This is a genomic window from Streptomyces sp. WAC07094 (assembly GCF_036320405.1).
GTDB classification, from domain to species: Bacteria; Actinomycetota; Actinomycetes; order Streptomycetales; family Streptomycetaceae; genus Streptomyces; species Streptomyces lannensis.
The window spans coordinates 227,360-284,300 of record NZ_JAVMJZ010000003.1; the positions used below are offsets into that span (position 1 = coordinate 227,360).

Annotated in this window: 50 protein-coding genes and 2 pseudogenes (1 of these 52 only partly in view); 37 read left to right on the top strand and 15 right to left on the bottom strand. The window is 69.2% G+C overall.

Annotated features, from left to right (window positions below):
- Together RCR19_RS40455 and RCR19_RS40460 are read left to right on the top strand one after the other, a co-directional pair.
- Positions 1-1,146, top strand: the 3' portion of a protein-coding gene (locus RCR19_RS40455) for an FAD-dependent oxidoreductase (RefSeq protein ID WP_331270085.1). 138 nt of this gene lie to the left of the window's left edge; only the last 1,146 of its 1,284 coding nucleotides appear in the window; its start codon lies beyond the left edge, outside the window; the stop codon is at positions 1,144-1,146.
- A 255-nt stretch (positions 1,147-1,401) separates the two neighbouring features.
- Positions 1,402-2,679, top strand: coding sequence for an APC family permease (locus RCR19_RS40460; protein ID WP_331270086.1), 1,278 nt, complete (start codon positions 1,402-1,404; stop codon positions 2,677-2,679).
- Between the two features lie 107 nt (positions 2,680-2,786).
- On the opposite strand, the gene RCR19_RS40465 is transcribed toward RCR19_RS40460, so the two are convergent.
- Complete coding sequence (locus RCR19_RS40465; protein WP_059132562.1) at positions 2,787-3,104, bottom strand: PadR family transcriptional regulator; 318 nt, start codon at positions 3,102-3,104, stop codon at positions 2,787-2,789.
- A gap of 203 nt (positions 3,105-3,307) precedes the next feature.
- Here RCR19_RS40465 and RCR19_RS40470 point away from each other — a divergent pair, with 203 nt between their 5' ends.
- Complete coding sequence (locus tag RCR19_RS40470; protein WP_331270088.1) at positions 3,308-4,789, top strand: multicopper oxidase domain-containing protein; 1,482 nt, start codon at positions 3,308-3,310, stop codon at positions 4,787-4,789.
- 279 nt (positions 4,790-5,068) lie between these two features.
- Here RCR19_RS40470 and RCR19_RS40475 read toward each other — a convergent pair whose 3' ends face one another.
- Positions 5,069-5,680: a helix-turn-helix domain-containing protein gene (locus RCR19_RS40475; RefSeq protein WP_331270089.1), complete on the bottom strand. Its 612-nt coding sequence runs from the start codon at positions 5,678-5,680 to the stop codon at positions 5,069-5,071.
- Between the two features lie 145 nt (positions 5,681-5,825).
- On the opposite strand from RCR19_RS40475, the gene RCR19_RS40480 reads away from it, so the two are divergent.
- From RCR19_RS40480 to RCR19_RS40490, 3 genes are all read left to right on the top strand, one after another.
- Positions 5,826-6,560 (top strand): SDR family oxidoreductase, encoded by a 735-nt coding sequence (locus RCR19_RS40480; protein WP_129772044.1) that lies wholly within the window; start codon positions 5,826-5,828, stop codon positions 6,558-6,560.
- Between the two features lie 33 nt (positions 6,561-6,593).
- On the top strand, positions 6,594-7,217 hold the full coding sequence (locus RCR19_RS40485; RefSeq protein WP_331270090.1) for an NAD(P)-binding domain-containing protein: 624 nt from the start codon (positions 6,594-6,596) through the stop codon (positions 7,215-7,217).
- Positions 7,218-7,593: 376 nt separating this feature from the next.
- Positions 7,594-8,256 carry a transposase gene (locus RCR19_RS40490; protein ID WP_331270091.1) on the top strand — a complete coding sequence of 221 codons (663 nt, stop codon included), beginning with the start codon at positions 7,594-7,596 and terminating at the stop codon, positions 8,254-8,256.
- Here RCR19_RS40490 and RCR19_RS40495 read toward each other — a convergent pair.
- Positions 8,211-9,827, bottom strand: a complete 1,617-nt coding sequence (locus tag RCR19_RS40495; RefSeq protein WP_331270092.1) for a multicopper oxidase family protein — start codon at positions 9,825-9,827, stop codon at positions 8,211-8,213. The genes RCR19_RS40490 and RCR19_RS40495 overlap by 46 nt on opposite strands.
- Before the next feature lie 93 nt (positions 9,828-9,920).
- The gene (locus RCR19_RS40500) at positions 9,921-10,202 is read right to left on the bottom strand and encodes a hypothetical protein (RefSeq protein WP_331270093.1); all 282 of its coding nucleotides are present in this window, start codon (positions 10,200-10,202) and stop codon (positions 9,921-9,923) included.
- A 566-nt stretch (positions 10,203-10,768) separates the two neighbouring features.
- Between RCR19_RS40500 and RCR19_RS40505 the strand changes: the two genes are divergently transcribed.
- From RCR19_RS40505 to RCR19_RS40515, 3 genes are read left to right on the top strand one after another with little or no spacing between them, the layout of a single operon-like run.
- On the top strand, positions 10,769-12,145 hold the full coding sequence (locus tag RCR19_RS40505; RefSeq protein ID WP_331270094.1) for an MBL fold metallo-hydrolase: 1,377 nt from the start codon (positions 10,769-10,771) through the stop codon (positions 12,143-12,145).
- Between the two features lie 25 nt (positions 12,146-12,170).
- Positions 12,171-12,533, top strand: a complete 363-nt coding sequence (locus RCR19_RS40510) for a rhodanese-like domain-containing protein (protein WP_331270095.1) — start codon at positions 12,171-12,173, stop codon at positions 12,531-12,533.
- A complete protein-coding gene (locus tag RCR19_RS40515) occupies positions 12,530-13,297 on the top strand; it encodes a sulfite exporter TauE/SafE family protein (protein WP_331270096.1) in 768 nt (255 codons plus the stop codon). The genes RCR19_RS40510 and RCR19_RS40515 overlap by 4 nt, the downstream gene beginning before the upstream one ends.
- Positions 13,298-13,307: 10 nt before the next feature.
- Here the strand turns inward: RCR19_RS40515 and RCR19_RS40520 are convergent, their stop codons facing one another.
- Positions 13,308-13,589, bottom strand: coding sequence for a metal-sensitive transcriptional regulator (locus RCR19_RS40520; protein ID WP_331270097.1), 282 nt, complete (start codon positions 13,587-13,589; stop codon positions 13,308-13,310).
- 80 nt (positions 13,590-13,669) lie between these two features.
- On the opposite strand from RCR19_RS40520, the gene RCR19_RS40525 reads away from it, so the two are divergent.
- From RCR19_RS40525 to RCR19_RS40535, 3 genes are all read left to right on the top strand, one after another.
- Positions 13,670-14,236: a rhodanese-like domain-containing protein gene (locus tag RCR19_RS40525; RefSeq protein ID WP_331270098.1), complete on the top strand. Its 567-nt coding sequence runs from the start codon at positions 13,670-13,672 to the stop codon at positions 14,234-14,236.
- A gap of 519 nt (positions 14,237-14,755) precedes the next feature.
- Entirely contained in the window at positions 14,756-15,445 is a 690-nt protein-coding gene (locus RCR19_RS40530; protein WP_331270099.1) for a DUF305 domain-containing protein, read from the top strand.
- A gap of 212 nt (positions 15,446-15,657) precedes the next feature.
- Positions 15,658-16,182 carry a GNAT family N-acetyltransferase gene (locus RCR19_RS40535; protein WP_331270100.1) on the top strand — a complete coding sequence of 175 codons (525 nt, stop codon included), beginning with the start codon at positions 15,658-15,660 and terminating at the stop codon, positions 16,180-16,182.
- Here RCR19_RS40535 and RCR19_RS40540 read toward each other — a convergent pair.
- Positions 16,164-17,327, bottom strand: a complete 1,164-nt coding sequence (locus RCR19_RS40540; RefSeq protein ID WP_331270101.1) for a nuclear transport factor 2 family protein — start codon at positions 17,325-17,327, stop codon at positions 16,164-16,166. The genes RCR19_RS40535 and RCR19_RS40540 overlap by 19 nt on opposite strands.
- A gap of 95 nt (positions 17,328-17,422) precedes the next feature.
- Here RCR19_RS40540 and RCR19_RS40545 point away from each other — a divergent pair, with 95 nt between their 5' ends.
- Positions 17,423-18,382, top strand: coding sequence for a LysR family transcriptional regulator (locus tag RCR19_RS40545; protein WP_331270102.1), 960 nt, complete (start codon positions 17,423-17,425; stop codon positions 18,380-18,382).
- A gap of 207 nt (positions 18,383-18,589) precedes the next feature.
- On the opposite strand, the gene RCR19_RS40550 is transcribed toward RCR19_RS40545, so the two are convergent.
- The 4 genes from RCR19_RS40550 to RCR19_RS40565 are packed head-to-tail and all read right to left on the bottom strand — an operon-like array spanning position 18,590 to position 23,554.
- Positions 18,590-20,056, bottom strand: coding sequence for a dihydroorotase family protein (locus RCR19_RS40550; protein WP_331270103.1), 1,467 nt, complete (start codon positions 20,054-20,056; stop codon positions 18,590-18,592).
- Entirely contained in the window at positions 20,053-21,483 is a 1,431-nt protein-coding gene (locus RCR19_RS40555) for an FAD-binding protein (RefSeq protein ID WP_331270104.1), read from the bottom strand. The genes RCR19_RS40550 and RCR19_RS40555 overlap by 4 nt, the downstream gene beginning before the upstream one ends.
- Positions 21,480-22,115, bottom strand: coding sequence for an aspartate/glutamate racemase family protein (locus tag RCR19_RS40560; RefSeq protein ID WP_331270105.1), 636 nt, complete (start codon positions 22,113-22,115; stop codon positions 21,480-21,482). Before RCR19_RS40560 ends, RCR19_RS40555 begins: the two co-directional genes overlap by 4 nt.
- The gene (locus tag RCR19_RS40565) at positions 22,112-23,554 is read right to left on the bottom strand and encodes an MmgE/PrpD family protein (RefSeq protein WP_331270106.1); all 1,443 of its coding nucleotides are present in this window, start codon (positions 23,552-23,554) and stop codon (positions 22,112-22,114) included. Before RCR19_RS40565 ends, RCR19_RS40560 begins: the two co-directional genes overlap by 4 nt.
- A 245-nt stretch (positions 23,555-23,799) precedes the next feature.
- Between RCR19_RS40565 and RCR19_RS40570 the strand changes: the two genes are divergently transcribed.
- From RCR19_RS40570 to RCR19_RS40595, 6 genes are all read left to right on the top strand, one after another.
- Entirely contained in the window at positions 23,800-24,621 is an 822-nt protein-coding gene (locus tag RCR19_RS40570) for an IclR family transcriptional regulator (RefSeq protein ID WP_331270107.1), read from the top strand.
- Positions 24,618-25,835 carry a CoA transferase gene (locus RCR19_RS40575; protein WP_331270108.1) on the top strand — a complete coding sequence of 406 codons (1,218 nt, stop codon included), beginning with the start codon at positions 24,618-24,620 and terminating at the stop codon, positions 25,833-25,835. The genes RCR19_RS40570 and RCR19_RS40575 overlap by 4 nt, the downstream gene beginning before the upstream one ends.
- Entirely contained in the window at positions 25,832-26,665 is an 834-nt protein-coding gene (locus RCR19_RS40580) for a CoA ester lyase (protein ID WP_331270109.1), read from the top strand. Before RCR19_RS40575 ends, RCR19_RS40580 begins: the two co-directional genes overlap by 4 nt.
- Positions 26,666-26,731: 66 nt before the next feature.
- The gene (locus RCR19_RS40585; protein WP_331270110.1) at positions 26,732-27,559 is read left to right on the top strand and encodes a cyclase family protein; all 828 of its coding nucleotides are present in this window, start codon (positions 26,732-26,734) and stop codon (positions 27,557-27,559) included.
- Positions 27,559-29,019, top strand: coding sequence for an MmgE/PrpD family protein (locus tag RCR19_RS40590; RefSeq protein ID WP_331270111.1), 1,461 nt, complete (start codon positions 27,559-27,561; stop codon positions 29,017-29,019). The genes RCR19_RS40585 and RCR19_RS40590 overlap by 1 nt, the downstream gene beginning before the upstream one ends.
- Positions 29,020-29,058: 39 nt before the next feature.
- Positions 29,059-30,366 (top strand): MFS transporter, encoded by a 1,308-nt coding sequence (locus RCR19_RS40595; protein WP_331270112.1) that lies wholly within the window; start codon positions 29,059-29,061, stop codon positions 30,364-30,366.
- 247 nt (positions 30,367-30,613) lie between these two features.
- Here the strand turns inward: RCR19_RS40595 and RCR19_RS40600 are convergent, their stop codons facing one another.
- Both RCR19_RS40600 and sulP read right to left on the bottom strand, forming a co-directional pair.
- Entirely contained in the window at positions 30,614-31,603 is a 990-nt protein-coding gene (locus RCR19_RS40600; protein ID WP_331270113.1) for a nitroreductase, read from the bottom strand.
- Between the two features lie 263 nt (positions 31,604-31,866).
- Complete coding sequence (gene sulP, locus RCR19_RS40605; protein ID WP_331270114.1) at positions 31,867-33,534, bottom strand: sulfate permease; 1,668 nt, start codon at positions 33,532-33,534, stop codon at positions 31,867-31,869.
- Positions 33,535-33,969: 435 nt separating this feature from the next.
- On the opposite strand from sulP, the gene RCR19_RS40610 reads away from it, so the two are divergent.
- From RCR19_RS40610 to RCR19_RS40670, 13 genes are all read left to right on the top strand, one after another.
- Positions 33,970-34,230 carry an SHOCT domain-containing protein gene (locus RCR19_RS40610; protein ID WP_331270115.1) on the top strand — a complete coding sequence of 87 codons (261 nt, stop codon included), beginning with the start codon at positions 33,970-33,972 and terminating at the stop codon, positions 34,228-34,230.
- A 188-nt stretch (positions 34,231-34,418) separates the two neighbouring features.
- Positions 34,419-35,033 carry a CBS domain-containing protein gene (locus RCR19_RS40615; protein ID WP_331270116.1) on the top strand — a complete coding sequence of 205 codons (615 nt, stop codon included), beginning with the start codon at positions 34,419-34,421 and terminating at the stop codon, positions 35,031-35,033.
- A 267-nt stretch (positions 35,034-35,300) separates the two neighbouring features.
- On the top strand, positions 35,301-37,292 hold the full coding sequence (locus tag RCR19_RS40620) for a multicopper oxidase (RefSeq protein ID WP_331270117.1): 1,992 nt from the start codon (positions 35,301-35,303) through the stop codon (positions 37,290-37,292).
- Positions 37,293-37,574: 282 nt separating this feature from the next.
- Positions 37,575-37,808 (top strand): hypothetical protein, encoded by a 234-nt coding sequence (locus RCR19_RS40625; RefSeq protein WP_331270118.1) that lies wholly within the window; start codon positions 37,575-37,577, stop codon positions 37,806-37,808.
- A complete protein-coding gene (locus RCR19_RS40630) occupies positions 37,805-38,536 on the top strand; it encodes a CBS domain-containing protein (protein ID WP_331270119.1) in 732 nt (243 codons plus the stop codon). Before RCR19_RS40625 ends, RCR19_RS40630 begins: the two co-directional genes overlap by 4 nt.
- A 14-nt stretch (positions 38,537-38,550) precedes the next feature.
- A complete protein-coding gene (locus RCR19_RS40635; protein WP_331270120.1) occupies positions 38,551-39,225 on the top strand; it encodes a pyridoxamine 5'-phosphate oxidase family protein in 675 nt (224 codons plus the stop codon).
- Positions 39,226-39,471: 246 nt separating this feature from the next.
- Entirely contained in the window at positions 39,472-40,095 is a 624-nt protein-coding gene (locus tag RCR19_RS40640) for a hypothetical protein (protein ID WP_331270121.1), read from the top strand.
- 492 nt (positions 40,096-40,587) lie between these two features.
- Positions 40,588-41,493 (top strand): universal stress protein, encoded by a 906-nt coding sequence (locus RCR19_RS40645; protein ID WP_331270122.1) that lies wholly within the window; start codon positions 40,588-40,590, stop codon positions 41,491-41,493.
- 22 nt (positions 41,494-41,515) lie between these two features.
- The gene (locus RCR19_RS40650; RefSeq protein ID WP_331270123.1) at positions 41,516-42,427 is read left to right on the top strand and encodes a universal stress protein; all 912 of its coding nucleotides are present in this window, start codon (positions 41,516-41,518) and stop codon (positions 42,425-42,427) included.
- Positions 42,428-42,691: 264 nt separating this feature from the next.
- Complete coding sequence (locus RCR19_RS40655; protein WP_331270124.1) at positions 42,692-44,653, top strand: SpoIIE family protein phosphatase; 1,962 nt, start codon at positions 42,692-42,694, stop codon at positions 44,651-44,653.
- A 201-nt stretch (positions 44,654-44,854) separates the two neighbouring features.
- Entirely contained in the window at positions 44,855-45,325 is a 471-nt protein-coding gene (locus tag RCR19_RS40660) for a MarR family transcriptional regulator (RefSeq protein ID WP_331270125.1), read from the top strand.
- Positions 45,322-46,737, top strand: coding sequence for an MFS transporter (locus tag RCR19_RS40665; RefSeq protein ID WP_331270126.1), 1,416 nt, complete (start codon positions 45,322-45,324; stop codon positions 46,735-46,737). Before RCR19_RS40660 ends, RCR19_RS40665 begins: the two co-directional genes overlap by 4 nt.
- A gap of 68 nt (positions 46,738-46,805) precedes the next feature.
- Positions 46,806-47,399, top strand: coding sequence for a cysteine hydrolase (locus RCR19_RS40670; protein ID WP_331270127.1), 594 nt, complete (start codon positions 46,806-46,808; stop codon positions 47,397-47,399).
- Between the two features lie 238 nt (positions 47,400-47,637).
- On the opposite strand, the gene RCR19_RS40675 is transcribed toward RCR19_RS40670, so the two are convergent.
- The gene (locus RCR19_RS40675; protein WP_331270128.1) at positions 47,638-48,846 is read right to left on the bottom strand and encodes an acyltransferase; all 1,209 of its coding nucleotides are present in this window, start codon (positions 48,844-48,846) and stop codon (positions 47,638-47,640) included.
- Positions 48,847-49,089: 243 nt separating this feature from the next.
- Between RCR19_RS40675 and RCR19_RS40680 the strand changes: the two are divergent.
- From RCR19_RS40680 to RCR19_RS40690, 3 genes and pseudogenes are all read left to right on the top strand, one after another.
- Positions 49,090-49,745: pseudogene (locus tag RCR19_RS40680) on the top strand (hypothetical protein).
- A 95-nt stretch (positions 49,746-49,840) separates the two neighbouring features.
- Positions 49,841-50,101: pseudogene (locus RCR19_RS40685) on the top strand (IS110 family transposase); the annotation flags it as partial.
- A 191-nt stretch (positions 50,102-50,292) separates the two neighbouring features.
- A complete protein-coding gene (locus RCR19_RS40690; protein ID WP_331270129.1) occupies positions 50,293-51,738 on the top strand; it encodes an aldehyde dehydrogenase family protein in 1,446 nt (481 codons plus the stop codon).
- 634 nt (positions 51,739-52,372) lie between these two features.
- Here RCR19_RS40690 and RCR19_RS40695 read toward each other — a convergent pair.
- Entirely contained in the window at positions 52,373-53,122 is a 750-nt protein-coding gene (locus RCR19_RS40695) for an SDR family oxidoreductase (RefSeq protein ID WP_331270130.1), read from the bottom strand.
- Between the two features lie 378 nt (positions 53,123-53,500).
- Between RCR19_RS40695 and RCR19_RS40700 the strand changes: the two genes are divergently transcribed.
- Both RCR19_RS40700 and RCR19_RS40705 read left to right on the top strand, forming a co-directional pair.
- A complete protein-coding gene (locus RCR19_RS40700) occupies positions 53,501-54,088 on the top strand; it encodes a TetR/AcrR family transcriptional regulator (protein WP_331270131.1) in 588 nt (195 codons plus the stop codon).
- A gap of 587 nt (positions 54,089-54,675) precedes the next feature.
- On the top strand, positions 54,676-55,119 hold the full coding sequence (locus RCR19_RS40705; protein WP_331270132.1) for a VOC family protein: 444 nt from the start codon (positions 54,676-54,678) through the stop codon (positions 55,117-55,119).
- 335 nt (positions 55,120-55,454) lie between these two features.
- Here RCR19_RS40705 and RCR19_RS40710 read toward each other — a convergent pair whose 3' ends face one another.
- Positions 55,455-56,939 carry an FAD-dependent monooxygenase gene (locus tag RCR19_RS40710; protein WP_331270133.1) on the bottom strand — a complete coding sequence of 495 codons (1,485 nt, stop codon included), beginning with the start codon at positions 56,937-56,939 and terminating at the stop codon, positions 55,455-55,457.
- Positions 56,940-56,941: the final 2 nt, after the last annotated feature.

The following is a 56,941-nucleotide window of genomic DNA, read 5'->3' on the forward strand; positions in this document are numbered from 1 at the left end:
GTCCGCATCTTCGGTGAGGTGATGGGCAGTTGGCGGCACGCGATGGCGACTGGGATGTTCCTGAAGTCGACCCCGGCCGCAACCGATCTGTCCGCGCCGAGGCCGGGCGGCCGGCTGGCGGACTTCCGCCGGGTACATGGTGAGGAGGAGTTGACCGAGCTGACGCCGATCCCGTGCGACGTCTTCGTCCGGTACGGAATGTGGTTTCAGGAGCGCTACGTCGGCGAGGTCGACCCGGCCGGGGTCGTGGCCGTAGACCGCGCCCCGCGGCCGAACCCCGGCTTCCGCGTCCGGCTGGACGACGGCCAGGAGCTGCCCGCCGCTGCCGTGGTGGTGGCCACCGGGCTGAACGGCCTCGCATCCATTCCGGAGGAACTGCGGCGAGTTGCTCACGACAGGCCGGGCGTGGACGCCCTGGTGTCGCATACCAGCCACCACACGGATCTGTCGCCGTACAGCGGCCGCAGCGTCGCCGTCGTGGGTGGCGGCCAGTCGGCGCTGGAAAGCGCCGCACTGCTGCACGAGGCCGGCGCCGAGGTGCGGGTTCTGGTCCGGGAACCGCGGGTGCTGTGGGGGATGAAGCCGGAGCCGGCACGGCCCTGGACACAGCGCTTGGCCAAGCCCGCCTCGCCCCTGGGCACGGGCTGGCTGCTGGCCGCGGTCTGCCGGGCCCCCGAAGGGGTGCGGCACCTTCCGGCGGCTGCTCGCATGCTGCTGTTCCGGCGTGCTTTGGGACCGTCCGGAGGCTGGTGGCTGCGCGACCGCGTCGAGGGCGTCGTCGCCGTACGCACTTCGAGCCGCGTCACCCACGCCGAGGCGTACGGGTCCCGGGTGCGCCTGGACATCGACGGACCCGGCGGTTCCGACACGCTCACCGTCGACCATGTACTCGCGGCCACCGGCTACCGGCTCGACCTGGACGCTCTGCCCTTCCTGTCCCCTGCGTTGCGGGGTGCCATGGTCCGTGTGCCGGGCTCGAGGGCACCCCGCCTGTCCGCTTCGTTCGAGTCGTCGGTCCCGGGCCTCTACTTCACCGGTTCACTCGCCGCTCCCATGTTCGGGCCGATGATGCGGTTCGTGGCAGGAACGGAGTTCGCTGCGAAGCGCATTGCCCGACACGGGGCCCAAGCCTCGGCGATCCGCTGAACCGACCCGGACGCTCGCCCTCGCGATATGACCGCAGCCCTACGACGGACCGCCGATGCCGGTCGTGGTTCCGGCGGGTGGAGCCGCGTGCGCACTCGCAGAGAAGCAAGTGGCGACGGACGGTCCCGCCCGCCGCCCCTGAGCAACCGATGCGCCGAGCAGGTCCTGCCAGGGCCCAAAGCCGACCCATATCGCCACCCGATATCGGCCACCGTAGGATGGCACGGAGATCCGATCATCCATGGGGAGCGCTTGATGAGCAGACCATCGGAGGCGGCCTCCGTCCCGGGTGAGCTGGAGCGGCGGTTGGGCGTGCCGGATGCCGTGCTGATCGGGCTGGGGTCGATGATCGGGGCGGGGATCTTCGCAGCGCTTGCTCCCGCCGCGCACGCGGCCGGCTCCGGGCTTCTGCTCGGACTCGCGGTGGCGGCCGTGGTGGCGTACTGCAATGCGACATCGTCGGCACGGCTCGCGGCCCGCTACCCGGCCTCGGGCGGTACCTACGTCTACGGGCGTGAACGACTCGGCGAGTTCTGGGGCTACCTCGCCGGCTGGGGCTTCGTGGTGGGCAAGACCGCGTCCTGTGCGGCCATGGCGCTGACCGTCGGCGCCTATGTCTGGCCCGGGCAGGCACACGCGGTGGCCGTCGCGGCCGTCGTGGCACTGACCGCGGTGAACTATGCCGGAGTGCAGAAGGCCGCGTGGCTGACCCGGGTAATCGTCGCCGTGGTGCTGGCCGTGCTCGCCGCGGTCGCTGTAGCCGCTCTCACCTCTTCCGCCGCGGATGCGACACGGCTGGACGTGGGCACGGACGCGTCCTTCAGCGGGGTATTGCAGGCGGGTGGTCTGCTGTTCTTCGCATTCGCCGGATACGCGCGCATCGCCACCCTCGGCGAGGAAGTACGCGATCCCGCCCGCACCATCCCCCGGGCCGTTCCGCTGGCCCTCGGCATCACTCTGGTCGTCTACGTGGTGGTGGCTGTCTCTGCCTTGTCGGTGCTGGGCCCGCAGCGGTTGGCCGACGCGACAGCGCCGCTGTCCGACGCGGTGCGGGCTGCGGGGGCGGCCCGGCTGGTGCCCGTCGTGCGAGTCGGGGCGGCGGTGGCCGCGCTCGGTTCCCTGCTGGCTTTGATCCTGGGAGTCTCCCGCACGACGCTGGCCATGGCCCGCGACCGGCATCTGCCGTACGCCCTGTCCGCCGTTCACCCCCGCTTCAAGGTGCCCCACCGGGCGGAGCTCCTGGTCGGCGCGGTCGTAGCACTGTTGGCGGCGACGGTGGACGTACGCGGGGCGATCGGCTTCTCGTCCTTCGGGGTGCTGGCCTACTACGCCGTCGCCAATGCCTCGGCCTGGACGCTGACGCCGCAGGAGAACCGGCCGCCGCGCGTCATACCTGCGGTCGGCCTGGCCGGCTGCCTGCTCTTGGCCTTCACTCTGCCCATGAAGTCCGTGGTGTGGGGGGCGGCAGTACTCCTGCTGGGGGCCTGCGCATACGCGGTACGCCGCGCAATGAGCGCACGCCCTACTTCGTAAGGGGGCTCCCGCGAGGAGGAACAGCGCACGCAGGTACCTCCAACCGCATTCCCCTCACCCAAAAAGTCGGTGCCGTGGCCGCCGGCGGACATGGGTCGATGCGGCTGTCAGTCCGTCCTGGGGGAGGTGTCGTTGCCCAGCACCTCGCGTGCCAGTTCGGCCAGTGCTCTGCGGTCCTCGGCCAGTGCCTGGCGGCCAGCTTCGGTGGCGGTGTAGACGCGTCGGGTGCGGCCGTCGACAATGCGCTGTTCGGAGATCAGCAGCCCGTCGGCCTCCAACCGATGCAGCGTCGGATACAGGGTGCCCGGACTGATCTGGTAGCCATGGTGCGCCAGCTCCTCCGTCATCCACGCACCATGGATCTCTCCTTCGGCAGCATGGTGCAGGATGTGCAAACGCACTGCTCCTCGCTGGAATTCGCGCACCGTCCACCTCCACGCCACCGCACCTGCAGTGACGAAACCGATATCGGCCTTCGAGTTTACGCGGCGTCAGCCAGGGCGCGTCCCCACGGCATCCGGACCGTTGCACGGCTACCTTCTTCTGCTGTGCCGAATTGGGATTACATGGCCCGATCTGCACACATACTGCAGACCCGATCCGTAGGAACGGGGAAAGGAGCAGAGCTGTGTCCATCACTCGTCGCGACGCCCTCAAGCTGGGTGGCGCGTCCCTCCTCGCCGGGGCAGGTGCCCCGGCACTTGCCGCTTGCGACTCCTTGGATCCCACCGGCGCGGCCGCTCCCGAAGGGGAAGCTGATTACACGGTGCGCATCGCAAGAAGTCGCATCGAACTCGCGCCGGACACGATCATCTCCACCACGACGTACAACGGGCAGTTCCCCGGCCCGCTTCTGCGGTTCAAAGAAGGCCAGCCGGTCATCGTCGATGTCCACAACGACACCGGCGTCCCCGAGCTGTTGCACTGGCACGGCCAATTCGTTCCCGCGGACGTGGACGGCGCTTCCGAGGAAGGCACCCCCTTCATCCCCGCACACGGGATGCGCCGCCTGTCCTTCACCCCCGCACCGGCCGGCTTCCGCTTCTACCACACCCATGTGGCCGCACACGGTGACCTGACCCGGAGCACGTACACGGGGCAGGTCGGCCCGGTCTATATCGAGCCGAAGGACGAGCCCGGCGCCTACGACCAGGAAGTGTTCCTGACGCTCAAGGAGTTCGAACCCTCTCTCAGCCACGGCGGGGACATGGCCCAGAACTTCCTGGCCGGCTCCCCCGTCGAGGAATTGAAGACCCAGGGCGAGAAAGCGATGACCGACTCGCTGGCGCGTGGGATGCCGCACGGCTACGAAGTCGGCTACCGGGCCTTCAGTGTCAACGGCCGCAAACTGGGCCACGGCGAGCCGATCAAAGTCAAGGCCGGGCAACGCGTGGTGTTTCACGTCCTCAATGCCAGCGCCACAGAAATCCGTAGCCTTGCCCTGCCGGGCCACACCTTCAAAGTGATCGCACTCGACGGCAACCCGGTACCACGCCAGGTCAAGGTACCGGTGCTGTGGATCGGCACCGCCGAACGTGTCTCGGCCGTAGTGGAGATGAACCATCCCGGCGTATGGGTGCTGGGAGACCTGTCCGACGACGACCGCAACGCCGGCATGGGCACCGTGGTGGAGTACGCCGGACGCAGCGGAGTGCCGCAATGGATCGCACCACCGAAATTCACCTGGGACTACCGCACCTTCGCCCACCCCGGCGCTCCCGCACAGCAGCCCGACCACCCGATCGACCTGCTGGTGGAGAAGAAGAACGCAGCCGACAAGGGATTCAACATCTGGTCTCTCAACGGCGCCCCCTTCGACATGAGCGTCAACGAGCCGGTGATGGATCTCGCGCACGGCAAGCGGTACCGGCTGCGATTCCGCAACGCCACCGACGACATCCACCCCCTCCATCTGCACCGCCACACCTTCGAGGTCAGCCACATCGCCGGCACTCCCACGCACGGCCTGCGCAAGGACGTCGTCATGCTCGGCGGATACCAGACCCTCGACTTCGACTTCACCGCCGACCAACCAGGGCTGTCACTGTTCCACTGCCACCAGCAGCTCCACATGGACTACGGGTTCATGATCCTGCTGCGCTGCACCTGACCTTCCCTGCAGCGCCGACCGCTTCACCCGGCAACCGTGGTGGCCCGGCCGGGCGAGGAAACCATGCCTTCCCGTCAGGTGAGCAGCAGCGCCGGGCCGACCACGTCGGCGGGTCCTCGGGGGGCGCCGGTCTGCTGGTTCTGCTGCGGCTTTCAGTGGGCGAGCGGCATTTCCGTAAAAGCCAGCAGGTCCGGGCCCGGCGCCGGGCGGCTGGTGTCGCCTACGAGCGGGTGCAGCCGCGACCGGCAGCGCATCCAGCCCGGCCGAGGGAGTGCCACGTCAACTCGACACTTCCTCCCGTCGCCGGTCATCGCCGGCCGTGGCGGGGATGGCGTTCTCGATGAGGACGGCGGCGATGGCGGCGGCGGCGGGGAAGGCGTCGGCGTTGAGGACCCGAGTGCGGGCCGCTGCGCCGTCGATGAGCAGCGCGAGCTGCTCGCCGAGCTGTTCTGGGTAGGCGGCGCCGGCTTCGCGGGCGGCGTCGGTGAGCCGCGCGGCGACGGCTTTCTTGTAGTCGCGTGCGTACTGGGACGCGGGGTGCTCGGGGTCGTTCAGTTCGACGGCGGCACCGATGTAGGGGCACAAGGGGGTGGTGGGGGGGATGTCGAAGGCGGCGAGGAGTCGCTCACGGGGCGTGAGGTCAGTGCGGTCGAACACGCCGGACAGAACGGAGGGGTCGAACCGGCGCAGGTACTCGGCCACGAGTTCGTCCTTGCCGGTGAAGTGCTGATAGGCCGTGCGCTTGGACACCTCGGCCACCGCACAGAGCTGGTCCATGCCGGTGCGGTTGATGCCCTGCTCGCGGAACAGCTGCTGGGACGCGCTGAGGATGCGCTCGCGGGCGCCCCGGCCGCGGCGGCGGCCCTTGGGGCCCTTTTCCAACTCCGTCATAGGCCCATGGTACCTGAAATGGGTAACGGTCGGTGTACATAGTTTGCGCCCCGGCCGCCTGCCCCGTACGGTAAGCACACAAGGCGGTGTACATAACACTGTCATCCCAGGTGCGCACGGCACCACCGACCCAAAGGGAACGACTATGGGAAAGCTCGACGGCAAGGTCGCGGTCATCACCGGCGGCACCACCGGCATGGCGCTGGCCGGCGCGAAGCTGTTCGTCGATGAGGGGGCGCACGTCTTCATCACCGGCCGCCGCCAGGAGGCCCTGGACGAGGCCGTGAAGCAGATCGGACGCAACGTCACCGGCGTTCAGGGCGACGCCGCCGACCTGGACGACCTGGACCGTCTGTACGACACCGTCAAGCGGGAGAAGGGCAGCCTTGACGTGCTGTGGGCCAGCGCCGGAGGGGGCGAGCCCGCCCCGCTCGGCGAGATCACCGAGGCCCAGTTCGACACCTGGTTCGGGCTCAATGCCCGCGGCACCCTGTTCACCGTCCAGAAGGCCCTTCCGCTCTTCAACGACGGCGGCTCCATCCTCATGACCGGCTCCAACGCCTCCCTAGGCGCCTTCCCCGGCTGGAGCGTCTACGCCGGCAGCAAGGCCGTCCAGCAGGCCTGGGCCCGCATCTGGCTCAACGAGCTCAAGGACCGCCGGATCCGCGTCAATGTCCTGACCCCCGGCCAGGTCGCCACCGCCAAGCAGGAAGAACTCTTCGACGAGGCCACCAAGCGCCAGTTCGAGTCCCTCATCCCCCGCGGCCAGATGGGCCGCCCCGACGAGATCGCCACCGCCGCCCTCTTCCTCGCCTCCGACGACTCCAGCTACGTCAACGGCATGGAACTCGTCGCCGACGGCGGCACCACCGCCATCTGAACCGAACAACACACAATCAGGGCAGGACATCTCATGAGCAGCATCAGCATCATCGGCACCGGGAACATGGCCCGCACCATCGGAGCGAGGGCGATAGCGGGCGGCAACACCGTCGAGGTCATGGGCCGCGATCAGTCCAAGGCCGCTGACCTGGCCAAGGCTCTCGGCGGCGGCACCACGACGGGGGAATGGGGGACAGCCCCGGCCGGGGACATCGTCATCGTGGCCCTGTTGTACGACGGTGTCGTGCCGGCCGTCGCCCAGTACGGAGACGCTCTCGCGGGCAAGGTCATCGTCGACATCTGCAATCCCTTCAATTCCACGTTCGACGGACTGGCCCACCGCGAGGAGACCTCGATCGCGCAGGAAGTCGCCAAGGTGGCCCCGGCCGGCGCCAGTGTGGTGAAGGCGTTCAACACCGTCTTCCGCCATGTCCTGGAGAAGGGGTGGCCCGACGTCTTCATCGCCGGCGATAACGCGCAGGCAAAGGCAAGTGTGGAGGCGTTCATCGAGAGTCTCGGGCTGCGCCCGCTGGACGTCGGCGGCCTGAAAATGGCGCACTGGCTGGAGGGAGCGGGTGTGGTCACGGTGGGCCTCGCCAACCACGGGGTGGGGAACTTGAACTTCGCCCTCAGCATCACCGAACTTCCCGGCTGAGCAAACGATTGACTGAGCCTTTTCGGAGCGGCCGCCGATCGGCGGACGGAGCCGGCGTGAGGGCGGGGTGCACAACGCACAGGGCTCCCGTGCTGTTGAGGGAGGTGTCCATAGCCTCAACTCAGCAGCACAGGAGCCTTGTTGGTTCCCTGCCCGGCCGCACTCGACCTCCCGCACACCCTGGTCGAGCCGGTCACGATGCTCACATCACCCGTGAAGGTGACAGGCGCTGAAAACTCCCGCCGCACCGGCGCGCACTCGTCGTGGTGTGCCAGCAGGGTACGTCACGCCGTAATTGCTCAATTCGCCCACGAAGGCGGAGCGTCAGCCAGTCCTGGCGGGCCATTCGGGGCTCGCGCCCTCAAGAGGTCGTCCGATGCGGCCGGGTGGGCTGTTGGCCGTGGCAGGAATAGTTGAGCAGCTGGGGGCGGACGAGTTGTGGGATCGGTTCCATCACGTGGTGTCGGAGCTGTCCGCACGGTCTCAAGGAGGTGGCATGCCTCGCCACGGTGACCGAGCCGTCCTTGCCGCGATCGTGTTCGCGGCAGCCCCGGGCTGCACATGGCAGCAGCTGCCGGTTGCCTCGTTCGAGTCGTCCGGCGCGGCGGCCCACCGCCGGTTCACCGATGGGACGGCGGGCGGGGTGTGGGCCGATCTCCACCGCCTGGTTCTCGACGAACTCCGCTGTCCGGGGTTTGGCGTCGGCACCGCAATGCGCGATGTCGCTGCGGCTGGTCCGGAGCGCATTGCCAGGCTTCCGGAGCAGGGCGCGCTGATCTCAGCCTGTTCCGGTGCCTCGTGGGCGGCCCGCGCCGGCGGGGTGGCTCGCACACCGGCCGATGCCGGTACCGGGGTGACGCAAACGCTCAACCTGCGAATTCAACGCGCCGCTCAGCGTGGGCTGTACCCGTCGGGATCAGTTGCTGACCACGGCTGGCACAGCCCACGCAGTTGGCGATCGACAGGCAGGGTGGTCTACCTGCCCACTCGATTTCAGGCCTGGTACGCCAACAGCGCCGTCATCCCTGCCTCGCCGTGATACGCGTTGTGGCAGTGCAGCATCCACTGGCCGGGGTTGTCTGCGTCGAAGTAGACGGACACCGTCTTCTTCGGGAGCACGATCGTGGTGTCCTTGCGCGGGCCGTCCGTGCCGAGTTGGTAGGTGTGGCCGTGCAGGTGCATCGGGTGCCACATGGTGGTGTCGTTGACGAAGTCCAGTCGGACACGCCGGCCTTCCTCGACGAGGACCGGGTTCGCTGTCGGGTCGTTCATGTCGAACCGCTCGCCGTTGATTGCCCAGTCGTACGCGGCCATGTCACCTGTGAGCTCGATGCGGTGGACCCGGTCGGCCTTCTTCGCGGGGAGCCGGACATCGTCCGCGGCCTTGAGTTGCGAGGCGGTCATGATGATGCCGTTCAGTTCCGCCGGTCGGACGGTGGACTTCGGTGCGCTGCCGGATCCGGTGCGGACCAGCGCCATGCCGGAGACGTTCTTTCCTTCGGCCAGCGCGACCAAAGGGAAGACACCGTCGGCGAGAGTGACCAGGACGTCGTAGCGTTCCCCCATGCCGACCAGCACGGCATCGACTTGCTGGTGCCGGACCGGGAACCCGTCGGTATGAGTGATGGTCATCTTGTGGCCGCCGAGCGCGACCCGATACGCCGTATCGCCGCCGGCGTTGACGATGCGCAGCCGGACCCGTGTACCGGGCTTCGCTGTGTAGACGTCCGGGTCTGCCGGCACACGGCCGTTGATCAGGTGGTACGGGTACTTGACGTCCCCGGCGTCCCCGCCCAGCAGCGCACTGTCGGAGTGCATGAGCATGAACTTCATCGGCATCCCGCCCCCGGAGGCGGACGGCAGGGCACTCATCCCGTCCATGCTTCCTCCACCCATGTCCATCCCGCCCATGTCGCCCATGTCGCCAGAGGACGAGCGGGGGCTCTGCACGGCCCTCCCGCTCATGCCTTGCTTGAGCTCGGCGAAGACCTCGTCGGGCGTCCCCGTGACGTCGTCGACCCAGTCGTCGAGGACGACGACCCACTCGTCGTCGTAGCTGAGCGGCTCCCTGGGGTCTTCCACGATCAGGGGTGCGTACAGACCGCGGTCGAGCTGAACACCGACGTGGGGGTGGAAGAAGTAGGTCCCGGGGGTGTCGGCTACGAACCGGTAGGTGAAGTTGGTGCCGGCTCGTACCGCGGCCTGGGTGACCGGAGGCACGCCGTCCATGTCGGCGCGCAAGGCGATGCCGTGCCAGTGGATGGACGTGGTGGTCTTGTTCGGCAGCTGGTTGGAGAATTCCGCTACGAGCGTGTCGCCGGCGGACAGCCGCAGCTCCCTGCCCGGGGCTCGACCGCTGAAAGCCCAGCTCTTGGCCATGACGCCGCCGCCGAGGTCGAGCATCGCGAGCGCGGCGGTCAAAGTTGCCTCATGCACCTTGCCGGTGCTCCTGCGCTGCTTGTCCGCGGCGGCGACCTGCGGGCCGCGAGGGTTGATCAGGTCAGGCTCGGCGCTGGAGTTGCCGGAGCCGGTGCTGCACGCGGCGAGCGCGCCCGCGCCTGCGGCGCCGAGTCCGGCCAGCAGGACGGAGCGGCGGTTGATGCTGTTCATGTGGTGGTCCTCTGTTCGATGTGCCGTCGGTCAGGCCGTATGCGGGCACACCTCACTCCCGAATGGGGCGCGAGGGCGCCTCGGGATCGCGGCCTAGATCAGCAGGCGAGAGAGGACGGAGAGATCGGGCGGGGCGCGAAGCGCCGTCCCCGGAGGGACGTGCCCGACGAAGACGCCGTACAGGGCGTCCGTAGGGGCGGTGAAGGGGGCGGCAGCAGGGGGCTCGAGCTGCCACGTGTTGATGCTCGCGGCGGAGCAGTGCCCCGCGAGCAGGACCGAGCAGGCGCTGTGGTCGCCGTCCATGGGCGGTGCAGCGAACCGAAGGGCTTCGCCGTCCATGGGTGGTGCGGCGGCCTCAGAGGCTTCGCCGTCCATGGCTGCGCTCCCCGTCGTCATCCCTGTCGACGTGTGATCCATCCCGGGCATCCCGCTCATCGCGGGTGGGGGGCTCGCGGTTGTCGGAGAGGGCGCGTCGTGGTGAACGAGGACTACGAACGCGGCGACCAGCGCAATGATCACAGCCCGAGTCCAGCGCATGGCGCTGCCCGGGGATTCGCTCCGCCGGTGTAGGGCTGTCGTCATGGCTTGTGCACCTGATTCGTTCGGGTAGGGCCGAGCCTCAATATACCGGGGCGGGGTATTGCCGCCACTCGACGCACATCGTCGAGGTGCAGTGCACACCAAGGTGCCGACGGCCGCGCGGGTGTCATGGCGCTGGTGGTGCGGTCTTCCACGTCGCGGCGGACAGTGCGGGCGCAGGGCATGAACATCCCGGCCTGACGTGGGACAACCGTCCTTCTACCCCCTACGCACCCAAACCAGATCAGACCACCATCCACTGGGGCGCCTCCACTCCTCAAAATACCCCCGGGGGTACCCCTGCTAGAGTGAGGGACAGATACCCCGGGGGGTACATCGCTCGCTCGATAGGAGTCGTAGTCGTGTTCTTCGTCGACACCATGGAATTCGAGGGTCTGGGCAACCGCAGCTACCTGTCCGGTGGGATGCGGTCCGCGCTGGTGGTGGACCCGCCCCGCGACATCGAGCAGGTCATCGCCGCGGCCGCCCGACGCGGGGTGCACATCGCGCTCGTGGCCGAGACCCACCTGCACAACGACTACGTCACCGGTGGTCTGGAACTGGCCCGCGTGACCGGGGCCCGCTACCTGGTGCCGGCCGGCGCGTCGGTCGCCTTCGCCCGCACCCCGGTCGCCGACGGAGACACGTTCACGGTGGACGAGCACCTGGAGCTCCGCGCGATCGCCACCCCCGGTCACACCCCGCACCACACCTCCTACGTGTTGGAGGAGGGCGGCCGAGCAGTGGCGGCGTTCACCGGCGGATCCCTGCTGATCGGCACCGTGGGCCGGCCGGACCTGGTCGAGCCGCGACTGACCGAGCAACTGGCCCGCGCCCAGCACGCTTCCGCCCACCGTCTGGCCGGCGAACTGGACGACGAGGTACCGGTGCTGCCCACCCACGGGTTCGGCAGTTTCTGCTCCTCCGCCCAGGCGGAGGGAGACACGAGCACCATCGGCCGGGAGCGCCGGGCCAACAACGCCCTGACCCGGAACGTGGACACCTTCGTCGCCGAGTTGCTCGCCTCACTGGACGACGTGCCCGCCTACTACGCGCACATGGGACCCACCAACGCCGGCGGCCCCGCGCCGGTCGACCTCACCCCGCCCGCGCCTGCGGACGGCGAGGAGATCGCCGCCCGGCTGGCCGCGGGAGAGTGGGTGGTGGACCTGCGCAGCCGGGTCGCCTTCGCCCGAGGACACGTGGCCGGAGCTTTCAATTTCGAGGGCGAGGGCAAGCTCGCCACCTACCTGGCCTGGCTGATCCCGTGGGGCAAGCCGGTCACCTTGCTGGCCGAGACGTCCGAGCAGGTCGCCGACGCACAACGGGAGCTGGCCCGGGTCGGCATCGACCGCCCCGCCTCCGCCGCCACCGGCGATCCCGCCGGTTGGCTCCGCCCAGGCGAGGTGCTCACCTCCTTCCCACGTGCGCGCTTCGCCGACCTCAGGGCGGTGCGCGAGCGCGGCGAGCAGGTGGTGGTGCTGGACGTACGGCGCCATGCCGAGCGTGCGGGCGGGTTCGTCGCCGACTCGGTCCACATTCCCGTCCACGAGCTGCCCGGCCGCGTCGGCCAGGTGCCGGACGGAGTGGTGTGGGTGCACTGCGCCGGAGGGGTGCGCGCCGCGATCGCCGCGTCCCTGCTGGATGCCGCCGGCCGCGATGTGGTCGCCGTCGACGACGGCTTCGACGCCGCCATCACGGCGGGCCTCACCCTCACCAACCGCAACGACACCGACTGAACGACTCGCACGGAGTGATCAAACGATGTTCTCGCTACTTCGCCGTGGCCCCGCCCGCCTCACCCCGCAGCAGGCCCACCGGCAGACCAGCGAAGGGCAGGCGGTCCTGCTCGATGTCCGCGAGCTGCCGGAGTGGCAGGCCGGGCACGTGCCCGGTGCGCTGCACCTGCCGCTGAGCCGCCTGAGAGCAGGGACGGTTCTTCCCGAGACTGCGCAAGGCAAGCCGGTGGTCGTCATCTGTCGCTCCGGAAACCGCTCCCGCACAGCCACCCGCATCCTCGCCGCTCGCGGTGTGAAGGCCGGCGACGTCGCCGGAGGCATGACCGCCTGGGCCGGCGCAGGCCTGCCGGTCACTGTGGATCGCGGCACCAGCGGTCCCATAGCGTGAGCGCGCTGATTCTGGCGCTGGCCGCGGGTGCCGTGGTCGGGCTCGCGCTCGGCGCGCTCGGAGGGGGCGGCAGCGTTCTCGCGGTGCCCGCGCTGATCTACCTGCTCGGCTTCACTCCCGCCGCGGCCACCACCGCGAGCCTGATCATCGTCACCGCCACCTCGCTCACCGCCCTGTATGCCCATGCCCGCACCGGCACCGTGCACTGGCGGGCCGGCGTCCTGTTCGCCGCGGCCGGGCTTCTGCCCGCCGCTGCGGCCGGCGCTGCGGCCGCTCGCCTGCCGCAGCCGGCCCTGACCGCCGCGTTCGCCGCCGTCGCCGCTCTCGCTGCTGTGCGCATGCTGCGCCCCGGCCGGACGGGCACCGGCCGGACGGCGGTGCGCCCGGTGAAGGCCGCGGGGGTAGGCGCGGGGCTGGGGGCGCTGACCGGACTGCTCGGGGTCGGCGGAGGCTTCCTGGCCGTGCCTGCCCTGGTCGCGGTGCTGACATTCGAGATGCAGGCCGCCGTCGGCACCAGCCTGCTGGTCATCTCGGCGAACTCACTGGCCTCGCTCGCCACCCGCGGCGCCACCACTGCCGGTGTCGACTGGGCGGTGATCGCGCCCTTCACCGGGGCCGCGATCCTTGGGGCCTGGGACGGCAAGCGTCTGGCCGCCAAGGTCACCGGCACTCTGTTGCAACGTGCCTTCGCCGTCCTGCTGATGGCCGTCGCCACCTTCATGCTCATCGACGCCCTTGTCCGAGCCCAGGAGTCGGGCCGGTGACACCGGCTGCTCAGGCCAGCGACAGAAACAGCTTTTCCAGACGGGCGCGCATCTGCTCCCGGTCCTCCGGCGCGGCCATGTCCTCATCGGCCAGGCAGCGCTGCAGACCAGTGGCGATGATCGCGAACCCCGCCTTGTCCAGGGCCCGCGAGGCGGCCGCAAGCTGCGTGACCACGTCCTCGCAGTCCCGCCCCTCCTCGATCATCTTGATCACACCGGCGATCTGGCCCTGTGCCCGGCGCAATCGGTTGACCACTGTCTTCAGTTCATCGGCCGCCATCGCCAAATCCACAGCCCACACTCCTTCACGGAATACCCCCTTGGGTATCCTATCGGAGGGGGTAACCCATGAAGAACAAAGGAAAATCCTCCGTGGCACACACCACTTCCCTCACCGCCGACCAGGCCCACGCCCGCCTCGCCGACCTGACCGTCATCGACGTACGCACTCCCGGCGAATACGCCTCCGGCCACCTGCCCGGCGCTCACAACATCCCTCTGGACCACCTCGACATGGCCCTGCCCGCCCTGAAAATCGCCGCCGACCGCGGCGGCCTCCTCGTCGTGTGCGCCTCCGGTGCACGCTCAGCCCAGGCCCGGGAGCGCCTGGCCGAGCACGGCATCGCCGCCGCCGGCCTGACCGGCGGCACCACCGCCTGGATGCAGCTCGGCCACGACGTCCACCGCCCCGCCCGCACCCGCACCGCCTGGGCGATGGAACGCCAGGTCCGCCTCGCCGCAGGCTCCCTCATCCTGGCCGGCCTCCTCACCGGTCGACGCCTGCCCGCTGCGCGGTGGCTGTCCGCGGGCGTCGCCGGCGGCCTGGTCTTCTCCGCCGTCACCGACACGTGCGGCATGGCCAGGATCCTCGCCAAGCTCCCCCATAACCAGCCCAAGGCGACCGACCTCGACGCCACGCTCGCCGCCCTGGTCGGCTGACGCCGCGGGCGCGCAGGGCACGGCGCATGGTGCGGCCGCCGGGCTTCCGGGACGGCGGCGCGGACGTCGTGGCGTCCAGTTGCGATGCAAGTTCGATGACGCAACGGGGTGCGCCCCGCACCGGGCGTGCCCTGCGCGCTGCACCGTCCGTGCAGCAGTCGGGAGACGGGCCGCCGTGGGCCATGTCGCTTTCGGAGCCGGAACGGCGACGACCGTCCCGGAAGGTGACGCCGGGCAGGTGGGGGCGCTTGCCTTTTGGATCACGGCCCCCGTATTGCACATGGCGCAGTCTTCCTCGTCTGCGGAGTGCCGACCGGCGCGGGCCCGGGCCTGCTGTCCAAGGGCAGCATCACCACCCTGCTCGCCTCCGTCAGCGTCACCCGCCCGCATCGCCTTCCGAACTGGGCTTCCATAGGCGTGCGTCGAATCGAGCCGCCGACCTCCGGCAGCCATGAGAATGTGAGGTCAAAGGCACTCGAGGGGCAAGGAAGACGCCTGTGAGGAAAAGGAGTGCCACTGATGCTGTCCCCCGTGCGCCGCGCGATGGCGGCCGTCCTGGTCCCCGCGGGTCTCGCCGCAGCGCTGTTACCGGCATCCCCCGCTCTCGCAGCCACCCATAGGTCTGTTCTCTCCGCCGGCGCGACCACGGAGAAGGACCAAGACGAAACGCTGCTGCTGCAGTCGGCACGTGCGTACGCCACCGCGCTGGGGAACCTGCCCGGACCGGCGCTGGAGCAGGCGTTCCTGGCCGGGATGATCCCCCATCACGCCGCTGCGGTCGCCATGGCCCGCCAGGAACTGGCCCGGGGAAGCCGGCCAGAGCTCAAGGCCATGGCCCGGAACATCATCAGCACTCAGAGCAAGGAAATCAGCCGGATGACCGGCTGGCTGCACACCTGGTACGCACTCACTCCCGAGTCGGCGAGAGTGCGGGTCCCGCACACCGTCCAGCAATTGGGGACTCCGATAACCACTTGGATGGACACGGCGACCGCCCAGCTGTCCACCGTGCCGCCGGGAGCCCGCTTCGATCAGGCGTTCATGCAGGCCATGATCCCCAACCACGAGACGGCCGCCATCGCTTCCACGGCCGTTCCGGGCCACGCGACGCACGAAGCGCTCACCACCCTGGCCCAGCAGGTCGTCGCTGCCCAGAACGCTCAGGTCGAGCAGATGCGCACCTCGTTGCACGACTGGTACCCGAGCTGACCCAGGTCCCGTCGTGCCGCCGGTGAATCACGCCCCCGCCCCGCCGTCCGCCTGACGCCTCACCGGACCGACCGGCGGTCGTTGTCCCGGCGGTGGCTCAGGAGTGTTGACGAGCCCACCGGGACGAACCGCACTCGCTCAGGCAACGTTCGCCTGTCGTGAGTGGTCCATGAGCCTTGCCGTCGGGTGGTCGGGCTGGAAGGCTCAAGTTCATGTCGATCTTGGTCAGGGATGCCGGGCTCCGGGACGTGCCGACGCTTGTCCGACTGCGTCTCGCGAATGCCGAAAGGCATGTCCAACTCGATCCGACCATCTACCGCGTTCCCGACGTCGAGGCCGTACGCAGGCACTTCGAGGAAGTGCTTGCGGCCGATTCCAAGGTGCTGATCCTGGTTGCCGAGCTGGCGGGCGATGTCGTGGGCATGGCGGAGGTGATCCTGTTGGCGGACCCCCCGGCCCACCAGATCCTTGCTGCCCGTCGCGCGGCCGAGATCCACACCGTTGTGCTGGACGGGCATCGCGGCGCGGGGATCGGGGCGGCCTTGGTGAGCGCGGCGGAGCACGCCGCCGCTGAGCGCGGAGTCACCATCATGCATGCCGGCATCTTCGCGCCCAACGAGGGGGCCATCCGCATCAAACCCATGACCGGCGCCGACGACCTCGCGCGATCACCGTACGAGCCCTCGCGAAGACGGAGTCCCGCCGCAACCCGGACGGTTCAGGAATGGCGGTGGTAGGCCTTGTTGGCTATGCGCCAGTCGTCCTCTGTCCGCACCAGCAGGAAGACATCGGTGAACCTGTCCGGACCGTGCTGGAGCGTCATGGTCGCCGTCGCCACGGTGCCCTGCACGTCGATGGAGTCGATCCGACGCGCTCGGACCGGCTCGTCCGGGGCCGGATGGCCGGGAAAGAGGGCGCAGTAGTCGTCCAGACGCCATGAGACGAAGGCACCCTCCCGGATTCCCTCGATGTGGGCGCTGGGCAGGAACGCCTCACGGAAGTGGGCAGGGTCGCCTGTGGCATGACCACGGATGTAGGCGTGCAGCGGTTCCAGCACCGCGTCCTCCACAGCCGGGGCCATGGCGGCTGCGGTGATGTCGGCTTCCGGGTCCGCCGCGGCGTCGGCGAGAACGGCCCCGCAGCGCAGGGGCACGTTCGACGCGGCGGCCAGCACCGCCATGTCCTTGGCCAGTGCGCCGATGGTGAACTGAGCCTTGGCGTTGGGTGCGGCCGGCCGGCCGGTGAGCAGGGGTCGTTTGCGGGCGACGAGTGAGCCGAGGTGGCCCAGTTCGAGGATGTCCAGTACCCGGGCGCGGGACAGCCCCAGGGCGTCGGCCTGTTGCAGAGAGTCGCGCAGAGCGAGGACGCTGCCTGCGAGCGAACTGTTGGCGATCAGCTTGAGTGCGGCGGCGGTGGCGGCGTCTTCGACGGGGTGTACGGTGCCGAGCGTTTCGAGGATCGGCCGCACGCGTTCGTATACGACTGGGTCGGCGGCGGTGAGGATCTCCAGGGCGCCGTCGGCGGCGGCCGGCACGGAGCCGAGCACCGGGGCATGGACGTAGAGCGGGCCGATTCGCCGGGCCAGTTCTGTGGCTTCGTCGGGTGCGATGGTGCTGGTGTTCAGCACGATCGTGTCTGCTCGCAGTGAGTCGCGGACGTCGTCGAGCACCTGTCGGCAGGCGGGGCCGTCGAACAGCGCAAGGAGCACGATGTCCGCCTTCGCCACGGCCTCGTGTGGATCGTCGGTGGTCCTGACGGCGGTCGATGCGCGCCCGGATCGCGTCCAGCCGACGACGTCCCGTTTCTGGGCGGTGAGTCGGGTGGCGATCGTGTGTCCCATGCGTCCCAGGCCGAGGACGGCGACGGAGTGCGGTGTTGTCATGCGCTCCAGAGTGATGCGCCTGCTGGGTTGCGACAAGCGCAGATTTCGCATGCCTGCCCTGCAGAGCCCGCATATCTGACAGGCATACTGACGCCATGGAACTGACCGTGTGGCGGACCTTCGTGACCGTGTGCCGACTCGGTTCCCTGTCGGCGGCGGCCGCCGAGCTCCATCACACGCAGTCGGCCGTCTCCCGGCAGATCGCCGGGCTGGAGCGGCAACTCGGCGTACCGCTGGTGGAGCGCCATGCGCGCGGTGTGCGCCCGACGCCGGCCGGTGAGGTGTTCCGGCGCCACGCCCTGGCCACGCTCAGGGAGGCGGACCGCGCCGTTCGCGCCGTTCAGGATGCACGGGACGGGGCGTTCGATCGGCCCCTGGCAGTCGGCGCGACTCCCTCTCTTGCCGCGGGAGTCGTGCCCGAAGCCATCCGGGGCCTGCTGAGGCAGGCCGGACCGGTCCGGTGGAGCCTGCTGCCCGGGCTGAGCGCGCAGTTGCACAGCCGCGTCATCGCCGGTGATCTGGACGTCGCCGTCGTCACGGACGCACCGCCAGGACTGCCCAACGACCCTCAGGTGGAACGCCGTTTGCTCACGGTGGACGAGATGATGGTCGTCCTTCCGGTCGACCATCCACAGGCGGGCCGCGGCCCGGTGCACATCCGCGCACTGGCCGACGAGCTCTGGGCCGAGGACAACGACGGTTCGGCGGCGCTGCTGCGCCGGCACGCGACCCGCGCCGGAGTCAGCGCGCGCATCGACCTCGCGGCGGCCGACCTGCACGGCAAACTGGCCCTGGTGGCGACCGGTCACGCCATCGCGCTGATACCCGGGGTGCTCAGGTATGCGCTACGGGCCGATGTGACGGCGGTGCCGCTCGTCGATCCCCCCACGCGCGGCATTCACACCCTCACACCACGGCACGACGCCCACCCCTCCACGGCCGCCCTGCTCGATCAGCTCACGGCGGCCTGCGCCACGGCACGGCCCACCGACGCCGAGTACGGGCCGGAGGCGACCCGTTCCGGCGCGTCACGCGGGCGCGGCACAGCGGTGTGACGGGCTCGGTCGACGAGGACCGTCCGCACGACTGAGTCGTAGGCGGAGAGCGGTCATGGCTCAACAGGTCGGTGCCGTCTCCTGGGTGAGGGGTGTGCAGAAGCCTCCAGGGCGAAGAGGGCCTTCGTGTGGGCCGGCGTCGAGGGCACATCGCCGGGGTGCCACGGCCGCCTCCGCGCTGTTTCCGCGCGGAGGCGGTACCGTCTCTCAGCGTGTGGTCGGCCGTGACAGATAGCGGCCCTCCGGGTCCCCGATGACCTTTCCGTCCGTGTAGACCTGTCGGCCGCGCAGGAACGTCGACTCCACCCTTGCGCCGATCTCGAGTCCCTGCAGCGGCGTGTACTCCTGCGCCGACTCCGAGTCCGCCGCGTCCACCGTCCAGGATCGCGCCGGGTCGACGAGTACGAGGTCCGCGTCGTAGCCCTCGGCGATCGCGCCCTTGGTGGCGAGCCCGAAGCGCTGTGCGGGAGTCCACGCGGTCAGTTCCGCGACCTTCTGCAACGGCAGGCCGTGCCCGGGCGCCGCACCCACGAGACCGGGGAGCAGGTATTCGGTGCCGCCGAAACCCGACTTGGCCGCGAAGACGTCGCTCTTCGGGTCCCCGAACTTCGTCTCCTCCTTGCAGCACGCATGGTCGCTGACCACCCAGTCGACGTGGCCCGCCACCAGGTGTTCCCACAGGGCGTCCACGTCCTCCTGCGGCCGCAGCGGCGGGTTGACCTTGCCGCCGATGCCCGACGCGGTCTCGATGTCGGCCAGCAGGTGGCCGATGGTGACCTCGCGCCGGAAGTTCACCTGGGGGAACGTCTTCGCCATCAGCATGGCCGCCTCGATGGCCTTGCGCGAGGACAGGTGCAGCAGGTTGATGTTCGGCAACTGCGTCTCGGCGGCCAGGTAGCTCGCGATGGTGACGGCGAGGCCTTCCGAGTGCGGCGGGCGGGACGCGCTGTACGCGGCGAGGCCGTCGAGCTTGCCCTCCTCCTCCACCAGCTTGGTGTACGCCGTCATGATCTCCGCCGTCTCGCAGTGCAGCGACAGGGAGATGGCGTCCGCGAACTGCGGATACGCCTCGCGCGCCGCCTGCACCCCTCGCATGACGAACTCGAAGTGCGCCAGGTCGTAGCGCTCGTCCGGCGGGATCATCAGGAACGCGTTCTGGTCCGCCGACCGGCCGTGCAGACCATGGCTGCCGTAGAACATGAACACCTTGAAGGAGGTGACGCCGAAGCGGGCGATCAGCTCGGGGATCTCCGCGATGTGCGACTTCTGCATCGGCGCGAGGTGAAAGCCGTAGTCGACGTACGACCGGCCTTCCGCGTTCTCGAGGACCAGTGGGAAGACCTCGTTGTAGCTGCCGCCCCGGTTCATGTAGTACTGGCCGGTCCTCATGTACGTAAGGGCCGTGGTCACACCGCCCTGGGCGCAGGCCCGGCTCTCCGTCGCGGTGTCGTCGGACAGCGGGTTGTAGATGCCCCAGTGCTGGTGGGCGTCGACGACGCCGGGGAAGGCCAGAAGTCCCTTGCCGTCGACGACGTCGCGGGCGTCGGATGCGGGGATGCCGGGGGCGATGCGGTGGAAGACGCCGTCCTTGACGCCGATGTCGGTCGTGGGGATGTCCGCGGCGTTGTGCTTCACCAGGCGCACATTCTTGATCAGCAGGTCCAGTTCCGTCATGTGTGCTTGAGCCTCTCTCCGTGTGCGTGGGTGCGGGACAGCGTGTTCGCCGCCTGCCAGGCGAGACCGAGTGCCGGCAGCAGGCCGTTGCCGGCCAGATAGCCGTCGGCGCCGCATCCCGAGATGCCGTGTGCCGCGCCGCCGGACGCGAACAGTCCGGGAATCGGCGTTCTGTCCTCGGTGAGGACGCGGGCGTGTTCGTCCACCGCCAGGCCGCCCTGGGTGTGGAACAGGGCGGGGATCACTTCGACGGCCGCGTAGGGGGGACGCAGCGGCTCCTCGAAGAACGTCCGGCCGTAGGGATCGGGCTCCGCCGCCCCGCGGGCCGCGGCGGCCTGGCCTGCGATCGCGTCGTTCAGGGCGTTGGCGTCGCAGCCGGTACGCTCCGCGAGTCCGTCCGGGTCGTCGGCCCATGTGAGTGCTCCGGCGTCGACCGTCTGGCGGAAGTCCGTGAACGGCAGACACAGATCGTGGATGCGTTTGTCGAGGACGATCCATCCGCGGGCTCCGGGACGGGCCGCGAGGGCGGCCGCGTACTCGGAATAGCCGGTGGTCTCGTCCCCGAACCGTCGGCCGTCCCTGTCGACCATCACCGCGCCGTGCATGATGGTGGCCCAGCCGACGAGGGTGCGCGACCGGCGCGCGAGCGCTGCGTGGCCCTGATAGGCGTCCAGGTAGTCGGCGTGTGCGCCGTGTTTCTGGCCGATACGAAGGCCGTCGCCCCTGGAGAACTGGCCACCATGGTACTCGGCCTTGGCGATCTCGGGCAGATGACGGCCCACGAGCTCGCGGTCGGCGCCGTACCCGTTGGTGGCGAGCAGGACGGCCCGTGCGGGGACGGTCTCCTCGCGCCCGCCCGGGTACGTGAGTACCGCGCCCGTGATCTCGCCGCCCGGGCCACGCTCGACATCGGCGAGGCGGGCAGGGACGAGGAGGTCGATATGGGGCGAGGACCGCGCCCGGTCGTACAGGTGCCGTAGCAGCGTGGAGCCGTGCCGTCCTTCCACGGTGTGCAGGCGGTCCGCGGAGTGGCCCGGATAGCTGAAGTCGGTGACCAGGGTCAGCGGCAGTCCCGCTTCGTCGGCCAGCCACTCCATCAGTGGGGCGCTGATCCCCGCGAGGGCCGCGGAGAGTGCGGGGTCCGCGGTGCCGTGGGTCTTGGTGGTGATGTCGGCGAGGAAACGCGCGGGGCCGTCCTCGATCCCGGCCGCGCGTTGCCAGCGCGAGCCCGCGCCGGGGATCATCGCGGTGGACATGGAGGTGTTGTTGCCGCGCAGAAACTGTTCGTCCGCGTCGACGACGAGGACGTTCAGTCCCGCCTGTGCCGCTCTGAGCGCACCCGCGAGTCCTCCGCCGGCGCCCGCCACGACGAGGTCGACCGCGCCGTCCTGCCCCTGTCCGTCGCCCTCTGGCACGCCTTCGCTCATGCCCGTGCCCCTGCCGCCAGCAGCCGCAGGGCGCGTTCCGCGGGGTCGACCAGTCGCACCGGGTGGGGGGTGTCCGTGTCGACGGCGGAGCAGCCGTTGATCACGGCGGTCACGCCGCGGACGGCGAATTCGTCGAGCGCGCGGCGTACGGCCTCGTTCCATCGCAGGGTGTCGGGGATGGTGTCGAAGTCGAGGTCGAGGACGGTCACCCCGGCGAACCACGGACCGAGGCCGTACTCCTCGATGCGTTCGGCGAGGGCGTCGCCGATGGCGCGGTTGCGGGTGACGGCGCCGAAGACCGTGCCGGTGTCGGCCAGATGGCCGGCGGTGAGGCGCAGCATGCCGACGGTCGGTACGGTCGAGCCGTCCGGGGTCACCGGGACGGCCGGGTCCAGTACGCAGTCCGGTATGCGGAGGGTGTAGTCCTCGGCGGACGCCTGCGTGAGTGCCTTGGTGACGGCGGAGGTCGAGGTCTCGATGTCGTCCCGCGTCGCGAACTGCCGGGGCACTTCGGGGCCGCCGTCCTCCAGGACCACTTCAACACCGGGTGGCGACAGGCGCCGGTAGCGGGCGCGTCGCCGTGTCAACTCGGTCGCGTCGACGCGTACCGGGGTGACGGAGTGGATTTTCATGCAGTGCCTCCAGTACTCGCCGTCGAGGGGATCGTGAGGTGGGTGAGCTCCCGCAGCAGCGATCCCACGTCGTCGGCCTTGGGTAGGTGGTTCGCGGCCCGCCGCAGGTACTCCACCAGGGCTTCGTCGCCGAGCAGGCCGGTGAGCACGCCGGGCAGGGTCCGGGCCGTGAAGGGGTGGTGGCTGCTGTCGCCCACCGGGTGGGGCGCGAACAGCACCACGTGCTCGCCGCTCTTGAGGACCGCGGTGAGCCGGGTGGGGCGCTCGTGCGGCAGCCGGGCGGTCAGGGTGAGGTCCTCGCGTACGGTGACCTTCCCGGCGAGGGCGAAGAGTTCGGGTCTGTCGGCCTGGGTCGCCTCCGCGGTGGCAGGGGCGACCGCACCGTCGAGCAGGGCGGCGGCCACCGCGTAGGGGATGGAGAACATCGCGCCGAGCGGGCCGTCCCAGCGGGTGCGGTCCAGCGGCGCGGCCAGCGCGTGAGTCTCCACCCGCATCTCGGTCACGGCGTCCGCGACCTGATGTGCGGTCAGTCCCGCGAGGGGTCCTTTCCGCAGCCGCAGCGCCAGGTCGGCGGCGGGGTGCGTGTACGAGCACGAGGCGTGCCGTTTGAAGTAGTTGTGCGCTATCTGCCAGTCGTCCCCGAGGCCGTCGGTGAGAGCGGCCGGGTCGAACGAGCCGAGCAGACTGCCGAGTGACAGGGCCGCCGTACCGCTGTTGCCGACGACGCCCGCGGCGGCGAGCCGTGCGGCGGCGAGTCCGGACATGGCGGCGGCTCCCATCCAGGCGTCGCGCACACGGTGGCCGTCGAGCGCCGAGTCGAAGTGCCCGGCCACGGCCAGGCCCGCGGCCGTGTCGACGGCGGCCGCCACGCCTGCCGCGGGCAGTCCGAGCAGTACGGCGCACCCGGCGGCGGCTCCGCTCACGCCCCAGTTGCCGTGGGGGTGGACGCCCCGTGCGAGTGCGGTGGCACGGCCGAAGCGAGCGGCGACCTCGTACCCGGCGAGCAGGGCACGTGCGGTGTCCTCGCCCGAACTGCCGAGGGAGGCGGCGAGGGCAAGGATCGCCGGGAACGTGTGTCCCGCGGGATGTCCCTTGGCGTACTTGCCCCCTTCGTCGAGCTCACAGCACACCAGCGCCGTCGCGTTGAGGTAGGCGGCGGCATCGGGCTGGGTGCGGATGTCGGTGCCCAGCACGGGCACGCCGCCCGGCGGCGTGGGCCAGGACTTCCTGATGCGCCGCTGCCCCTCGGTACGCGATCCGGCGACCGTGACGGCAAGGGTGTTGAAGAGGACCAGGGAGAAGCGCTCACGTACGGCCTCGGGGACGTCCGGCCAGGACAGCTGCGAGGCCCAGCGGGCGAGTTCCTCGGTCTTCGTGGCGGCCGCGCGTTTGGGATCGCCGGCCTGGTGGGGTTTTTCGCGGGACGGGTCGACGGGCACCTGTCCACCTCCCTCCAAGTGTTCCATTCAGCGGAACACTTTCATATATCGATGATTCCAGCGTGTTCGGGATTCCGTCAATACCTCTCGGCAAAGCCCGGGAAAACCTGATGTTTACTGGGGAATGGCTCTTGACCTCGTCCGGAACCAATGCTTCTCTGTTGTTCCATTGAGCGGTACGGACAAAGAGTCCGACACGGGAACACACCCGTGATCACACTCCCAGGGCAGGCGAGAATGAGCCCATGACGACTCAACCCGGAACCGAGACCGCAGGCCGCGTGATCGACGTGCTGCTGCTGTTCACCGACGGACCCGACGAACTCGGCGTCTCCCGCATCGCACGGGAACTGGGCCTCAGCAAGGCCGTGGTGCACCGCATCCTGCAGACCCTCGTCGCCCGCGGCATGGTCACCCTCGACCCGCAGACCCGGCTGTACCGCCTGGGCGCGACCGCGGCCGCGCTCGGAGCCCGTGCACTGCGCGAACTCGATCTGCGCGCCGTTGCCGCGAGCGCCCTTCGGCGGCTGCAGGAGGAGACGCGGGAGACGGTGACCCTCACCGCGCTCGTGCCCGGCGGACGTGTCTACGTCGACCAGATCGTCAGCACTCACGAGGTGAAGATGACCGTGGAACTCGGCCGCAGATTCCCCCTGCACGCGGGCAGTTCGGGCAAGTGCATCCTCGCCTTCCTGCCGGAAGGGCGACGCGAGGAGGTCCTCGCCGGCGGCCTGCCGGCTCTCACCGGCAGCACCCACACCGACCCCGACGCGCTCCGCGCCGAGCTGGAGGCCGTCCGGGAGCTCGGATACGCCAGCTCGCAGGGCGAGCGCCAGGCCGACGCGGGCTCGGTCGCCTCGGCCGTGTTCGGCCTCGACGGCGACGTCCGAGGCTCGGTGTCCGTATGCGGTCCCCGTTCCCGCTTCACGTCGCAGTTCGTCAGCGCCTGCGCACCCCGAGTGGTCGCGGCGGCCCACGACATCTCCACCGCCCTGGGGTGGACCGGTATCAGCCCCGTGGCCGCACCCAAGGTCTCCTCCCACGCGACAACGGAAGGATCTCCATGACCGACACCGCACCCGCCGCCCCGCCCGCCAGGGGCTCCGCCCTCGCCGGCATCAAGGTGCTGGACATCGCCACCCTTTTCGCCGGGCCCCTGGCGGCCACCCTGCTCGCCGACTTCGGAGCCGACGTCACCAAGGTCGAACACCCCAAGGGCGACCCGGTGCGCAGCCACGGCGCGAGCAAGGACGGCGTGGGCCTGTGGTGGAAGATGCTGTCCCGCAACAAGAAGGCCGTCACCCTTTATCTGGGCAGCCCGGAGGGCCAGGACATCTTCCGCCGCATGGTCGCGGACACGGATGTCGTCATCGAGAACTTCCGGCCGGGCACATTGGAGCGCTGGGGCCTCGGTTACGAGGCTCTCGCCGAGATCAGCCCCCGCCTCGTGCTCGCCCGCGTCACCGGTTTCGGCCAGATCGGCCCGTACGCCAAACGTCCCGGCTTCGGCACCCTGGCCGAAGCGATGAGCGGCTTCGCCGCCATCACCGGTCAGCCCGACGGTCCGCCGACGCTTCCGCCCTTCGGACTGGCCGACGGCGTGTCCGCCCTCACCGCCGCCTTCGGCATCATGACCGCTCTGCACGCCCGCGAGCGCACCGGACGCGGCCAAGTGCTCGACCTGGCCATCATCGAGCCGATGATCACCCTGCTCGGTCCGCAGGCCATCACCTACGACCAGCTCGGGCAACTCCAGCCGCGCACCGGCAACCGGTCCGTGAACAACGCCCCGCGCAACACCTACCGGACCAAGGACGGCAGTTGGGTCGCCGTCTCCACCAGCGCCCAGTCCATCGCGGAACGGGTCATGCGCCTGGTCGGCCGTCCCGAGTACGTGGACGAGCCGTGGTTCGCCTCCGGCGCCGAACGCGCCCGGCACGCGGACGAACTCGACGCGGCGGTCGGCTCATGGATCGCCGACCGCACCCGCAGCGAGGTCGTCGAGGCATTCGAGGAGGCCCAGGCGGCCGTCGCACCGATCTACGACATGAGTGACATCTTCGAGGACCCGCAGTTCCAGGCCCTGGACACCATCACCGAGGTGGAGGACGAGGAGCTCGGCACCATCCGGTTCCAGAACGTGCCCTTTCGGCTCAGCGACACCCCGGGGGCCGTCCGCTGGCCCGGTCCGCGCAAGGGCCGGGACACGGCGGAGGTGCTCGGCCGCTACGGCGTCGGAGCCGAGGAACTCACCGCCCTGGCCGAACGGGGCGTCGTATGACGGGCATCCCGCGGACGGCCGGCGCCGTACGCTCCTGGCTCTACGTCCCCGCCACCCGGCCCGACCTCCTGGACAAGGCGATGGCGGGCGAAGCGGACGCCGTCGTCCTGGACCTGGAGGACTCCGTGCCCCCGGACCGCAAGGACGAGGCGCGCGCGCACGCGGTCAAGGCGGTGGCCGCCACCTGGCCCAAGCCGCTGTGGCTCCGCATCAACCAAGTACGGCTCCCCCACGGGCAGGAGGACTTGGAGGCGCTCGCCGGTGCACCCGTGCAGGGCCTCAGACTCCCCAAGTGCGAAAGCCCCGACGACATCAGGGCCGTACTGGACCGGGTCGACACCCCGCTCCATCTGCTGTTCGAGACGGCCCTCGGGGTGGAACGCGCCTACGAACTGGCCACCACCGCACCGCAGGTGGTCCTGCTCTCCCTCGGCGAGGCCGACCTCGCCGCAGATCTCAGGGTGAACGTCGACGAAGCGCTCGACTGGGCACGCGCCCGCACTGTCAACGCCGCCCGCGCCGCCGGACTTTCCGGCCCGGTCCAGAGCGTCTGGACACAAGTGGCCGACCTGGACGGCCTCAAGGCCGACACCGAACGCGCCCGCGCCCACGGCTTCTTCGGCCGATCCGTCGTCCATCCACGACAGGTCCCACCGGTCAACGCGGCCTTCACTCCCGAGCCCGAGGAGGTCGAGGACGCCCGCCGGCTCGTCGACTCCCTGCATCGCGCCCAACGCGCGGGCAACGCGGCCTGGCTCGACGACCGCGGACGCTTCGTCGACCCCGCGGTCGTCGCCCGCGCGCGCTGGCTCCTCGAACTCGCCGGCTGACCACCACACCCGCGACCGGCCCCGGACCCCGGCCACCTACCCCCACTCCCCCAAGCAAGGCAGGTCATGACCCTAGTCCAGCACACCACCAACCCGTTGCTCGCCGCACTCCCGGCCCATCCCCGCATCGTCGAGCTGGGCCAGCCGCTGTTCACGGGCATGCCCTGCTCGCCCAACCACCCCGGGTTCCGTATGACGTTGGCCCGCCGCCACGGCGACACGGTCCGCCCCGACGGGGGCTCCGCGGCCAACGAGGTGATCATCACCGGCGGTCATGTCGGCACCCACATCGACGCCCTCTCCCACGTCAGCCACAACGGCCTGCTGCACGGCGGGGTCGACGCGGCCCAAGCGCAAACCGGCGGCTCGTTCTCGCAGCACGGCGCCGAGCACACCCCGGCCATGGTGACCCGTGGCGTACTGCTCGACGTGGCCGCGGCGCTCGGCAGCGACACCCTCCCCGGCGGCTACGGGGTGACCGCGGCGGACCTGAGCACGGCGGCGGAACTCGGCGGAGCCGAGCCGCGCGAGGGCGACGTCGCCGTCGTCCGCACCGGCTGGGCCCGGCACTTCGACGACCCGGTCGCCTATCTGGGCAAGGAATCCGGCGTCCCCGGCATCACGGAGGACGCGGGCGAATGGCTCGCCGAGCGCGGGGTGCGGGCGGTCGGCTGCGACACGACGGCCTGTGAGCAGATCCCACCGGGCGCGGGCCACAGCGTCCTGCCGGTGCACCGGCTGCTCCTGGTCGACCACGGCATCTACATCATGGAGCACCTGGCGCTCGAGGACCTCGCCGCCACCGGCGTACACGAATTCCTGTTCATCGTCGCCCCGCTCAGGATCGTCGGCGGCACCGGCTCCCCGATCCGCCCCCTCGCGGTGGTGGCCTGATGACCGACGCGTCCACCACCACGCCCACCGCCGCCCAGCAGCTCGCGGCGTTCGCCGTCGCTACACGGGACGGCGGACTCGGCCCGGACCTGCGCGACAAGGTCACCGGCCATCTCCTCGACCTGCTCGGCAACAGCCTCGCAGCCCTGTCCCAGCGGCCGGGCGCCGCCGTCAGGGAACTCGTCGAGGAGTGGGGTGGCTCCCCCGCCGCCACCGTGATCGGCTCATCGGAGCGGCTGCCGGCCCCGTCGGCGGCTCTGGTCAACGGCACCCTCGCGCACAGCCTCGACTTCGACGACACCCATCTGCCGTCCGTCCTGCACCCGTCGGCTTCGGTACTGCCCGCCGCCCTCGCCACCGCCGAGGCGGTCGGCGCCGGCGGTGCACAACTGCTGACCGCTGCGGCCGTCGGCATCGAGATCACCTGCCGGCTCGGGATGGCGCAGTACGACGCCGAACTCGGCAACTCGGTGTTCTTCGACCGTGGTCTGCACGCTACCGCGATCTGCGGGGCGATCGGCGCGGCCTCCGCCGCCGCCGTGCTGCGCGGCCTGGACGCGGACGGGATCTGCTCCGCGATCGGCATCGCCGCCAGCATGGGCTCGGGCATCATCGAGGCCAACCGCACCGGGGGGACCGTCAAACGCGTGCACTGCGGCTGGGCCGCCCACGCCGGTGTCGTCGCCGCGGACATGGCACGCCTCGGCCTGACCGGCCCGCCCACCGTCCTGGAGGGCCGTTTCGGTTTCTTCCAGGCGTTCTGCGGCGACCGCTTCGACGCCAAGACCGTCGTCGCCGCGACGACCGAGGGCCTCGGCGAACACTGGGAACTGTCCCGGCTGTTCATCAAGCCCTACCCCTGCAACCACTTCACTCACGCGGGCGTGGACGCGGCCATGAGGCTGCGCGCCCAGGGGGTCGAGCCCGACCGCATCGTGCGGCTGACGCTCGGCGTTCCCGCGCCCGTGCTGCGCACCATCGCCGAACCGGCGGCCGAGAAGGCCCATCCGCGTTCCGGCTACCACGCGGCGTTCAGCGGCCCCTACACGGTGGCCGCGGGACTGCTCGCCCGGCCCGGGGAACCGGGCCACGGACTCGGTGTGTTCCACGAGGACTTCACCGACGAGGCGGCGGCCGACCCCGCTCGCCTCGCCCTCGCCGCCCGCGTGACCTGCGTCGCAGACGAGGAGTGCACCGCCGTCTTTCCGCACCAGTTCCCCGCCGTGCTCACCGCGGAACTCGACGACGGGACCACCGTGACCGAGCGGGTCATGGTGAACAGGGGGAGCCCGCAGAACCCTCTCGACACCGGCGAACTCACCGCCAAGTTCCTCGCCAACGCCCGCGGCGCGGGAGCGGAACAGGCCGTGCGGGACCTGGCCGACGAGGTATGGAACATCGCCGCAGCCCCGGACACCACGCGCCTGACCCGCGCGCTGTCGGCGGTGACCGGCGCCTGACGCACCGCAGACTCCTCATCACTCCACCGAGGTGAACCCATGAGTTCCTCGCGTTCCAACGTCCGGTGGCTGACACTCGGACTGATCGTCGCCCTCATCGTCATCAACTACATCGACCGCAGCGCCATCAGCTACGCGGTCGACCCGCTCACCAAGGCGTTCGGCATCAGCAAGTCCCAGTACGGACTGATCAGCAGCGCCTTCTCGATCGGCTACATGGTTTTCGCCTTTCTCGCCGGCCCGCTCGTCGACCGCTACGGCGCCCGGCGCATCCTGCTGGTGGGAGTGGCCATCTGGTCGGTGGTCACCGCGGTGACCCCCGTCTCGGGCTCGTTCATCGGCCTGTTCATGGCGCGGGTGGTCCTCGGCGCGGGTGAGGGCCCGGGCTTCCCCGCGGCGACCCGGACGGTCAGCCGCTGGCTGCCGCAGAAGGAACGCGGCATCGCGCTCGCGATGGTGGGCGGAGTCGCCGTGGCCGGATCCCTGCTGATCGGCGGGCCGCTCGTGACACAGCTGATCGACACACTGGGCTGGCGCGGAATGTTCTGGGTCCTCGCCGCCCTCGGCGCACTCTGGTTCGCCATCGCCTGGGCCCTGTTGAAGAACACCCCCCACGAGCACCGCAAGGTCTCGGCCGCCGAGCGCGCGCACATCGCCGCGGGCCAACTCGAGGAAGAACGCTCTTCCAGTGGCAGCGTCCGCTGGCGGCCCGTCCTCACCAACCGGAACCTGTGGGTCATAGCCGTGGGCTACTTCGCCTGGGGGTTCATGTTCTGGGGCTTCATGTACTGGCTGCCCGAGTACCTGTCCTCGCAGTACGACCTCAGCATCAGCGCGGTCGGGCTGTTCACCGTGGCGCCCTGGGCGGCCGGCGTGGCCGGCGCACTCCTCGGGGGCGTGCTCACCGACCAGGTGTTCGCCCGCACCGGCAACCCCCGCACCCGCCTCACCATCATGGGCGTGGCGCTGCTGCTCTCCGGCGCCGCACTCATCCCGATCATCGTCGCACCGTCCCTCACGGTGTCGGTCACCTTCATCTCCATCGGGGTCGGTCTCGGCTTCGTCACCGGAGGCATCTGGTGGGTCGCGGCCATCGACGCGATGCCCGCGCAGCCCGGCGTCGCGGCAGGGTTCGCCGACGCGGCGTTCGCACTCTCCGGCATCGTCGCGCCGTCCGTCATGGGCTTCATCGTCAGCTCCACGGGCAGCTTCTCCAGCGGCTTCGTCGTGATGACCGCCCTCGCCGTGGTCGGCGCCGGTTCGATGCTGGTCCTGCCGAGGCACCGCCCGCGCCTGGAGGTCTCGGCACCGGGCGGCAAGGCGGGGCTCGCCGTGGGGCAGCGTTAGCCCCGGTCGACTCCCCCGCCGGCTCGGGCGGGAGGAAGTCGTCGTGGTGGCCGGGCGTAGCCCATGCCCGTCATGAGGTGTCCAGCCGTACGCGCTCCGCACCGGGACCGCCTGCGCCGAGGTCATGTCCCCCCGCATGCTCGCCAGGTGCGGAGCGTGATGACGATGGGTTCGCGACGATGGGTTCGACGCCCTCTGCGCAGGCCCCGGGCCCGAGGGCTTTGCCGGCGGGCAGGCGGTCGCCCTTTCAGACGATGTCGAGCACCTCGGCCACCGGACGTCGGGGCGTGGGCTGCCCCTCCGGGCCGTATCCGAGGCGGAGCACCATCTGCACATGCGCCATGGCCGACGTGGGGTCGCGGACAGCCCACCGGAGCTCGGGCCATTCCAGGGGTTGGGAGGTCAACGAGACGACCAGGCCGTCCATGGTGGCCTGGAGCCAGACCCGCTCCAGTGCCTGCCCCGCCCGTAGCCAGTCCACCGAGTGGTCCTGGGCCGTACCGAGCAGGGCGATGTGAGGTCGCCTTTCGAAGGGGGCCCAGCCACGGCCGGCCACCGTTCGGCCGCCGGTCAGGTCACGTACGGGAGAACTGGCTCCCCACTGTCCGGGGCCGAGCGCTTCCGCCGGAATACCGTCCGCAGGCGAGCTCTCGCCCGAGGGCTCCGTGTGGACCCACCGCGCCGTCTCACCGCGTACTTCGGGGGACCATGCCTCACGGCATTCGGCATCGTGCACAAGATTCAGTACCGACTCCGTGTGCCAGGCGTCGGGGAAGACCAGACGGGTTCCTTCGAGGTGGGCCGACAGGCACAGTTCGTCCCGCAGGAACTCCGGTATGTCCTCCTCGAGGAAGGGCCGGCGGCTGGTGTGACGTCGGCGGATCAGGGGCTGCAGCAGGGCGAGCGGGTCATCCGGGGATGCGCTGCCGGTGAGGTCCACCTCGGCCAGCAGCACCGGATCGGAATCGTCCGGCAACAGCCGCACGGCGGGTTCCCTGCCTGCCGCCACCGCGGCGACACGCAGATTGAACAGTGCGGCTCCACAGCCCATATACATGCCGCGGTTGTCCGGATCCGTCTTCGGCAGTGCGCGTTCCAGGTCGGCGTACAGCCGCAGGGTGCCGCTGTCGCGATGGAACCGGAACTTCCAGGGCTGCGCGTTGTGCAGGGACGGGGCCGCCGTGGCGTCCTCGACGAATGCGGTGACGGCGGACGTGTCCAGGGTGAGTGCGGTCACCGGAGCCTCCCTTCGGGGTCGGGCGGCCCATCTCCCGGCCATGGCGGACGGTGGGATCGTCTCGTTCGCCGTACCACCCGCACGACGGAGGAGAAGGTCGTCACGTGTTCAGGCTGCGAGCGGGAGGCACTCCCGCGGTAGGGCCACCCGGACCCTTCCGAGACCCAGTGGACCCGCGACTCCAGGCGGGTATTCAGCGGCTCCAGGAGAGGTTCTCCGGGCTCGAACCGGCCTTCCGGCCATCGGCGTCCCCGAGCGAACGGTCATCGGCCGCGGCACCAGGCCTGGTACGCGTCCACGGCGGTGGGCAGTGTCGGGAAGATGCGGTCGGGGCCGACGGAGTCCGCGAGGCCGTACGCCTGCAACTGGTCCAGCAGGTCCTGCTTGACCCGGGCGAGGGCGAACACGATGCCGCGGTCCGTGAGGTCCTGGCGCAGGTCGTCCACGGCGTCCAGGGCGGTGATGTCGACTTCGACGTTGGCCTCGGTGTTCAGGACGAACCAGCGAACCGGATCGGTCTGCTCAGTGACCGCTGCCAGTGCCCGGCGCCGGAAGTCCTCCGCGTTGGCGAAGAACAGGGGCGAGTCGTAGCGGTACACGACCAGTCCCGGGATGGTGCGTGCCTGCGGGTAGTCGTCGACGTCGTGCATGCCCGCCATCCCGGGAACCAGCCCCTCGATCGCGTCGTGCGGCCGTGCGACGCGGGTCAGCAACTCGGCCACCGAGAGTCCGACGGCCACGAGCACCCCGTACAGGATGTCCAGGACGAGCACACCTACCAGGCAGCCGAGTGCCAGGAACAACTCGCGGCGCCGGAACGACGCAAGCCTGCAAAAGCCCGGGACATCGACCATGCGCCCCGCCGCGTAGATGACGAGCGCGCCGAGTGCGGCCGAAGGCATCCGGGTCAGCAAGGGGCTGAGGAAGAGCAGAACGGCCAGGACGACTGCCCCCGCGAGCAGTGAGTACGCCTGGCTGCGGGCGCCGGCGGAAGCCGCCAGGGCCGTACGGCTGGCGCTGCTGCTGACGGGGAAGCCGTTCACCAGTCCGGCGCCCAGGTTGGCGGTGCCCAACGCGAGGAATTCCTGGTTGGCGTCGAGCGCGGTGGACTTGTCGGTGCGGTCGGCGAAAGCTCGGGAGGTGAGAATGAAGTCGGTGTAGGCAACGAGCAGCACACCGATCGCCGGCAGCATCAGGTGCGGCAAGGCGTCGAGATCGGGCAGTGCCACGTCCGGAAGACCGGAGGGCACCGGCCCGATCACCGCTACGCCGTTCCGGCCGTCGAGATCGAGGACCACCACGGCAGCCGTCGCCAGGGCGACGGCGAGCAGCGGCCCGGGAAGGGCCGGGAAGAAGCGGGCGAGGACGAAGAGGAAGGCCAGCACCGCGATGGAAAGCATCACGGTGGCCGGTCGGGCGCGCGTCAGATCCCCGAGGAAGGACCAGATCTGGGGGAAGAACTCCGTCCGGCTCGTCCGTACACCGGTGAGCCTGGGCAGCTGGTCCACCGCCATGGTCAGCGCCACGCCCGCGAGATAGCCGACCAGGACCGGGCGTGAGAGGAGATCGGCAAGGAAGCCCAGCCGGACCGTTCGTGCCACCAGGCAGAGGAGCCCGACGGTGACGGCCAGTGCGGCTGCGAGCGACACGTAGTGCCCGGGGTCGCCCTTGGCCAGCGGGCCGACCACCGTCGCCGTCATCAAGGCGGTTGTGGACTCCGGGCCGACCGACAGCAACCGTGAGCAACCGAACAGCGCGTAAAGGGCGAGCGCCGGAAGAATCGCCCAGAGACCGGTGACGGGCGGCAGACCGGCGACACCTGCGTAGGCCATGACCTGTGGCACGAGGTATGCGGCGACCGTCAGACCCGCGACCAGATCACCACGAAACCAGTCGCGTCGGTGGGCCGACGGTGTGCGGAGCCCGGGCATCAGGAACGCACCTCTCGATGTGCGCCCGCCCGGGCCATCGGCCATGAGCCAGTCCTCCGTCATCCGCTCGCGGGACCGACCGTCGCGGGATGCACGCCGTGCGCACCCGCGGGCCCGGGCGGCGGGCCGTTCGATCTCACAAGAACCGTCCCCCGATGCCCGGCATGCGCAGTACCTGTCCTGCGACAAGTGGGTGAAAGGCGACGCGATGCCTCACATCCCCGGCCATCACGGCCCCGCTGGGTCGGTCGGTCCCGCTCGGGGACGTTCGGCCTCTGCCCTCGGCCAAGACCGCGGCACCACACTGGTAACTGCGGCGGAGCACCGCACCTCAGCGCGTGGGCCACACGTCGACCGCGGGCCGGCGTCATCCTGTCCGTACGGACCTGGTGTACCGGGAAGTGACTCGCGATGTATTACTGGAACCACCGGGGCATGAATGGATGGGGTTGGTTCGTCGCGTCGATCAGCGCGATCCTGTTCTGGGTGCTGCTGATCCTGCTCATCGTGTTCTTGGTTCGCACAATGAACCGCAGCCCCGGGCGGTCGCACAACGCTCCGGGACGGTTGCCGCCCGAGCGGGTGCTCGCTGAGCGGTTCGCTCGCGGAGAGATCGACGAGGACGAGTACCGGCGCCGACTGGCGGTGCTGCGAGAGGAACACCATGGTCCCGACAAACGCGAGCGGGCGCCGTAGTCCTGCCGTACGGTGCACTGGTCGAGCAAGGTGACATCCAGCTCGTCGGAGGAGGCCACGCGCCGAGACCATGCGAGTGCGAAAGCCGCCCGGCACCTCCGTCGCGGGAATCGCCGAGGCCCTCACACAGCCACCCGGCTCAGGCAACAAGACCATTCCGCGGACGCACAGATAGGGGACGCCGAGCGATGGGGCACCGCAGTGTGGGCGATTTGATGACTCCCACCGCCGTGAGCGTGCGGCCGGGCACGACCTTCAAGGAGATCGCGCGCCTGCTCGACGAGTACGACATCACCGCCGTTCCCGTGGTCGACGACATCGGTCGGCCCGTCGGGGTGGTGTCCGAAGCGGACCTGCTGCGCAAGCAGACGTCGGTGGGCGTCGGCATCACCGCCGGTGCCTTGATGACCAGCCCCGCCGTCGTCGCGAAGCCGGAGTGGGACGTGGTCCGTGCCGCACGCACGATGGAAGGAAGCAAGGTCAAACGCCTTCCCGTGGTGGACGACGACGGCCACTTGATCGGTGTGATCAGCCGGAGCGACTTGCTGCAGTTGTTCCTCCGCCAGGATCGCGCGATCAAGGAGGAGATTCTGGAGGACGTCATCGTCGGGACGCTCGGTCTGCCGCCTTCGTCGCTCACCGTCGAGGTCGCCGACGGGAGGGTCACGCTGAGCGGCAGAGTGGAGCGCAAGAGTCTACTTCCCGTGGCCGTGCAGTTGTGCGAGGAGGTCGACGGCGTGGTCGATGTCATCAACCGGCTCGACTTCGACCGGGATGACACTGTGGACGTGGCCACGCGTTAGTCCCGTAGGAGTCCGGGCAGCGACCGTACTCAGCCCACTGCTCGTACAGGCGGTCCAGCGCCCTGTACCGGCGCCTCGCCCACGGTCAGCGCCACGGCCGCCGGCCCAGTCTCGCCTCGAGAGGCGGACAGATCGCACGGTGTCTCCCTTCGACGGTACTGATTGGCCTGTCTGGAGTAGGTGCGCGGTCCGACGCCGCGGCTTGTGTCAATCTTCGGGTGCGACGCGGGCTGCCTTCGGTCCCGGCAGAGCGAACGGAGAACAGGCGTGGTCACGAGGCGTCGAGTCATCCAGGCCGCCGTCACCGGAGGCGCGCTCGCTCTGCTTCCCTCCGGTGCCGGGTTCGGCCCGACACGGCTGTCGTCACCGTCGGGGCGAGCCGCTCTCGATCCCGAAAGCATCAAGAAGTACCGCGTACCACTGGTCATCCCTCCGGTCATGCCACAGTCCGCCCGCGGCTCGGCGGAGGGCATCGACCACTACTCCATCGGTGTCCGTCAGTTCCGGCAGCAGGTGCTGCCCCCCGGCCTGCCCGCGACGACCGTGTGGGGATACGGCTGTACGGAGGACCCCGGCACGTTCCACTACCCTGCGTCGACTTTGGAAGCCCGGGTCGGCAGGCCCGTGCAGGTGCGGTGGAAGAACGAGTTGGTCGATCGCTCGGGCCGGCATCTGCCCCATCTGCTGCCGGTCGATCCGACACTGCACTGGGCCAATCCGCCGGGCGGTTCGGGCGGCCGGGACGGGCACCCGATGTTCCGGTCGACGCCGGGTCCCTACACCGGCCCCGTGCCGCTCGTGACCCACCTGCACGGAGGCCGGAACACGGAGGAGAGCGACGGATACCCCGAAGCCTGGTACCTCCCGGACGCCGTCGACATCTCCCCCGGCTACGCCCGGGTCGGATCGTTCTACGACCTGTACAAACAGAAGGCCCAGGCTGCCTACGACGTCGCCTGGGGCCCGGGAGAGGCCGTCTTCCAATACGCCAACGAAGAGCGTGCGGCGACGCTCTGGTTCCATGACCACGCCCTGGGTGTGACACGCCTGAACGTCTATGCCGGGCTCGCCGGGTTCTACCTGCTGCGCGGTGGACCGGCGGATCTGCCCGAGGGTGTCCTGCCCGGGCCCGCCCCTCGCACCGAAGACCCCTCGGGGCGGAGCTGTCACGAGATCCCGCTTGTGATCCAGGACAGATCCTTCCATGCGGACGGGAGCCTTCTCTATCCTTCGGCACGCGCCGCCTTCGACGGGTTCAAGGGCCCCTATGTGCCGGACAGCGACATCCCGCCGATCTGGAATCCCGAGTTCTTCGGCGACACGATCGTCGTCAACGGCCGAACCTGGCCGGTCCTTGATGTCGAACCCCGCCGCTACCGCCTGCGCGTACTCAACGGGTGCAATTCGCGGTTCCTCATTCTGAAGGTCGTCGCCAACCCCGCCGCCCGCCGTCCGGCGGACGCCGCACTCGGCTTCTGGCAGCTGGGAAACGAAGGGGGCTTCCTGCCCGCGCCCGTGCAACTCGAGCAGCTGCTCATCGCTCCCGCGGAGCGCGCCGACGTGATCGTCGACTTCGCCTCGGTACGTCCCGGGACCGCCTTGTACCTCATCAACGAGGGCCCTGACACCACGTTCCAAGGCGGGCGAGCAGGTGTCGATTTCGCGCCCGCGAAGCCGGGCACGACCGGACAGGTGCTGAAGTTCGCCGTCCGGTCACAAACCTCGCCGGACACGAGCGTGCCCCCCTACCGACTGACCCTGCCGTCCCTCACGCCGCTGGGCACGGCGCACCGTGTCCGCCGGCTCTCGCTCAATGAGGAGGGTTCCGCCGTGCTTCCGCACATCGGCCCCCGACGGGCGCTTCTCGGGACCGTCGACGTACACGGGAAGCCGGTCCCCATGGGATGGAGCGACCCTGTGACGGAAAATCCGGCACTGGGAGAAACCGAGATCTGGGAGCTCCACAACTTCACCGTTGATGCTCACCCGATCCACGTCCACGAGGTCCAATTCGAGATCGTAGACCGGCGCACGTTCACTCAGAAGACCCCTTCTCCCCCCGAGCCGTGGGAGCGCGGCTTCAAGGACACCGCCATCGCGTACCCCGGCGCAGTCACCCGGCTCAGGGCGACGTTCGACCGGCCCGGCCAGTTCGTATGGCACTGCCACATGCTCGAACATGAAGACAACGACATGATGCGGCCCTACCGCGTGGGACCGGCGCAGAGCAACCCGCCGCAACACGACCAGGGGATGTGACCGACGGACACGTCCGAACCGGGCGCCACGCCCGGCCCGTCCCTTTCGCGGGCGGAGGTACCGGGGCCGACCGGCCCCTACGTCACCCCCGTACGGCCCATGTGAACACCTTCGACGCGATGGACGCTCGAGGTGTCGAGAGGCTGGAAGAGGTGCGTGATGACGGACGGCACGCCCAGCAGGCGCGGGATACATGCGGCATCCCGCCATGGTGGCCGCGCCACTGTTCGTGATCGAACGGATTCACGGTGCGAGTGCCCGCGGCTCCGTCCGCGAGCAGGCGTGATCACGGGCAAGCACCTCACGTATCCGCTGATGGTTGTGGCCCTGGCCCGCGTCTCGACCGACACAGCCCGGTATCGGCTCGGCGCTTCCCCTCACCGGCTGGAAGGCCTCGAACGGCTGCTGCCGTACCCGCCCGGCGGAGCAAGCAACCCGCCGCAGTCCGCACAGCCCGGCGTCGACCCCGTCCTGGCGACATCGGATGGAGGCGACTGGCAGAAGGAAGGGACATGAAGCACAACAAGGTCGGCTCCGTCATGACCAGCGATGTCATCCGTGCCGACTACTCCACACCGTTCAAGGAAGTCGCACGGCTGCTCGCGGACGGCCGGATCAGTGGACTGCCGGTCGTGGACGACGACGAGAAGGTCATCGGCGTCATTTCCGAGACGGACCTGGTGAAGCGGCAGTCGGAACCTTTCGACACCGACGAACAGGTGCGCCCGCTCGCCGCCGGCAAACCGACGTCCTCGGCCCGTGGAAGGCCCGCGAGGTCCAGGGCCTTCACGGCCGGGCAGCTCATGACCGTGCCGCCCATCACGGTGCACGCCGAGGAGACCATCGCCCAGGCGGCTCGCATCATGACCGAGCAGGACGTGGAGCGGCTGCCGGTGCTGGACGAAGAGGACCGCCTCGTCGGTATCGTCACGCGTCGAGATCTCCTCAAGGTGTTCCTGCGGCCCGACGGGGACATCCGCGACGAGGTGATCGACGAGGTGTTGCTCCGCACACTGCGACTGGCGCCCACCGCCATAGACGTCTTCGTGGTCGAAGGGGTGGTCACCCTGACCGGCCGGGTGCCGCGCAAGAGCGAGACGGAGGTCGCCGTCTCCACGACCCGGCAGATCGACGGAGTGGTCGCTGTGATCGACCAACTGGACTACCGCTTCGACGACTCCCTGCCGCAACCCGACAGTCGGTCACAACACGGTATGGCCGACAACCGGCTGCACAAACTCTGAAGGAGGTGACGATCATGGCCGCACGCCCGTCGTCGCACCCTGCTACAGGGCACCCCGTCGGCGACCTCGGACGCAGGATCACACAGCGGCGACAGGAACTCGGCCTGTCCCAGGCGGAAACAGCCGATCGGGCGGGAATGTCCTCCAGCTACCTCCAGTACCTGGAGGAACAGCCCACGGTCGCCCCCGGTCCTGCGTCCCTCCTCAGGCTGGCGGGGGCCCTGCAGACCACCGTCCGCGAACTCACCGGCGGCGACATCGATCTACCACCCGGCCTCGGTCGGGCAGGACGGCATCCGAAGTTCACCGAACTGCCCTCGGAAGCATGCTGGGACCTGCTCTCCACGCACGGCGTGGGCAGGCTCGCCATACCCGTCGGCACCGGCCCGGTGGTCGTCCCCGTGAACTACAGCGTGATCGAGGGGGTCATCGTCTACAGGACAAGCCCCCAAGCAGTACCGGCACAGGCAGTGGGCTGCCAAGTGGCCTTCGAGGTCGACCACATCGACGCGGCGCTGAGCCAGGGCTGGAGCGTCCTCGTCACCGGACCCGCCGGCACGGTGACGGACCCCGACTGCGTACGGCTGGTGCGACAGCAGGCCTACAGCGAACCGTGGCCGGGCGGACAGCGGGACATGTGGATCCGCATAAATCCCCTCAGTGTCACAGGGCGTCGCATCACCGTGTGACGCGGCGGTGGCCGTAGCCCGGGTGTCGACTCCACTTGGACTGCGCTCGCAACTAGGCCACATCCTCCCGTCGTACGCGCTCGCCCGACGGCGGCGCGCCGGTCTCCGCCCCAACAGGCCCCGTACGAAGGGACGTTCAGCCCAAGGGGTACGGCCCTTCGGCATCCGGTCCGGTACTCGGCAACCGACGAGAGTGAGGGATGTCGGAACAACGGCGACTCACAAATCCCCGAAGGGATCACCACCATGGCCGTACACGAGGACCCTCAGCGGAGCCCGGGCATCCACGTACCGCCTTTCCGCCGGCACCGGACCGCGCCCGCATCCACCGTGTCGGCAGACCTCGACACGCACACAGCACAGGCCTACGCCCTCGCGTCCCTGCGCATCCTCACCGGGTTCGTGTTCCTGTGGGCGTTCCTGGACAAGACCTTCGGCCTCGGTTACGCGACCGCGTCCGGCAAGGGATGGATCGACGGCGGGTCGCCGACGAAGGGTTTCCTCAGCTCCGTGGCCGCGGGTCCGATGGAGTCGACCTTCCACTCATGGGCCGGTGCTGCATGGGCGGACTGGCTGTTCATGCTGGGGCTGCTCGCCGTCGGCGTCGCCGTCATGACCGGTGTGGCGCTGCGCCTCGCGGCCGGCGCCGGAACGGCGATGATGGCACTGATGTGGCTGGCGGAGTGGCCGCCCGCCAGGCACCTGTCGGACGGGGCGCCGAGCATGTCGTCCAATCCGTTCGCCGACTATCACGTGATCTACGCCGTGGCGCTGATCGTGCTGGCCGCTGTCGGCGCGGGCGCGGCGTGGGGGCTGGGCAGGGTCTGGGCCCGGCTTCCGATCGTCCGGGACCGTTCCTGGCTGCGCTGACCGGCCGTGGTGCGACGGGCCCCGGGCCCGTCGCACACGCCTGTCCGCGGGGCCGGTGCGCCCGGGGGCGTGCGTGGACCCGCAAGCCGACGGCCACGGGCTGGGGCCCATCCCGTCCACCGTGCGGTCTGGCCTCGCCGCACGCATTCGCGCCGGTCCTTCGCCTGCGACGGCGCTCCTCAGCCTCGGTCCGCAGGACGACACGCCGGTACGCGCACCTGCTCACGGCGCCCTGCCCATGGACGTCGCCGGCGCGGACCAGGCCCGACGACGAGCGATCGCATGAGGCATCGATCAGGACACACGTTCTTCGACATTCCGTGCCGGCTCACGACACGCTCAGGTCCGTGACCGGGGCCCGTGCCAGCCCGGGGTCGCTTCCCGTCCCAGTGGGCGACCCAGGGCCGAATGGGCCCGAGGCTGACCGTGCGGCCCATACACGCCTCAGGCTCGTGGCGAGATGCTGGCTATGGCAGACAGGAGGTAAGCCCCATGGTTGAGCCCGTCATCGTCGGAGTGGACGGATCGGCCGAGAGTCTCGCCGCCGCCGAATGGGCTGCACGCGAGGCGGTACGCCGTGAGCGACCTCTGCGCATGGTGCATGCCTGGAACTGGCATCTCCACCAGAGGGACGGCGCGGGGCGCGCGAACGCCGCGCAGCGGAACCTGGCGCGGCGCGTCCTGCGGGAGGCGTCGGAGCGCGTCCGCCACTCCGTCCCCGGCGTGCAGCTCACCGACGTGCAACTCGAGGGCCCGGCCACCGAGGCCCTGGTCAAGGCAGCCCAGCACGCCGAACTGCTGGTATTGGGCTCCCGTGGGCTGAGCGGTTTCACCGGCTTTCTCGTGGGATCCGTCGCCATGGGCACGGTCGCCAAGGCCACGCGTCCCGTCGTTCTCGTACGCGCGGATGAGGAGGCCGAGGACGAACACTTCCCGGCGGACGACGGCGAGCCGTCCACCGACACCGGCTATCGAGACGTGGTGCTGGGAATGGACCTCCGGGATCCCTGCGACGAGGTGATCGAGTTCGCGTTCGAGGCGGCGGGGCAGCGGCACGCCCGGCTCCATGTCGTCCACGCATGGCAGGCACCTTCCGCGATCAGCCTCGGGCCCGGGGACATCGCACTGATGCACAATCCCCAGCAGGGTGAGGAATGGCAGGAATTCCTGTCCGCCGTCCTTCAGGTCTGGCGTGACAAGTACCCCGAGACGGAGGTCCTGGAGACCGTGGTGGAGGGCAGAGCCGCGACCGCCCTCGCCCGGGCCGCCTCCCCGGCGAGCCTGCTCGTCCTGGGCCGTCGCATGGCCGAGCGGCCGACGGTCCCGCGTCTCGGTCCCGTCACTCATGCCTCGGTTCATCACGTCGGCTGCCCACTGGCGGTCGTTCCCCACGAGTAGGACGCCCGGGGCCGGGGAGCGCATGGCTCCCCAGCGCGGCGAACAGGCGGTGGGAAAGATGACGGAGCTGCCCCTGGTCGTAGGGGTCGACGGATCGGACTCGAGCCTCGTGGCGGTCGACTGGGCAACGGACGAGGCGGCCCGGCACGGTCTGCCCCTCCGGCTGGTGCACGCATCCTTGTGGGAACGCTACGAAGGTGTCCTGCCGTCGGGCAGCCCTGAACGCCCGTCCGAGCAAGTGATGGCGCAGAACATCATCGAGACGGCGGCGGAGCGCGCACGGCGGCGGAACCCCGCGGTGAAGGTGTCCGCTGACGTGGTGCCCGAAGACGCTGCGTCTGCCCTGTTGCGCGAAGGAAGCAACGCCTACGTCCTGATCACTGGCTCCCGCGGCCGCACCGCGTTCGAAGGGCTGCTTCCGGGGTCGGTCAGCCTGGCCGTCGCCTCGCGTGCACACGGTCCCGTGATCGTGGTCCGCGGAGACAGGGCGGGGCTGGCCGGCGTGCATGGGCGCATCCTCCTCGGTGCCGGAGAACCCGGGGCGACGAACGAGGCGGTGCGGTTCGCATTTCGTGAAGCCGAGGCACGCGGATGTGTCCTCGACGTCGTTCGTACTTGGCGCCGCCCGGCACACGGGGCCGTCGAACACCCCATGTCCGCCGGGGAGGCAGTACGCGACGACGAGCAGCGGGCGTCCGATCTGCTCGACGTCCTGCTCGGCGATGCGATGACGGACCATCGGAACGTGAGGGTGCGCCGCAGCACGGTGGAAGGGCCTGCCAAGTCGGTGCTGCTCAGGCGCTCGGCCGCTGCGGATCTCGTGGTCATCGGGGCGCGGCGCACGCAGGGCCACTTGTGTCACCTCGGCCGGGTGGGTCACAGGCTGCTGCACCACGCGGACTGCCCGGTCGCGATCGTGCCTCAGCGGCTGTGACCCCGGAACTCGTCCTGCGCCGTCGGCGTGGAGGTGCCGGGGGCACCGCGACGGCACCACATCCGCCCCAGGGCGGCCGGCGAGCACAACTGGAAGGCGGAGGAATCGAGATGAGGCGCAGCCTGACTGTGGCTCGTGTTCATCACGCCCACAATGACGGCTCGCGTCACCCCTGACGCGGCACAGCTGACCGCGCGATGAAATGACCGGGATGGGATCATTGGGGTAGCCGGGTGATCGCTCAACGATCGCGAGGGAGCGGCGGTGGACGCTTCGAATGAACTCCTTCGAAAGGCCGAGCCGTCGGCTCTGTTGTGCCCGGACGGCATCGTCCGCTCGCTCAACCGCTCGATGGCTACGGCACTCGACAGGCCGGCGAAACGATGTGTAGGCCGATTCCTACGGGAGCTGTTGCCCGAGAGCCAGCGCAACGTGGTCGAGCGCATCGTGGCGCACGCCGGCAAGCATCGACTGGCCATGCAGGTGCTGGAGCTGCCCAGACAGGGCCGAGCATCCGTGGTCGCTCTCATCGAAGCGCGGCCGGTGACCTCCGCCGGAGGCGAGCAGCTGGTCTGGGTGCACTCACTGAACGTGAGCAATGATCTCGGGAGTCTGCTGATCCCGTTCCGACTGTCGGCGAGGTCCGCCGGCCTCGGCCTGTGCATGTATCTGCCGCAGGTACGTCAGATCGAGTGGCTGGGAGGCGCGCCCGCCGTGGCCGCGCTGTTCCCGGAGGACTCGGTCTCCCTGCCCTGGGTGGTGCGTCACATCCACACCGACGATCGGCCTTCCCTGCGTCGGCTCCTGCGCTCGGACAACAGCCGGCGTTCCTGGACCACCTTGCGGTTTCAAGGCGACCAGGGTGACTGGCACCGCCTTGCCTGCCAAACCCGTCGGATCCAACTCGGGTACGAGGGTCCCGAGCAGATCTTCGGGATGATCCGCGACGACACCTGTGACGAGGCTCGCCGACGGGAGATGGTGGCGGCGGTGGAGGCCCAGCGACGTCGTGCCGACGAGATCGCGGAATTCTCCTCGGCCCTCATCACCGCTTCCACCGAGCAGGAACTGCGACAGGTGGTCCTGACACGACTCGCCGCAACCTTCGCCGGCACCGGCGCGGCACTGGCGCTCGTCGACGACGAGGAGCACCTCTCGGTGTCCTCGGATGCCGGGCTCCCTTCCTGGCACGTCGACGCCCTGCACTGCCGCTCGCTGGATGAACAGGGTCCGCTGCCCCATGCGATCCGCACGGGTGAGCCGCTGTTCATCCGGAACCAGGAGGACCTTCTCCGCCGCTGGCCCAACGGTGACGCCGCACCGCTGGCCTGGCCAGGCCCCGACGTCGCCATGTCGATCACACCCCTGGGTCTCGGCGGTGACCAGGCGCCCGGCGCCTGGGTGGTCACGTACGACAGCGGCCACCATCCGTCGCCGGACGAGAAAGCCTTCATGATCACGCTCGCCGAACTCGCCGGACAGGCGCTCGGGCGGATCAGATCGCAGCAGGCCCGGCTCGAGCTGGCCACAGCAGTTCAGGATCACATGCTCCCGAAGTTGCCCGAAAATCTGCCCGGCCTGGAGGTCGCAGCCCGCTATCGGCCCTGCCGAGCCGGGCTCGACATCGGCGGTGACTGGTACGACGCGTTCCTCATGACGGATGGTGCGATCGCCGTGGAGATCGGCGACGCCCAGGGGCACGACGTGGACGCGGCGGCCTTCATGGGACAGGTGCGCAGCTCCATGCGAGCGCTCGCCGCGCACGAGCCGGACCCCTCGAGTGTGCTCACACACACCAATCAGCTGCTCATCGCGATGGGCGCGCCCCGGTTCGCCAGCTGCACCATGCTGCGCATCGATCCCCACAGCGGACGGGTCACCGGGGCGAACGCCGGCCATGTGCCCCTGCTTGCCGCGCATCAGGACGGCAGTCACGAGATCCACGCGCTGCCGGGCGGTCCCGTTCTGGGAATCCTGCCGAACGCCGACTACCCGGAGGAGACCTTCACCCTCGACAGGGACACCGCGCTGGTCATGGTCACCGACGGCGTGGTCGAAGGGCCTGATCTCTCACTGGACGCCGGACTGGAGCACACCGGAACACTGGCCGCCCGGGCCGTCCACGACGGACTCAGCGCCGACGAAACCGCTGATCTCGTCCTCGACGCCGCGGTCGCGTTGAACCACCCCGACGACCTCGCCGTGCTGGTCGTCCGACGCACTTGATGGACTGCCGGGTCAAGGAGCCCGTTCTGCCCTCGGTCGGGTGGTCGGCCGACCACCCTGCCGTGCCACGGGCAGGGCGCAGCACACCGCACGTTCTCAACAACTCCTGACCTCGCGCGAAGCCGCGTGATCGATGTGGGGCGATCATGAATTCGACAAGTAACTTGACAAAGTTACTTGTCGAGATCTAGGCTGAGGGTCATGACCACGGACCCAGGACCGAAGCAGTCCGCAGTGACCGCGCAGCGGCTCAGTGATGCGATGAAACGGCTGCGCGCACGGCTGCGCGCGGAATCCGGGCAGCACTCGGTCGGCCTGACCCTCACACAGCTCGCGGTGCTGGGGAGCGTCGTGCGGGAGGGCCCGGTCACCGCGGCCCGCCTCGCCACGCTGGAGCACGTCAGCCCGCAGTCCATCGCGCAGAGTCTGGCGGTGCTCAAGGCCGCCGGGCTGGTCCACAGCGAGCCGGACCCGCAGGACGGCCGCCGAAAGCTGATGAGCGCCGACCCCTCCGCGACCCAGCTCATCGACAACCTGCTCGCGGGGCGCGCCGCCTTCCTGACCCGTGCCATCGACCGGGTCGTCGCCGCGGAGGAGCGCCAGGACCTCGAAAAGGCCATCGTGTTGCTCGAACGCCTCGCCGCGGCCGACCTGAGTGACGGCGGCATATGAGGGCCGCCACCAACCAGGCCGAGACAGAGGCGCGCGGCCACTCCCTCAAGCCGTTCGCGTGGACGTTCACCACCCCGCTCTACGTGGGCTCCAGCCTCAACCCGATCAACAGCTCCATCATCGCGACCGCGCTGGTCCCCATCGCCGCCGATCTGCACGTCTCCGTGGGCAGCACCGCCGCGTTGGTCTCCTCGCTCTACCTGGCCAGCGCCGTCGCACAGCCAACGGCGGGCAAGTTGGCGGAGGTACTCGGCGCGCGCCGGATCTTTCTCTCCGGCATCGTGCTCGTGCTGGTCGGCGGTGTCATCGGGGGCCTCGGCCAGAGTCTGGCGATGCTGACCGTCGCCCGGGTCCTGGTCGGCATCGGCACTTCGGCCGCCTTCCCCTGCGCAATGATCCTGATCCGGCGCCGCGCCACGGAGGCAGGTCTTGACGCTCCACCGGGCGGGGTGCTCGGCGGAATCGCGATCGCAGGGATGGCAACCGCCGCCATCGGTCCGCCCATCGGCGGGCTGCTGGTGGGGGCCGCGGGTTGGCGCTGGGCGTTTCTGATCAACATCCCCGTCACCGCGATCGCCCTCGCGATGACCGTGCGCTGGCTGCCCAGGGATCCGGCGCGCGACCACGCGCGCACCGGTCTCCGTCAGGTCGCCGACCGGATCGACCTGCTCGGCATCGTCGGATTCGCAGGATCGATGAGCGCGCTGGTCATCTTCCTGATGAGACTTCCGCAGGTCGAGTGGATCGCGCTCGCCGCCTTCGTACTCGTCGCGGCGCCGACGGTCGTGTGGGAACTGCGCAGGCCCGCGCCGTTCTTCGACTTCCGCAGCCTCGCCGCCAACGGCCCCCTCACCCGCACCTATCTGCGCCAGTCACTCACCCTGCTGGGCGTCTACTCGGTGATGTACGGCATGACCCAGTGGATGGAGGCCGCCCACGGGATGTCCACCGTGACGGCGGGACTTCTGCTGCTGCCGATGGGAGCCGTCTCGGCACTGCTCTCTCGACCGCTGGCCAGCCGCAATCTGGTGCGCGGGCCGCTGATCGCCTCGGCGATCACCATGCTGATCGGGTCGGCCGGCATCATGCTGCTCACCTCGCACAGCCCGGTCATCGCGATCGTGCTGGTCTCCCTCGTCTTCGGCATCACGTCCGCCACCACCACAGTCGGCAACCAGACCGCCCTCTACCTCGCGGCACCGCCCGACCAGATCGGCACCGCCTCCGGGCTGTTCCGGACGTTCGGATACCTCGGAACCATCACCTCGGCCGTGATCGGCAGCATCGTCTTCCGCGACGGAGCGAGCGACCACGGTCTGCACATCCTCGGCATCGTGCTGGTCGCGGCGGGCTTCGCCGTCCTGCTGCTGACCGTCCTCGACCGCCGTTTGTCCTCGACCAGCACTCGATGAACCGCTCCACGAACCGACCGACCAGCACCTCCAGCACAACTGAGAAACCCATCAAGGAGAACCAGCTCGTGAGCACCCCCGCACTTCCCGGCATCACCCCCACGCGAACCGCCCTGCTGGCCATGGACTTCCAGAACGGGATCGTCCCTCTCGCCCCCGACTCGGACGCCCTCGTCGAGCGGGTCAAGGGCGCCATCGCCGACGTCCGCACCGCCGGTGGCACCGTGGGCTACGTCCGCGTGGGCTTCACCGAGGACGACTGGACCGCGGTCCCCGAGACCAACAAGACCTTCTCCGGCGTCGCTGCGGCGAAGATGATGCACCACGAGGACCCTGCCACCCACATCGACGAGCGGATCGCACCGGAGGACGGCGACATCGTCGTACGCAAGATCCGCTACGGCTCGGGTTCCACCACGGACCTCCACCGACAGCTCGGCGACCGGGACATCAACACTCTGGTGCTCGCCGGGATCAGCACCAGCGGCGTCGTCCTGTCCACGCTGATCGACGCGGCCGACCGCGACTATCGCGTCTTCGTCCTGTCCGACGGTGTGGCCGACCCCGACCCCGAGATCCACCGCGTGCTGGTCGAGAAGGTGTTCCCGTCCCGGGCCCACATCATCGACACCACGCAACTCCGCGCGTTGCTGTCCGCCTGACGCACGGCGGCCCCGACGGGCATCGGTCCGTTCCGCAGCGGCGGAACTCGCCGCTGCGGAACGGACGGAGGGACGCACCACACCGGCTGCCACGCGGGGCGCGTGCCACATCGGCGACTCAACTCCCGTCGGCACAGCGCTCGCACGACGGACAACTCCGCCACTCGCCGACCCGGCCTGACACAGCACGTTGCCCTTGTTGGTACGAGTGGCTGTGACCAGCACCTTCGAGACGCTCCTAGGGGCGCATCCCGAACAGGAAGCGGGTCGCTCGCGTGCGGCGGACCAGTAGCTCGTACGCGGTGAGGGTGAGGATGAGGGAGATCACCACGAGCACGACGTACTCAACCAGGATCGGCGCAGACCAGCCGACCACGAAGTATGCGACGGCGACCACGATCGGCTGGTGCAGGACGTACAACGGCAGCACGGCTGCGGCGAGATAGCCATAGAGGCGCCGACGCGTCGTCGGGGTCGGGTTCGGCGCCGCACGCGGTTGCGCCGGCCGCCGACGGTCGAGGAGGCCTGGGATGGCGACCACCAGGCACCATCCGGCCGCACCGAACAGCGCCCGTGAGGCGGTGGCCAGGGCGGTCATCTCCGTGAAGGGCTCGTCGGCCAGGGCAAAGCCGGGGCCGGCTGCCGCGAACAGCAGGGCGCCGAGCCAGGCTGCGGTCCCGGCGTCGCGCCGCATCGCGGTGCGGAAGCGGTCATCGGTGGCGAGCACGAAGCCGGCAACGAAGAACAGCAGGTACGACCAGCGGTGCCAGCCCGCGTAGTCCTCCTCCAGCCGTGCGAAGGCACAGATCGCCGCGAAGGCGAGGGCCGGCAGGAACACGACGCCCCGCCGGTGCAGGGTCGCCTCCGCGACCTTGTCGCCGATGCGGCGGACGCGTTCGCGCGGCAACCACCGGTGAAACGGCGCCAGCATGAGGGAGAACGCCAGGAGGAGCACGACGAACCAAAGATGGCCGGTCTCGAAGTGCTCGCCCTGGACGAGGAAGGGGAACTCTTCGGGCTCCAGGTGCACGTCGTAGAAGCGGGGCAGGAAGCCGAGGTACGACTCGTGATAGTCGGCGTCGGCCGAGCGCAGCCGCAGCCACTGCGGCAGCGGGTTCAGCGCGAGGGTCGCGAAGACCAGCGGAACGCCGAGCCGCAGCAGCCGCTCCCTGGCGAAGCCGCCCGCGCCGCGGCGCTGAAGCGAGTGCCAGGCACCGAGGCCGGAGATGAGGAACAGCAGCGGCATGGCCCAGACGACCCCGAACCCGGCGATGATCATGATGGCTTCGGTGGTCTCGGCGTTCTTGACGTAGAAGTCGTCGTCGGCAGCGAATACGAGCGCCGAGTGGAAGAAGACCAGCCCGATCACGACCAGCATCCGGATCGCGTCCAGCTCCGGCCGCCGCTCCGGTAGCGGTGCCTGCGCCGGTTCAGTGTGCGTCGCCATGTCTGTCCCCCCGTCGCCTGTACGTCACCAGTGTTGGAAAGGCGGCCGCCGGGCGCCACCCCCACAACGGACTCATCGAAAATCAACTCTCGATACGCGCCCTGGTTGTGCTGTGACCGGGAACCATTGCCGGGTCGCTCGTTGTGCTGGGTGCCAGTGAACGCGTTCGCCCCGGGGCCACAGCATTGGATCCTTGGAAACCGGAAGCGGTGTTGCCCTCTTCCCTCGCGATAGGGTGCTGCGATGTCTCGATCAAGCGAAACCGGATCAGCCTTGTCTCCCGTCACCGCGGACGACGTCGACCTTGCAGTGCGGCTCGCCGTGGGCATCCTTCGGGACGCACCCGCGAAGGGGTGGGCGATAAGGCCGGTTCGCTGGAGTGGGACTGCTGGGAGACCGCCGAGCACCTCGCCAACGACCTGTTCTACTACGCCGTGCAGCTGGGGCCGCAGAGCCCACCGCTGGACACCCATGTGCCCATCGCGTTGAGCCAGAAGAGGCCGGACGGACCCACGGTCTTCCTCCACGCGGACCGTGATGCGGGCCCGGCCGGCCTGCTGCAGGTGCTGGAGGCCTGCGGCGCGCTGCTGGTCGCCATGGTGCGTACCACGCCGCCCCGGGTCCGCGCCCACCACGCCGCCGGGGTGTCGGACCCCGAAGGCTTCGCGGCGCTGGGGTTGCAAGAGACGCTCGTACACATGCACGATCTGGCGGAAGGCTTCGGACTTGCCTGGACCCCGCCCTCAGCTCTCTGCTCGCGGGTGCTCGCCCGTCTGTTTCCAGAGGCTCCGGGCGGCGCGGATCCCTGGCTCACCCTGTTGTGGGCCACCGGCCGCGCCGAACTGCCGGGGCACCCTCGTCTCACCAAGTGGCGCTCGGACAGCACACCGCGGTCATAGGAACGGATCGGCCACAGCCGCGGCCAGGCTGATGATCGCGCCCCTACCGCGGCGAGAGCACACCGAGCCACCCGTCCCGACCGGCAACCGAAGCCGAGGCCGAACGGCTTCGCGAGGTCTTCCGCGCCGAGTGCGCCCACCAGCCGTCGCTCGTCGAGGACGCGCTCGGCAAACAGAGCTGGCCCTGCTGGTCCAGTTGGAAGCTGCCTGTACCACAGCCGACTCCCTCGCCGAGGCAGTCGAGGAGGCTTTCCCTCAGCACCGGGACGCTGACGTGATCCTCAGCTTCCCCGGTCTCGGCGCCCGGGTGCTGGCCGAGATCGAAAGACGACCGGCAGCGGTTCGCCGACGCCCGCGGATCGAACGTCGCCAACCGCGAGTCACCGTCCGAAGGATGGACCGCAGCGCGAAAGCCTACCCTCCGGCATGCGCCTGCATGCGATCACTACACCACGTACAAAACGTCTGTCACCTCAGCGGTCCTACGGTTTAACTGCTGGCGGATGCACGTCAGCGCACCTTCAGACGTAAAGGGCCGTGACAGGACATGATTCCCACCCGTGCTTTCTGGCTCGCCGGTCGCGCGGCCAGTGGTGAGAAGACCTTGGCTATCAGCTCCCCCTGGACCGGGCGGCTCATCGGAAAGGTCAGTGTTCCCACCGACGAGCAGGTCGAGGAGGCGGTGGCGTCGGCATACGCCGTTCGCGATGAGTTCGCGGCTACGCCGGCATATGTGCGTGCCGCCGCGCTCGACCACGTAAGCAAGCGCCTCGTGGAGCGCAGCGAGGAGATCGCGCAGCTCATATCCGCGGAGAACGGAAAGCCGATCAAATGGGCTCGCGGCGAGGTCGGCCGTGCGGTGTCCGTGTTCAGGTTCGCCGCGGAGGAAGCGCGCCGCTTCAACAGTGGCGAGGCTCAGCGGCTGGACACTGACACCGGCGGCCAGGGCCGGCTCGCGCTCACCCGCCGCTTCCCGAAGGGCGTTGTGCTGGGAATCACGCCGTTCAACTTCCCGCTGAACCAATGTGCCCACAAAGTCGCCCCGGCTATCGCGGCCGGCGCCCCGATCATCCTGAAGCCGGCGCCCAATACTCCGCTCTCGGGCCTGATCATCGGTGACCTGCTTGCCGAGACCGATCTGCCGGCCGGTTCATGGAGCATCCTTCCCGTCGCCAATGACCGGATGTCGGGGCTGGTGCAGGACGAGCGCCTGCCGGTCATCTCGTTCACCGGCTCCGAGAGGGTCGGGTACGCCATCATGGACTCGGTCCCCAGGAAGCACTGCACACTGGAGCTCGGCGGGAACGGCGCGGCCGTGGTGCTGGCCGACTTTGCGAGCGACGAGGATCTTGACTGGGCCGCCAAGCGTATCGCTGTGTTCTCCAACTATCAGGGCGGGCAGTCCTGTATCTCCGTGCAGCGTGTCATAGCCGACGCCACAGTGTACGACCGACTGCTGCCGCGTATCGTCGCAGCCGTCGAGTCTCAGGTCACCGGCGACCCCTCGGATGACCGAACCGATGTGGGTCCGCTTGTCAGTGAGGACGCAGCATGCCGCGTCGAGTCGTGGGTTGACGAAGCCGTCGGTTCCGGGGCCACGCTGCATACGGGCGGCAAGCGGGAGGGCGCCTCGTACGCGCCTACAGTCCTCGCGGATGTTCCGGCAGACACGACCCTGGCCTGCGAGGAGGTCTTCGGGCCAGTTCTCACGGTGCTCAAGGTAGCCGGTGAGGCCGAGGCTTTCGCCGCCGTGAACGACTCCAAGTACGGGCTGCAGACAGGCGTGTTCACACGCGACCTGCAGGCTGCCTTCCGAGCGCATCGGGCTCTGGAGGTCGGCGGAGTCGTGATCGGCGACGTGCCCTCCTATCGCGCCGACCAGATGCCCTACGGCGGGGTCAAGCAGTCCGGTGTCGGCCGCGAAGGAGTGAAGTTCGCCATGATGGATTACACCTACGAGCGCGTGCTGGTCCTCACTGACCTTGCGCTGTAGTAGCAAGGCCCTCCCGTCGGATGCCGTGCTGCGCGCTGGCCGCTGGTCGTGGAGGGCAGGCCGGTGTCGGACCCGAACCCGCCGTCGCCGGCCGCCGTGCAGTTCCGGCTGGGCAGCTCGACATCCTCTGGTTCGGTTCAGCGGGCTACGGGCTGAAGGAGCTGCAGCAGGGCAGGCCACGGCACACGACGTCGACAACCATGGCTCGCCTGCTGCTCGTTCTGCTTTCTCACGCGTCCCGTTCGGTGCGGGTTCGCCGTCAAGTCCCTTTGGCGAGTGGCGCCCGCCTTCTGGTGCTGTGGCTGCTCGGGTGCGTCACGCTCTGCACGGGCGTGGGCGACGGCCGCGGACGAGGGTAGCGGTGGTGATCTGACGCGCACGGCGCCATAGGATTGGGGCCCGGTCGCTGACGACCGGGCCCCACTCATGTTGCTTACGCCGGTGCCGGCGCTCAGAAGCAGGCGTCTTTCCCATGGGCGCAGCGGCGGACTGTTAGCCGTCACCATGGGCAAGAGCGTCGGTGACGGGTCCTTCCCGCAGCGGCGGAGGGGCTCGGGTTGATTCGTGCCTTGTGGGGCCGTGCCGGGGGAAGGCCTCGTGTCTTCTGCCGCGGCCGTCGGCTGTGTGGCTTCGGTCAGATCTGGTTGAGTCCGCCATCTACGAACAGCTCGGATCCGGTGACGAAGCTGCTCTCATTGCCGGCGAGGAACAGTGCGGCGGCTGCGGCCTCGTCCGGGTGCCCCATCCGGCCCAGCGGAATCTGGCTGGCAAAGACGTCCCTCATCTTCGCGGCCTGGTCGGCGTCCGCAGCCAGGCCGGTGATGCCCGGGGTGACGATCGGGCCGGGCACCAGGGTGTTCACTCGGATCGCACGTCCGCTGAGTTCGTTGGCCCAGGTGCGGGAGAAGGAACGGACCGCGGCCTTGGACGCGGCGTACACGCCGAAGGCGGCGCCGCCTGAGGTGGCGGCAGTCGATCCGGTCAGGATCACCGAGGCGCCGTCATTGAGCAGCGGAATGGCCTTCTGAACGGTGAAGAGCATGCCTCGCACGTTGATGTTGAAGGTGGCGTCGAAGTGCTCCTCGGTAACCTGCTGAAGAGCGGCGAACTCACCACCGCCCGCGTTGGCGAACAGTACGTCGATGGACCGGTTTTGCTCGGCGACAGCCGCGTAGAGGCGGTCGATGTCCGCGAGGTTTGCAACGTCGCCCCGGACAGCGGTGGCTTTCCCACCGATTTCGACCAGCGCGGCGTCGAGAGCGTCCTGCCGGCGGCCCGTGATGAACACGTGCGCGCCCTCACGTGCGAATCGCTTGGCGGTGGCCAGTCCGATTCCGCTGTTGCCTCCGGTGACGACTGCCGTCTTCCCGTCAAGCTGTCCCATGATCGTTTACTCCTGTCTGGTGCGAACGCCAGAAGACGTGCACCAAGTGTCACTGCCGCATTACAGCCCGAACCGGACGGCCCCAGGCCCAGTTATGGACTATACGGTAAAGAACTACGTTATGGACCGCACGGACAAAAACGTGACTGCATCCACACCTCCGAGCAGCGACAGGCTGGCTGACGCCGGCCCGTCCGCGAGGGGCGCCGCGAAAGGCTCCGACCGGGGGCCATGCACCACGCACCCCCGCCATCGCGCGGTCTGCCGCCCTGTTTGGCGATGGCGGAGAGGCCGCCCAGCCTTCCCGGCGCTCGCTACGGCCGGGAGGGCACCCCACAATCTGGACCGACAGGTCAAGAACAACGTATGCTGTTGACCATGGGACGACCGCGGAATTTCGACGAGAAGCAGGTACTGAAATCTGCGCGCGAGCAGTTCTGGAATCAGGGCTACGCGGCTACGTCACTGCAGGACCTGACGGACGCCACGGGACTGGGCAAGGGGAGCCTGTACGGGGCCTTCGGCGACAAGCGGCAGCTGTTCTTGCACGTGCTGGACGGCTACCGCAACGAACAGCTGAACGGCGTCCGGGCGGTCCTCACCGGGCCCGGTACGGCCTTCGAACGCCTGACCCTGCTGGTTGAGGGAGTGGCCAAGGGATTCATGGAGGACCCGCAGCGGCGCGGCTGCCTCCTGGTCAACAGCACGTCCGAGCTGCACAGCAATGATCCGGATGTCACCTCCCGGGCGCGGACCAGCTATCAAGCGGTCGAAGATCTTCTGATCGCCTGCGTGAAGGAAGCCCAGGACGAGGGGACGGTCGAACCGAGCGCGGACGCCCAGGAGCTCGGGCGACTGCTCCTTGGCGTCATGCAGGGCATCGAGTTTCTCGCGAAGACCGACATGGACGGCTCAGCTCTGCTGCAGATAGGCCAGGCCGCCCTCAAGCAGTTGTCCCGGCATTGACCGTTCCGCGGGCCCGCACCTTTCACAGGTGATGTGCCGACAGGCAGGGATCCGGGTGGGCATGTCGAGTCGGCGTGCGAGCATCCACCGCACCTGCCCTCCGAACGCCCCCACCAGTGGCACGGACACCCGCTCCAGCGCGGTTGACGGCCTGCCCCTTTCACCATGCCCTTGAGCAAGCTCTCCGGCCGTACGGTTGCGCCTCAACGCGGGCCGGACGACGCTCGCAGCCGACGGCGCGGGACCATTGCCCACGGGCCCTGGGGGCGAGGTCTCCAGTTCCCCAAGTCCGCGCAGGACTTCGCTCGCGCCTCTCTTCCGTACGCCGACAGCGAGCACTCAAATGGTGCCTTGATCCACCGACTTCGCAAGGCGCCTGAACAGGACACAGTTCTTGACTGTGTGGTCCACAAGACCTACCTTTGGGCTGTGACCCGTGGATTCGCTACTGCAATTGGACGTCGGGTCGGCGGCAGACGGGCACAGACCGCTCCGCTGCACGGCAGAGAGAAGCCGGGCGGGACTGCACGAGAGTCTCGCGCGCCCCACCGCAAACGACTGCACACGCCCAACGAAAAGTGATCACCATGACCACCGCTGCCCAGCCGCCCTTCACCTACAGCCTTCACAACGTGACGATTACCGTCAGTGACCTCGACGCGTCGATCCAGTGGTGGAACCGGGTGTTCGGCCTCACCCTGCTGGCCAAGTCCCGCTTCGACGCCATCGGCGCAGACGTTGCGTTCTTGGAGGGCTCCGGCTTCCGGCTCGAACTGCTTCAACCCGCCGACGGCATCCGGATCCCCGAGTTGACTGCGGAACCTCCCGCTCATGTCCGCCCGATCGGCAACAAGGCTCTCGTCTTCCGAGTCGAAGACCTCGGCAGCGTGACGCGGACCTTCCGGGATCTCGGCGTGACTATTGTCTGGGAGCAGATGGATCTCGGCGACGGGAGCATTTCGACCGCGATCCGGGACAACGACGGAAACCTCATCAACGTCTTCCAGGAAGGCGCAAGCCCGATCGGCTAGGGCCCGATGTCGAAAGGCTGGAGGAGCCTGGCGGTTTCTGCCGCGGACGGACCTAGCGACTCGGCTTCTCAGTTGGTCGTGGCCGAGAGTCAGGTGGTCTCCGATCAATGGAGACGGTCTCCCGTTCTCGGCCGGTGCGACGCACTCGCTGGTTTGCACATGGTGGTATGCGCAAACGCGTTCATATCCTCCACATGTGGTCAAGCCGTCGGGGCGGCGGGTGAGCCGGCGCCGTCCACTGCTTCCGGCCTCCGCAGACCTGGGCGGGCAGCTGCCTATCGTGCAAAGGTCTGGATGGCGCTCGACGGCCGGCCGCCCTCCAGGAGGCCCGGCGGTCAAGACGGAGAACGTCCTTCGCGGCGACCCGTATCCGCGCCGAGCCAATGGGCCAGAGCTTGCCTGATCTGACCAGCACGACGTTCGGGGCGCTGCTCGGAGGTGGCCCACGCGATGTAGGCGTCCGGCCTCACCAACACAGTCTTGCTGGTCGGCCCCGCAACGGACACGATCTCTACCTCGTCAGCCCATTTCTCAGCCTCGGAAGGAGGCAAGGCGCCCGTTGCCGCGATGAGGACGAACCGCCTGGTACGCAACGCCTCGTATAGCCGCCGCCCATCCGTCAACGGAAGGTCGGGCACGCGCTTTCCGGTGAGTGGATCTGCGCCGGCCGGCGCGGCGTACGCAATGTCGAGTCCGGAAATCGCACGGCCCAGCCGCTTGGCCAAAGGCGGCAGTTGCAACACTGTGCGGGCGGAGAAGTCGCGGATACCGCACATGGCACGTGGTGTGGTCAACACACCACGCAGCAGCGCACCGCTCATCCGCAACACCCTGCGGCCCACTGGATGCCGTTCGTCTTGGTAGGTGTCGAGCAGGCCGTCCGGTGCCCGGCCGCGCAGGACAGCCGCCAGTTTCCAACCAAGGTTGACGGAGTCTTGGATGCTGGTGTTCAGGCCCATACCGCCGGCAGGGGAGTGCACATGCGCGGCATCCCCCACGAGGAACACGCGGCCCACGCGGTAACGCGGGGATTGGCGTTCATCGCTATGGAACCGGGAGAGCCAACGCGGATCGTGCATGCCAAAGTCGCTGCCGAGCGCTCGGCGGGCGACCTCGCGGATCTCCTCCAAGTCGACTGATGCATCGTCAGGCATCTGATGTCGGCGATTCCAGGCCATGATGCGAAACCACCCGTCGCCGAACGGCACGACAATGGCGAAGGCGTCCCCGACCGCCCCAACGGTCGGTGGTTTCAGTGGCGGTTCGGAAAACCGCACATCGGCAAGCATCATGGACCGAACCGCAGATCGGCCAGGAAAGGGAAGGCCGAGAGATTGGCGTACGGTGCTGCCCCGTCCGTCGGCGCCTACCACGTAGCGCGCACGCAGCGTTCGCAGAGCACCATCCGCCGTCCGAGCCTGCACGTCCACACCGTCCGCGTCCTGCTCGAGCCCGACCACCTCCCAGGCCCCCCTGATATCCGCACCCCGAGCCAGTGCACGCGCCCGGAGGACCCGCTCGGTGTTATATTGCGGCGTCACCAGCACATGAGGGTACCTGCTCGGCAAATGAGACAGATCGATCCTCAGGAATTGCAAAACCGGATTTCGGATACCGGTCCGAAGAATCTCGTCGGCTATTCCGCGAGCATCAAATTGCTCCAGCGTTCGCGCCTGCACGGCAAACGCGCGGGTAAGCTCCGACTCCTTCTCACGTTTTTCGAGGACAGTGCAACCGATCCCGGCTTCGGCCATGTCGCCGGCGAGCAGCAACCCAGCTGGTCCAGCCCCCACGATCAGCACTTCGTAGTCGGAGCCCATAC

Bases quoted from the DNA above. Each gene is read 5' to 3' on its own strand.
- RCR19_RS40580 (WP_331270109.1), top strand. From the start codon at position 25,832: ATGACGGGCATCCCGCGGACGGCCGGCGCCGTACGCTCCTGGCTCTAC.
- RCR19_RS40705 (WP_331270132.1), top strand. From the start codon at position 54,676: ATGACCACCGCTGCCCAGCCGCCCTTCACCTACAGCCTTCACAACGTG.
- RCR19_RS40610 (WP_331270115.1), top strand. From the start codon at position 33,970: ATGAATGGATGGGGTTGGTTCGTCGCGTCGATCAGCGCGATCCTGTTC.
- RCR19_RS40710 (WP_331270133.1), bottom strand. From the start codon at position 56,939: ATGGGCTCCGACTACGAAGTGCTGATCGTGGGGGCTGGACCAGCTGGG.
- RCR19_RS40550 (WP_331270103.1), bottom strand. From the start codon at position 20,056: ATGACGGAACTGGACCTGCTGATCAAGAATGTGCGCCTGGTGAAGCAC.
- RCR19_RS40585 (WP_331270110.1), top strand. From the start codon at position 26,732: ATGACCCTAGTCCAGCACACCACCAACCCGTTGCTCGCCGCACTCCCG.
- RCR19_RS40595 (WP_331270112.1), top strand. From the start codon at position 29,059: ATGAGTTCCTCGCGTTCCAACGTCCGGTGGCTGACACTCGGACTGATC.
- RCR19_RS40575 (WP_331270108.1), top strand. From the start codon at position 24,618: ATGACCGACACCGCACCCGCCGCCCCGCCCGCCAGGGGCTCCGCCCTC.
- RCR19_RS40460 (WP_331270086.1), top strand. From the start codon at position 1,402: ATGAGCAGACCATCGGAGGCGGCCTCCGTCCCGGGTGAGCTGGAGCGG.
- RCR19_RS40485 (WP_331270090.1), top strand. From the start codon at position 6,594: ATGAGCAGCATCAGCATCATCGGCACCGGGAACATGGCCCGCACCATC.
- RCR19_RS40650 (WP_331270123.1), top strand. From the start codon at position 41,516: ATGGCTCCCCAGCGCGGCGAACAGGCGGTGGGAAAGATGACGGAGCTG.
- RCR19_RS40700 (WP_331270131.1), top strand. From the start codon at position 53,501: ATGGGACGACCGCGGAATTTCGACGAGAAGCAGGTACTGAAATCTGCG.
- RCR19_RS40645 (WP_331270122.1), top strand. From the start codon at position 40,588: ATGGTTGAGCCCGTCATCGTCGGAGTGGACGGATCGGCCGAGAGTCTC.
- RCR19_RS40555 (WP_331270104.1), bottom strand. From the start codon at position 21,483: ATGAGCGAAGGCGTGCCAGAGGGCGACGGACAGGGGCAGGACGGCGCG.
- RCR19_RS40475 (WP_331270089.1), bottom strand. From the start codon at position 5,680: ATGACGGAGTTGGAAAAGGGCCCCAAGGGCCGCCGCCGCGGCCGGGGC.
- RCR19_RS40510 (WP_331270095.1), top strand. From the start codon at position 12,171: ATGTTCTCGCTACTTCGCCGTGGCCCCGCCCGCCTCACCCCGCAGCAG.
- RCR19_RS40480 (WP_129772044.1), top strand. From the start codon at position 5,826: ATGGGAAAGCTCGACGGCAAGGTCGCGGTCATCACCGGCGGCACCACC.
- RCR19_RS40695 (WP_331270130.1), bottom strand. From the start codon at position 53,122: ATGGGACAGCTTGACGGGAAGACGGCAGTCGTCACCGGAGGCAACAGC.
- sulP (WP_331270114.1), bottom strand. From the start codon at position 33,534: ATGCCCGGGCTCCGCACACCGTCGGCCCACCGACGCGACTGGTTTCGT.
- RCR19_RS40545 (WP_331270102.1), top strand. From the start codon at position 17,423: ATGGAACTGACCGTGTGGCGGACCTTCGTGACCGTGTGCCGACTCGGT.
- RCR19_RS40560 (WP_331270105.1), bottom strand. From the start codon at position 22,115: ATGAAAATCCACTCCGTCACCCCGGTACGCGTCGACGCGACCGAGTTG.
- RCR19_RS40665 (WP_331270126.1), top strand. From the start codon at position 45,322: ATGAGGGCCGCCACCAACCAGGCCGAGACAGAGGCGCGCGGCCACTCC.
- RCR19_RS40570 (WP_331270107.1), top strand. From the start codon at position 23,800: ATGACGACTCAACCCGGAACCGAGACCGCAGGCCGCGTGATCGACGTG.
- RCR19_RS40690 (WP_331270129.1), top strand. From the start codon at position 50,293: ATGATTCCCACCCGTGCTTTCTGGCTCGCCGGTCGCGCGGCCAGTGGT.
- RCR19_RS40530 (WP_331270099.1), top strand. From the start codon at position 14,756: ATGCTGTCCCCCGTGCGCCGCGCGATGGCGGCCGTCCTGGTCCCCGCG.
- RCR19_RS40540 (WP_331270101.1), bottom strand. From the start codon at position 17,327: ATGACAACACCGCACTCCGTCGCCGTCCTCGGCCTGGGACGCATGGGA.
- RCR19_RS40660 (WP_331270125.1), top strand. From the start codon at position 44,855: ATGACCACGGACCCAGGACCGAAGCAGTCCGCAGTGACCGCGCAGCGG.
- RCR19_RS40590 (WP_331270111.1), top strand. From the start codon at position 27,559: ATGACCGACGCGTCCACCACCACGCCCACCGCCGCCCAGCAGCTCGCG.
- RCR19_RS40495 (WP_331270092.1), bottom strand. From the start codon at position 9,827: ATGAACAGCATCAACCGCCGCTCCGTCCTGCTGGCCGGACTCGGCGCC.
- RCR19_RS40615 (WP_331270116.1), top strand. From the start codon at position 34,419: ATGGGGCACCGCAGTGTGGGCGATTTGATGACTCCCACCGCCGTGAGC.
- RCR19_RS40500 (WP_331270093.1), bottom strand. From the start codon at position 10,202: ATGGACGGCGAAGCCTCTGAGGCCGCCGCACCACCCATGGACGGCGAA.
- RCR19_RS40675 (WP_331270128.1), bottom strand. From the start codon at position 48,846: ATGGCGACGCACACTGAACCGGCGCAGGCACCGCTACCGGAGCGGCGG.
- RCR19_RS40630 (WP_331270119.1), top strand. From the start codon at position 37,805: ATGAAGCACAACAAGGTCGGCTCCGTCATGACCAGCGATGTCATCCGT.
- RCR19_RS40535 (WP_331270100.1), top strand. From the start codon at position 15,658: ATGTCGATCTTGGTCAGGGATGCCGGGCTCCGGGACGTGCCGACGCTT.
- RCR19_RS40490 (WP_331270091.1), top strand. From the start codon at position 7,594: ATGCGGCCGGGTGGGCTGTTGGCCGTGGCAGGAATAGTTGAGCAGCTG.
- RCR19_RS40635 (WP_331270120.1), top strand. From the start codon at position 38,551: ATGGCCGCACGCCCGTCGTCGCACCCTGCTACAGGGCACCCCGTCGGC.
- RCR19_RS40640 (WP_331270121.1), top strand. From the start codon at position 39,472: ATGGCCGTACACGAGGACCCTCAGCGGAGCCCGGGCATCCACGTACCG.